This window comes from Pseudomonas syringae pv. cilantro, from assembly GCF_001293775.1.
GTDB lineage: Bacteria > Pseudomonadota > Gammaproteobacteria > Pseudomonadales > Pseudomonadaceae > Aquipseudomonas > Aquipseudomonas syringae_P.
Genome location: NZ_LGLN01000099.1, coordinates 1 through 57,671, shown reverse-complemented (window position 1 = coordinate 57,671; position 57,671 = coordinate 1). Strand labels below are relative to the sequence as shown.

General features: G+C 58.7%; 42 protein-coding genes and 2 pseudogenes (1 of these 44 running past the window's edge). 14 read left to right on the top strand and 30 right to left on the bottom strand.

The window, feature by feature from the left end; all coding sequences use genetic code 11:
* The 3 genes in view from arnA to arnB are tightly spaced (each overlapping or abutting the next) and all read right to left on the bottom strand, a layout consistent with a single transcriptional unit that may run on beyond the window.
* Window positions 1-551, bottom strand: the 5' end (the start) of a protein-coding gene (gene arnA, locus ABJ99_RS25775) for a bifunctional UDP-4-amino-4-deoxy-L-arabinose formyltransferase/UDP-glucuronic acid oxidase ArnA (RefSeq protein ID WP_054088194.1). It extends 1,441 nt beyond the left edge of the window; the window shows 551 of its 1,992 coding nt (coding positions 1-551); its start codon is at window positions 549-551; the stop codon falls past the left edge of the window.
* The gene (gene arnC, locus ABJ99_RS25770; protein WP_054088193.1) at window positions 548-1,552 is read right to left on the bottom strand and encodes an undecaprenyl-phosphate 4-deoxy-4-formamido-L-arabinose transferase; all 1,005 of its coding nucleotides are present in this window, start codon (window positions 1,550-1,552) and stop codon (window positions 548-550) included. Before arnC ends, arnA begins: the two co-directional genes overlap by 4 nt.
* On the bottom strand, window positions 1,549-2,697 hold the full coding sequence (arnB, locus tag ABJ99_RS25765; protein ID WP_054088192.1) for a UDP-4-amino-4-deoxy-L-arabinose aminotransferase: 1,149 nt from the start codon (window positions 2,695-2,697) through the stop codon (window positions 1,549-1,551). The genes arnC and arnB overlap by 4 nt, the downstream gene beginning before the upstream one ends.
* 715 nt (window positions 2,698-3,412) lie before the next feature.
* On the opposite strand from arnB, the gene ABJ99_RS25760 reads away from it, so the two are divergent.
* The 11 genes from ABJ99_RS25760 (at window position 3,413) to tspO (ending at window position 11,538) form a co-directional block, all read left to right on the top strand.
* Complete coding sequence (locus ABJ99_RS25760) at window positions 3,413-3,733, top strand: SDR family NAD(P)-dependent oxidoreductase (RefSeq protein ID WP_230081099.1); 321 nt, start codon at window positions 3,413-3,415, stop codon at window positions 3,731-3,733.
* A 374-nt stretch (window positions 3,734-4,107) separates the two neighbouring features.
* A complete protein-coding gene (locus ABJ99_RS25755; RefSeq protein ID WP_147461932.1) occupies window positions 4,108-4,368 on the top strand; it encodes a hypothetical protein in 261 nt (86 codons plus the stop codon).
* Window positions 4,369-4,385: 17 nt separating this feature from the next.
* A complete protein-coding gene (locus tag ABJ99_RS29540) occupies window positions 4,386-4,520 on the top strand; it encodes a hypothetical protein (protein WP_259469620.1) in 135 nt (44 codons plus the stop codon).
* A gap of 748 nt (window positions 4,521-5,268) precedes the next feature.
* The gene (locus tag ABJ99_RS27965) at window positions 5,269-6,396 is read left to right on the top strand and encodes a phage/plasmid replication domain-containing protein (RefSeq protein WP_080378338.1); all 1,128 of its coding nucleotides are present in this window, start codon (window positions 5,269-5,271) and stop codon (window positions 6,394-6,396) included.
* Complete coding sequence (locus ABJ99_RS25740; protein ID WP_054088187.1) at window positions 6,393-6,623, top strand: hypothetical protein; 231 nt, start codon at window positions 6,393-6,395, stop codon at window positions 6,621-6,623. Before ABJ99_RS27965 ends, ABJ99_RS25740 begins: the two co-directional genes overlap by 4 nt.
* Window positions 6,624-6,889: 266 nt before the next feature.
* Complete coding sequence (locus ABJ99_RS25735; protein WP_054088186.1) at window positions 6,890-7,192, top strand: hypothetical protein; 303 nt, start codon at window positions 6,890-6,892, stop codon at window positions 7,190-7,192.
* Window positions 7,193-7,442: 250 nt separating this feature from the next.
* Window positions 7,443-7,649 carry a major capsid protein gene (locus ABJ99_RS25730; RefSeq protein WP_054088185.1) on the top strand — a complete coding sequence of 69 codons (207 nt, stop codon included), beginning with the start codon at window positions 7,443-7,445 and terminating at the stop codon, window positions 7,647-7,649.
* A gap of 135 nt (window positions 7,650-7,784) precedes the next feature.
* Window positions 7,785-9,323 carry a virulence factor TspB C-terminal domain-related protein gene (locus ABJ99_RS28530; RefSeq protein ID WP_147461931.1) on the top strand — a complete coding sequence of 513 codons (1,539 nt, stop codon included), beginning with the start codon at window positions 7,785-7,787 and terminating at the stop codon, window positions 9,321-9,323.
* 1 nt (window position 9,324) lies between these two features.
* A complete protein-coding gene (locus ABJ99_RS25715) occupies window positions 9,325-9,618 on the top strand; it encodes a DUF2523 family protein (RefSeq protein ID WP_054088182.1) in 294 nt (97 codons plus the stop codon).
* Window positions 9,611-10,762 carry a zonular occludens toxin domain-containing protein gene (locus ABJ99_RS27955; RefSeq protein ID WP_080378336.1) on the top strand — a complete coding sequence of 384 codons (1,152 nt, stop codon included), beginning with the start codon at window positions 9,611-9,613 and terminating at the stop codon, window positions 10,760-10,762. The genes ABJ99_RS25715 and ABJ99_RS27955 overlap by 8 nt, the downstream gene beginning before the upstream one ends.
* Before the next feature lie 335 nt (window positions 10,763-11,097).
* A complete protein-coding gene (tspO, locus tag ABJ99_RS25705) occupies window positions 11,098-11,538 on the top strand; it encodes a tryptophan-rich sensory protein TspO (protein ID WP_054088180.1) in 441 nt (146 codons plus the stop codon).
* Between the two features lie 90 nt (window positions 11,539-11,628).
* Here the strand turns inward: tspO and ABJ99_RS25700 are convergent, their stop codons facing one another.
* The 3 genes from ABJ99_RS25700 to ABJ99_RS25690 form a co-directional block, all read right to left on the bottom strand.
* The gene (locus ABJ99_RS25700) at window positions 11,629-12,807 is read right to left on the bottom strand and encodes a DUF2252 domain-containing protein (protein ID WP_054088179.1); all 1,179 of its coding nucleotides are present in this window, start codon (window positions 12,805-12,807) and stop codon (window positions 11,629-11,631) included.
* A gap of 77 nt (window positions 12,808-12,884) precedes the next feature.
* Window positions 12,885-13,193, bottom strand: coding sequence for a DUF2845 domain-containing protein (locus ABJ99_RS25695; RefSeq protein WP_054088178.1), 309 nt, complete (start codon window positions 13,191-13,193; stop codon window positions 12,885-12,887).
* A gap of 242 nt (window positions 13,194-13,435) precedes the next feature.
* Entirely contained in the window at window positions 13,436-14,761 is a 1,326-nt protein-coding gene (locus tag ABJ99_RS25690) for an NAD(P)/FAD-dependent oxidoreductase (protein WP_054088177.1), read from the bottom strand.
* Window positions 14,762-15,093: 332 nt separating this feature from the next.
* On the opposite strand from ABJ99_RS25690, the gene ABJ99_RS25685 reads away from it, so the two are divergent.
* Window positions 15,094-16,212, top strand: coding sequence for a metallophosphoesterase (locus tag ABJ99_RS25685; protein ID WP_054088176.1), 1,119 nt, complete (start codon window positions 15,094-15,096; stop codon window positions 16,210-16,212).
* A gap of 25 nt (window positions 16,213-16,237) precedes the next feature.
* Here the strand turns inward: ABJ99_RS25685 and ABJ99_RS25680 are convergent, their stop codons facing one another.
* The 20 genes and pseudogenes from ABJ99_RS25680 to ABJ99_RS25590 form a co-directional block, all read right to left on the bottom strand.
* Complete coding sequence (locus ABJ99_RS25680; protein WP_230081098.1) at window positions 16,238-21,484, bottom strand: DUF4011 domain-containing protein; 5,247 nt, start codon at window positions 21,482-21,484, stop codon at window positions 16,238-16,240.
* 225 nt (window positions 21,485-21,709) lie between these two features.
* Entirely contained in the window at window positions 21,710-23,191 is a 1,482-nt protein-coding gene (locus ABJ99_RS25675) for a putative bifunctional diguanylate cyclase/phosphodiesterase (protein ID WP_054088283.1), read from the bottom strand.
* 319 nt (window positions 23,192-23,510) lie between these two features.
* A pseudogene (locus ABJ99_RS27950) lies at window positions 23,511-23,582 on the bottom strand (methyl-accepting chemotaxis protein); the annotation flags it as partial.
* Between the two features lie 82 nt (window positions 23,583-23,664).
* On the bottom strand, window positions 23,665-24,666 hold the full coding sequence (locus tag ABJ99_RS25670; protein ID WP_054088175.1) for a hypothetical protein: 1,002 nt from the start codon (window positions 24,664-24,666) through the stop codon (window positions 23,665-23,667).
* Between the two features lie 82 nt (window positions 24,667-24,748).
* Complete coding sequence (locus ABJ99_RS25665; RefSeq protein WP_080378334.1) at window positions 24,749-25,372, bottom strand: RraA family protein; 624 nt, start codon at window positions 25,370-25,372, stop codon at window positions 24,749-24,751.
* Window positions 25,369-26,148, bottom strand: a complete 780-nt coding sequence (locus ABJ99_RS25660; protein WP_054088173.1) for an IucA/IucC family C-terminal-domain containing protein — start codon at window positions 26,146-26,148, stop codon at window positions 25,369-25,371. Before ABJ99_RS25660 ends, ABJ99_RS25665 begins: the two co-directional genes overlap by 4 nt.
* The gene (locus tag ABJ99_RS25655) at window positions 26,145-26,936 is read right to left on the bottom strand and encodes an ABC transporter ATP-binding protein (RefSeq protein ID WP_054088172.1); all 792 of its coding nucleotides are present in this window, start codon (window positions 26,934-26,936) and stop codon (window positions 26,145-26,147) included. The genes ABJ99_RS25660 and ABJ99_RS25655 overlap by 4 nt, the downstream gene beginning before the upstream one ends.
* A 10-nt stretch (window positions 26,937-26,946) precedes the next feature.
* Entirely contained in the window at window positions 26,947-27,978 is a 1,032-nt protein-coding gene (locus ABJ99_RS25650; protein WP_054088171.1) for a FecCD family ABC transporter permease, read from the bottom strand.
* Complete coding sequence (locus tag ABJ99_RS25645; RefSeq protein WP_054088170.1) at window positions 27,971-28,960, bottom strand: FecCD family ABC transporter permease; 990 nt, start codon at window positions 28,958-28,960, stop codon at window positions 27,971-27,973. The genes ABJ99_RS25650 and ABJ99_RS25645 overlap by 8 nt, the downstream gene beginning before the upstream one ends.
* The gene (locus tag ABJ99_RS25640; protein WP_054088169.1) at window positions 28,957-29,877 is read right to left on the bottom strand and encodes an ABC transporter substrate-binding protein; all 921 of its coding nucleotides are present in this window, start codon (window positions 29,875-29,877) and stop codon (window positions 28,957-28,959) included. The genes ABJ99_RS25645 and ABJ99_RS25640 overlap by 4 nt, the downstream gene beginning before the upstream one ends.
* Complete coding sequence (locus ABJ99_RS25635; RefSeq protein WP_054088168.1) at window positions 29,867-31,750, bottom strand: IucA/IucC family protein; 1,884 nt, start codon at window positions 31,748-31,750, stop codon at window positions 29,867-29,869. The genes ABJ99_RS25640 and ABJ99_RS25635 overlap by 11 nt, the downstream gene beginning before the upstream one ends.
* A 19-nt stretch (window positions 31,751-31,769) precedes the next feature.
* Window positions 31,770-32,528: an HpcH/HpaI aldolase family protein gene (locus tag ABJ99_RS25630; RefSeq protein ID WP_054088167.1), complete on the bottom strand. Its 759-nt coding sequence runs from the start codon at window positions 32,526-32,528 to the stop codon at window positions 31,770-31,772.
* Window positions 32,528-34,381 carry an IucA/IucC family protein gene (locus ABJ99_RS25625; RefSeq protein ID WP_054088166.1) on the bottom strand — a complete coding sequence of 618 codons (1,854 nt, stop codon included), beginning with the start codon at window positions 34,379-34,381 and terminating at the stop codon, window positions 32,528-32,530. The genes ABJ99_RS25630 and ABJ99_RS25625 overlap by 1 nt, the downstream gene beginning before the upstream one ends.
* A 21-nt stretch (window positions 34,382-34,402) precedes the next feature.
* Window positions 34,403-35,809 (bottom strand): DHA2 family efflux MFS transporter permease subunit, encoded by a 1,407-nt coding sequence (locus ABJ99_RS25620; RefSeq protein WP_054088165.1) that lies wholly within the window; start codon window positions 35,807-35,809, stop codon window positions 34,403-34,405.
* Window positions 35,806-37,014: a type III PLP-dependent enzyme gene (locus tag ABJ99_RS25615; protein ID WP_054088164.1), complete on the bottom strand. Its 1,209-nt coding sequence runs from the start codon at window positions 37,012-37,014 to the stop codon at window positions 35,806-35,808. Before ABJ99_RS25615 ends, ABJ99_RS25620 begins: the two co-directional genes overlap by 4 nt.
* Window positions 37,007-38,791 carry an IucA/IucC family protein gene (locus ABJ99_RS25610; protein ID WP_054088163.1) on the bottom strand — a complete coding sequence of 595 codons (1,785 nt, stop codon included), beginning with the start codon at window positions 38,789-38,791 and terminating at the stop codon, window positions 37,007-37,009. Before ABJ99_RS25610 ends, ABJ99_RS25615 begins: the two co-directional genes overlap by 8 nt.
* Window positions 38,792-39,008: 217 nt before the next feature.
* Window positions 39,009-40,382: a diaminobutyrate--2-oxoglutarate transaminase gene (locus ABJ99_RS25605; RefSeq protein WP_054088162.1), complete on the bottom strand. Its 1,374-nt coding sequence runs from the start codon at window positions 40,380-40,382 to the stop codon at window positions 39,009-39,011.
* A 338-nt stretch (window positions 40,383-40,720) separates the two neighbouring features.
* Window positions 40,721-43,123, bottom strand: coding sequence for a TonB-dependent receptor (locus tag ABJ99_RS25600; RefSeq protein ID WP_054088161.1), 2,403 nt, complete (start codon window positions 43,121-43,123; stop codon window positions 40,721-40,723).
* Between the two features lie 68 nt (window positions 43,124-43,191).
* Window positions 43,192-44,157, bottom strand: coding sequence for a FecR domain-containing protein (locus ABJ99_RS25595; RefSeq protein ID WP_054088160.1), 966 nt, complete (start codon window positions 44,155-44,157; stop codon window positions 43,192-43,194).
* Complete coding sequence (locus ABJ99_RS25590; RefSeq protein WP_007249614.1) at window positions 44,154-44,663, bottom strand: sigma-70 family RNA polymerase sigma factor; 510 nt, start codon at window positions 44,661-44,663, stop codon at window positions 44,154-44,156. The genes ABJ99_RS25595 and ABJ99_RS25590 overlap by 4 nt, the downstream gene beginning before the upstream one ends.
* A gap of 288 nt (window positions 44,664-44,951) precedes the next feature.
* Between ABJ99_RS25590 and ABJ99_RS25585 the strand changes: the two genes are divergently transcribed.
* Both ABJ99_RS25585 and ABJ99_RS25580 read left to right on the top strand, forming a co-directional pair.
* Entirely contained in the window at window positions 44,952-45,311 is a 360-nt protein-coding gene (locus tag ABJ99_RS25585) for a hypothetical protein (protein ID WP_054088159.1), read from the top strand.
* 183 nt (window positions 45,312-45,494) lie between these two features.
* Complete coding sequence (locus tag ABJ99_RS25580) at window positions 45,495-46,160, top strand: helix-turn-helix transcriptional regulator (RefSeq protein ID WP_054088158.1); 666 nt, start codon at window positions 45,495-45,497, stop codon at window positions 46,158-46,160.
* Window positions 46,161-46,202: 42 nt separating this feature from the next.
* Here the strand turns inward: ABJ99_RS25580 and ABJ99_RS25575 are convergent, their stop codons facing one another.
* The 4 genes and pseudogenes from ABJ99_RS25575 to ABJ99_RS30100 all read right to left on the bottom strand — a co-directional run.
* Window positions 46,203-48,209: a MacB family efflux pump subunit gene (locus ABJ99_RS25575; protein WP_054088157.1), complete on the bottom strand. Its 2,007-nt coding sequence runs from the start codon at window positions 48,207-48,209 to the stop codon at window positions 46,203-46,205.
* Between the two features lie 2 nt (window positions 48,210-48,211).
* Window positions 48,212-49,363: a macrolide transporter subunit MacA gene (gene macA / locus ABJ99_RS25570; RefSeq protein ID WP_054088156.1), complete on the bottom strand. Its 1,152-nt coding sequence runs from the start codon at window positions 49,361-49,363 to the stop codon at window positions 48,212-48,214.
* Window positions 49,360-56,856 (bottom strand): non-ribosomal peptide synthetase, encoded by a 7,497-nt coding sequence (locus ABJ99_RS25565; protein ID WP_080378331.1) that lies wholly within the window; start codon window positions 56,854-56,856, stop codon window positions 49,360-49,362. The genes macA and ABJ99_RS25565 overlap by 4 nt, the downstream gene beginning before the upstream one ends.
* A 322-nt stretch (window positions 56,857-57,178) precedes the next feature.
* A pseudogene (locus ABJ99_RS30100) lies at window positions 57,179-57,610 on the bottom strand (phosphopantetheine-binding protein); the annotation flags it as partial.
* Between the last annotated feature and the right edge of the window lie 61 nt (window positions 57,611-57,671).

The following is a 57,671-nucleotide window of genomic DNA, read 5'->3' as shown; positions in this document are numbered from 1 at the left end:
CGAGCGAGTAAAGGCAAGGCGTCCGAAAGCAGCGCGATGGCGGCTTCACGCAACTTGCCGTGAAGCGTCAAGGCAGTGTCAGTGGCGCTGATCGAGATTCGTTGCTGAGCGAAAACGGGACCCGCGTCGGCGCATTTGACCATCTTGTGCAAGGTCACGCCGGTTTCGGTTTCACCGTTGACCAGCACCCAGTTGACCGGTGCCCGACCGCGATAGCGCGGCAACAGCGAGCCATGCAGATTGAACGCGCCTCTTTTTGCGCAGGCCAGTAGGGGTTCACTTAGAAGCGCGCGGTAATAGAAGGAAAAGATGAAGTCCGGGGCCAGTTTACTGACACGATCTATCCACAGCGGGTGGTTGGGGTCTTCGGGTGCATGCACTGGAATATCATGCCGGGCACACAGTTGCGCCACCGAGCCAAAGAAGGTTTTTTCCTCTGGGTCGTCGACATGCGTGATTACCGCGGCGATTTCGTAATCCGCGTCCAGCAATGCTTGCAGACCGACGCAACCAATATCGTGATAAGCAAAAACGACCACTTTAGTGCTCATGGCGCAACCCTGTTCATATGGGGAGTTACAACGCTGTCGGTGGCAGTCACGGACGAACTGCGCACGACTTTCTCGATGAAAAAACGCGGACGCGCACGGACATCGCTGTACATCCGGCCGAGGTATTCGCCCAGCAAACCCATGCCGATGAATTGCCCGCCAGTGAAGACAAACAGCACGGCGAACAGCACGAAGGTGCCGTCACCGGCCCAGGTTGCCCCGAACATCAGCCGCAGGACGATCAGCAAGACGGCAAACAAGCCACCCAGGAGCGCCATGCTGAAACCGATAATGCTCAGCAAGCGCAGAGGCGTGGTGGTCATGCAGGTGATCAGGTCAAACATTAGATTGACTAGCCGCATCGGGCTGTATTTAGAGTCGCCGTGCTCACGTTCTGCATGCTCGACCAACACTTCGGTCGTATGCCGCGCGAAGCTGTTGGCTAGAATCGGAATGAAAGTGCTGCGCTCCCGGCAGGCCAGCATCGCGTCGACGATCGTTCGGCGGTAGGCCCTGAGCATGCAGCCGTAATCGTTCATGGCCACGCCGGTAGAGCGCTGCACGGCCAGATTGATGAGTTTCGATGGCCAGCGCCGCCAGGCGGAGTCCTGCCGATTGCTGCGCACAGTGCCGACAACGTCATATCCTTGCTCGGCAAGCGCTACCAGACGGGGAATTTCCTCGGGAGGATTTTGCAGGTCAGCGTCGAGGGTGATCACCACGTCACCGCTGCATTGCTCGAACCCGGCCATGATCGCGGCGTGCTGGCCGTAGTTGCGGTTCAGGATCACCGCAACAAAAGGGCTGCCGCTCCGCTCGGCTGCGTGCTGCAGAATCTCCGCCGAGTCGTCACGGCTGCCGTCATCCACCAGGACGATTTCGTGCGCGTAACTCAGTTGTGCGCAAGCCGCTTCGGTCCGTCGCAGCAGCTCCGGCAAACTGTGCTGCTCGTTGTAGACCGGAATGACGACCGACACACAGTTGATTGGGTAAGGTTTCACTGGCGGGTTTCCAGAATGGATTCAATGGCACTGACCACCCGCTCGACGTCGTCGAGGGTCATGTCGGGGAACAGCGGAATGGAGCAAAGCCGCGACGAATTCCATTCGGTATCAAGTAAACGAACATCCGGAAATCGCTTGCGGTAGTAGCTGTGCAGGTGCGTTGCTATGAAATGGATGCCGGTGCCGATGTTTCGCCCCTGCAAGGCTTTCATGAACGCATCACGATCCAGCCCGCAGCGCTCGGAATCAATGCGCAAAATGAACAAGTGCCAGGCGTGTTGTTGCGCGTAACGGGGCAGGGCGAGGGGCAGAACAGCGCTCTCGGCGAGACGCTGAAGGTAATGTCGGGCAAGCATCTGGCGTTTGGCGTTGAATGCATCCAGACGTTGCAACTGCACCCGGGCAATACTGGCATTGAGATCTGCCAGGTTGTATTTGAAGCCAGGCTCGACAACTTCAGCCTGAGGTTTTCTGCCCAGTGTCAGGCGGTCGTACGCATCGACACCCAAACCGTGAAATTTCAGCTGCCGAACGCGATCTGCCAATTGTGGGTCGTGGGTTACCAACATTGCGCCTTCGGCACAAGTCATGTTCTTGATCGCGTGAAACGAGAAAATTGCCGTGCCATGGCTGCCGATCGGACGGCCCTTGTAAGCGGTGCCGATGGCGTGTGCGGCGTCCTCAATCACCGCAATTCCGTATCGCTCGGCCAGCGTATAAAGCGGATCAAGATCAAACGCCGCGCCCGCGTAATGAACCGGAACGATAGCTTTGGTACGCGGGGTTATGGCGTGTTCGATCTGCGCTGCGCTGGTCATCAGTGTGTCGCGGTCGACATCGACAAATACAGGCGTGGCGCCCAGCAGACAGATCATGTTTGCCGTCGAGACCCAGGTTTGCGACGGCGTAATCACCTCATCACCGGGGCCGATACCGAGCGCAAGCAGCGCGACATGCATCGCTCCGGTGGCCGAAGACAGCGCAACAGCATGCCGGGCACCCACCCGTTCAGCGAATTGTTCTTCCAGTTTCTGACATTCAGGCCCGGTGGTGATCCAGCCGGAGCGCAGCACGCGAGTGACCGCGGCAATTTCTTCATCGCCCATGGAAGGGCGTGAAAAAGCCAGAAAAGCTTCGCTCATGTCGGTAGGTCCCGTTTTGTTTTCATGCCGGGATATATAAAGAGCGCATATCCCTGAATAACAGCTGTCTGTGTTTTCAAATTCATGAATGCCGAGAAGATCGCGACAACGTTCAAGGCGCTCAAGGTAATGAGCTGAATATAAAAAATATGTTCAGATAACGTTGCTTTCGTGTGTCGTTTCTTCGCCTGAACTCATAGGGCAGGGTGAGCAATAGAGTTATGACAATACGGGTGTCGCGCCAGGTAATATTTTCAATAGGGCGGTGTCATTTCATCTGACTCATCATCGATAGACAGCATAGGTTCAGGTTTGGCGTGCTAAGCCCACACGCTTAAAGCGTGAGAGGTTATTGGCGCCGAGCGGGCGTATAACAAGCGTAGGGCTGTTCGTAGTTCTAAGAGGATTGGCGCTGATGAGGATAAAGCGAATAAGTGTTTACCCTGTGAAGGTTACGCCATGACGGGCATGTGTAGATGTCCAACGGAGTAAAATGCAGAATCCAGGAGGTTTGATATTAACTCAACTAAATGTCTCTTTAGTTGAGTTATGTATGTGTGTCTAAAAAAATAGATAGCAGGGGGCAGACCCTGCCAACGATAGCATTGCTTGCGGACCGACAAAACAGCGATCAGTTGCGCCTCAAGTTTTTCGAGAAACGACTATGAGTAGGCCCAACGGTAAATTGCAGTGATCACTGGCGGAGCCACCGGTATTGGCTTGGCAAGCGCTGGCGATTCAGGGTGATATTTCGAAACTGGAAGATCTGGATCGTATCTATACCCAAATCCAAGCTGCCAAAGGCCGAATCAATATTCTGTTCGCCAACACAGGCTTGGGGGATTTCCAGCCGCTCGGCTCGGCTGCTGAGGAGTCGTTTGATCGTAACTTTGGTGTCGACGTGAAAGGCACGCTGTTTATCGTACAAAAAGCGCTGCCACTGATGCGCTGCGGCGGCTCGATAATCCTGATCGGCTCTACGACCGCGGCCATCAGAGGAAGTCGCCGCAGCAGCGTTATTTCTGGCTTTGGATGAGAGCAGCTTCATGACAGGCAGTAAATGTTTGTGGACGGCGGCTTTGCCCAGGTCTGAGTCAGAGGTGTTGTCATGGCAGGTGCGTCAGTTGAAATGTGGCTGGGGCACGGCCAGGATCGGTATTATCTTAATACACATAATGTGAGGACGTTATGGTACTTGTCGCTCGATCGAGCAGAATCTGGTACCGGGAAAATTGCATAGCCCCGGTGCCGGATTTATCCATAACGTCAATTATGCGTGGCGGTACCATTTCAGTCGTCCAGGTGCCGGTGCCGGCTTCTGTTTTGGTACCAAATCACTTGCTCTATCGAGCAGTTATGGTACCATTAACTCGTTCAGGTGCTTCGCCTGGTTAGCTGGAGTGGTACCAAATGCTAGTTAAGATCCTTGATGCAGATCCCGAATTCGTTGACTCTCTCAAGCTCGCCACTGGTGCCTCTACTGGTTCAAAGGCTTACGTTTACGCAGCAGAGCGTCATGCAGATTTACGCGCTCAGATTGTTGATCTTCATAGCCAAAACGCTGCTTTACGTCGACGGCTTGAGCTTGCTTTACGAACCATTCAGGGCGCACGATCTGCCGCAGCTTTGCTGCTTGATCACACAGGTCAACTTGATTTTCCGGATAATTGATCCAAGGAGGTATTGAAATGTTCGAATTTTTGCTTGATGTGATGCGGTATGTTTTTATCGGCGGACTGCTTTTTGCGCTTGTTGCTTACGTCAGTTTGTTCGCCATCGGGTATGCTCTTGATCGCGATAGGCCGGAGCCACCTTCACACTGATCACTAAGCTTTACCGCAACGGACCCACAGCCCACAGCGCATCCGGTTGTCGGGTCCCGTAGGCAATTTCCTTGCAGCACCTTGGGGCTTCAGGGGCTAGCCCCTGTTCGTAGCGAAGGCGTAGAGCTTCTATCCATCAACCAGGCTGACTCTGTTTCTACCGAAGAATGATTTTCATGTCGTGTAGATAGATTTGCCATGCAATTAGGCCTATTAGCGCCTGTATCGCTGCCAGCGTCAGTCCGCCGATTATGATACCTATCGCTATTTCGTATGCCAGACGGCGTTCTCGTGGCTTCTGAGCTGCTCTTATGTCGTCCTGATCGCGTTCTGCTCGCATGTTCTTTCCCTGTCGTTTTCCAGCCGGCCGGGTGGGGGTGCTGTTACACCCCCACTTTCATGCGGTTCTCCGCAATTCATCAGATCACTTGCACTCGATTATTACGTCTCCGCTCTCTGTGAGCCTTGCGCAAGGTACTGATATTTCTAGGATTTTATGCACCAGTTCGCTATCACGAAGCGGTTGCTTTCCCTGCTTTATCAGTAACTTATTGAATTCTATAGCTTTTTGACGAATAGCCTCCTGTTCGGCTGTCGTCAGTCTTACGTTTGTGGCCATGCCTTCACCGTTCATCAAATTTCCTCCAGATAATACATGTGTGCACGTTGACATGTATTGACGTGTGCAGTTCCACATGTGTACATTCACGTCAGATGTTATTTGTGTGCATGTGTAAGGGCGTTCTGCATGATGATCGACTGGCTTTCAGTTTCACAGGAGCACGACCACGACTTGCCTCTCGTCTGCGACGTCTTCACTCTCACCATTGACGCCAATACCAATGAGGTCCTCAGCACTCGTCAACCTCGTTTTAAGCACGAGGCAAGTCATTCCACCTCAGTCACCATTCATGTGCAGGGTCGAAAAGTCCGTGTTGAGGGCAATCCAAGCAGAGTAGGGCGTCTTGACAATCTTTTTGGTTTCACATCCATCGACCAATGTATTGCCGTTTACAACGCACTTTTGTGTGAGTACGGCCTTCCTCCTTTCACTCGTTGCACTCGCGTTGAGTTGCGTCAGGGCGTCTCAGGTGCTAAGTCTGGCGATCTCGTTGCCGACGGAACAAAGATTGAACGTATTGACCTGACAACTAACTTTGCTCTTGGTAGTGGTAATGTTCTTGCTTACTTGCGTGGTGTTTCTAGTCAACGTATAGGCCATTCCATTGGTTTTCTTTATCCAAATGGTAGGACAGTATCGTGGACTCCAAAGGGCAATGGTCAGGGCGGTCGACTCCAGTATCGAAAGGCTTATGATAAAACATTTGAACTTGATCAGAATTTAATTCCCAAAATTAAACGCTTACATGGTGAATCTTCTCCAGAGTATGCCTACGTATTACAAGTTCGTGATTATTGCTCTGAACAAGGCGTAGTTCGATTAGAGCAGGAACTTAAAAGTGAATACCTCCAGCGTGAGCGCCTCTGTTATTGGGGCATGTTTGACGAAGGCCGTTTTGGTCAACTCCATCGAGAGTTTTTAAGAATAGACGAAAAGTTAAAGGTGACTGCAATGGACATAGCCAGTATCAGCCAGCAGCTTATTGCTGAGAACGTTGTTGATTCCCTTCGATCTGCCCGAACAACTGCAAGCTATGCACTTGAGTGGATGCATGGTGCTCAATTTGACTTTAAGAAGCGTCAAGTTAATGAGCATGCTGCAAAGCTTAATCGTATTGGCATTAACATACGTAATGCATGTGATACCAGTCGATTTGCCCCTGTTTTTGTTCGTCAGTGTCGCGAGGTCGAAAAGTCTTCTCTGTCTGTTCCGCATTGGTATAAGCGCGCTAATCACTTGCAGGTTGCAGCATGAAAACCGTAAGCCTTCAAGGCATTCAGCTTTCACCTGGGCAACGTCGCATGCTCGACCAGCAGCGTCACGTTAAACAATTTATGAACCCTGTTCTTGCCCAGCAAGTTGCCGAAACACTTGCTGTTATCGAAGTTAGGAAAGAACAGGGCGCTAAACCTGAACGCATTTGGTTTATTGATCGTCAGGAAAAAGGCACCCTCTCAATGGCTGAATGGATGGGTTACTAATGGACAGGTCCTCATATCAAAAACTTCGTTATGCTGTGGAGTCTGAGCTTGATAATTTTAACGCTGGCAACGCTGATGATACTGCTTTCGTCAATTCGCTTATGCGTCTGTTTCTACAGGCTTCATCATCTGAGCAAGTCAAGTCTCAGTTAGCCAAGCGCCAGTTTCTTACGTTTCGTCGCGTACCAAATCTTACTCCGCCCAGCTGGGCATATCGTAATCCGAGCTTAAGTTCTCGGCTTCCCACACTGTAAAGGGGCAACACAATGTCAACTGTAAAGTTTCCAACACTGATGATTGAAGTCACAGGCATTAGCCGTAGTGGTATCGCTGCTAAGTCTCAGAAGCCGTACACCATGTTTCAGGCTTTCGTTCATCTTCCGGGAATTCCTTATCCTCAGAAGACTGACTTCTATGCGCAGAATCAATCGGAAGTACCTCAGCCTGGCACTTATGAGTGTGATGTTATCGCTGACGTTCGTGATGGTCGGCTGGAGTTCAACTGCGACCCTCGTCAAGGTCGTCTCAAGAACATTCCTCCGCTTTCTGATGCAATGAAAACCGCCTGAGGATAAGTAATGGCCGTCTATTTGAGTTGTGAAGGGTCAATCGTCATTTCTTCGCAGAATGGATCGGCCACGTGTTCAGGTAACAGTTTTAACACTTACTTGCCGTCCACCTCTGAACCACTTTTTGATATTAAAGATGCTCAGGCTATTGTTCAGGGCTGCTTGTATGGTTCGGCACTCATTCTTGTTTTTTGGCTCATAAAAAAAGCCATCGATATTTAACCAACGCAACACCACTAGGAGCAACACCATGAAAACTCTGAACCGTAACACCGCTGTACTGTCCGTCGCCATGGCCGCAATGACCTTCGGTACTTTCGCTCTCGCCGAGGGTGAAGGTGCTGAGATTCCAGGCATGGTTACTGCTGCACTTGCAACTGTCGGTTTGATCGGCGCTGCTGTACTGGCTGTTTATGCGTCCATCAAAATCTTCAAACTTGTTCGGGCTGCAATCTAACCAGTCTAAAAGAGCGTCCAGCTTTTGCCCCCGTCATTCGGGGGTTTTTTTTATCGAGAGCAAGGTCTGATAGCGCCGAAGCATGAGGCGCGCAGCCCTTGCGACGTTCAAATCCCCCACACTTAGGGTTAAACAATGCACAACTACTTGAAGGGATTGATTGCAGCCTTATGTGTGTTTTTTTCTGCATACGTGCTTTCTCAACCTATTGCTTTCCACAATTCAAACTATGGCACTTCAGTATCTTATCCATCCGCAAATGCGGCTTGCCAAGCAGCCGCGGGGCTATATGGATATACACTTTCCGGTGTCGTCCGTATGCAACCAAATCGCTGGTACTGTAATCGAACTACTTCTTTTGGTTCGACTGAGGGTTTTTCGGCTGCATATCAAGAGGGTTCTGAATGTCCTGATGGCGGCGTTTTAAATGAGGTTGAAGGATCATGCGGCCTTCCAGAACCTGAGATGCTTGATGGTCAGATGTGTGCTGATCAGCAGGGCCATTCTGTTGGTAACCCTATGGTATATGACAAGACTACTTCCCAGTGTGTTGCCTTGGCTGACTCTGATCTCGATACAACTTGTTCTTACTTCGGTGGCCGTGGTGAAACTGCTTATTCTGTTGCGGGCCAGCTTGATAGTGGTGGTAATGCTGTTGCGCCTCCAACATTTACTGGTCAGATGGGCTGTCAGGTAGCAACTGTTTCATCCTCTGAGTGCACACTTAATGTACAAGGCGCTATCGGCTGTAATGTTACTGCAAAGTTTACTGGCAAGGTTGGTGAGTCTTCTGGTCCTGATCCTCGTGATGCTGGCTGCGAAGGTAATAAATGTAAGCCGGTTGAACAGACGACCTCTGTTACTGATAATCCATGTGTAATGTCTGGCAACTCTTGTACCTCTGAAACGGAGTCGTCAACTACTGGCAAGCAAAACTGTGGAACCGTTAATGGTTCTTATACGTGTATTACAGTCAAGCCAACTTCATCTGGTACTAAAACACAGACTACTTCAACATCTGAGACAAATCCTGATGGTACTGTTAAGACCACAAAGACAGATGATGTTACAAAAACAAAGTGCACAGATGTAAAAACATGCACTGATTCAAAGTCTACCACCACAACGACTTCGACAACCAACAAGAGCGGTCAGACTACTGGTACTTCAACTGTTTGTACTGGCACTTGCGCATCTGTTTCTTCTGGTGGCGGTTCTGGTAATGGAACTGGCAACGGTGATGGTGAGGAGGATGATGGCGACGGTACTGCATCTGAGTCAGATGATTGCACGATTCCTCCCAAGTGTGATGGTGATCCTTATCTATGTTCCATTCTTCGTCAGGAGTTCATAAATTCATGTGCAGAGCGCGCTTTGCCTACTGATAAAGAAAAGGCAGAGTTTCAAGCTTTACTTGCAAAGCAAAAGACTGAGCTTGATGCCAATCAGAAAACACTTGACGATAAAGTAAGTTCTCTCGTAGGACAGTTTCAGTCTGTGTCCAGCTCCGGTTCAACTGGCGGTCGATGCTTTGAGGATAAGACGTTTGCTGTTATGGGTCATTCCTTCTCTCTACCGTTTTCTCAAGTCTGTTCGATACTTGAATGGTTTCGCTATGCCGTTCTCGCTGTTGCTTATCTGATATCTTTCCGCTTACTTACCAAGGACCTTTAATATGTACGGTGTACTTCTTGCTGCTGGTATGAACCTTGTAACTTGGCTGCTTCCGCGCTTGTTGGCTGTCCTCGGTGTTGTTGTTATATCTGAGGCTGTATATACGCCGATGCTTAATTTCTTGCAGTCCAAGATCACCACCAGTCTCAATGGCGTTGGTGCTGAGGCTCTTTCGTTTCTTAACTTCCTTGCAGTACCTCAAGCTATAACTATCATATTTGCTGCTGTCACCCTCAAGCTCGGTATAAAGGGTGCCAAGTCTGCATTTGCTAAGAAGGGTTCTAGCGGTGCTTAAGTTAGTAACCGGTTCGCCCGGTGATGGCAAAACTTCTAATGAACTTTGGGACTTCCTATATGCTCCTCAGTATCAGGGACGGCCTAAGTTCTGTACGCCCGTCAATGGATTTGATCCTGCTGCACATGGCGTTACCGCAATTGAGCATATCAGCGGATGGGAAGAGCTTCCTGACGGCTCTGTAATCTTCTGTGACGAGGTACAGGACTACTGTGGCACAAACCTCGGCAAGGAGGCTCCTCCATGGGTCCAGCAACTTGCACGTCACCGTCATCGCGGCTTTGACTTTATCTTTACGACTCAAAGTCCTATGTTCTTGCATACCTTTGCTCGCAAACTTGCAAAGCCTCATGTTCATTACATACGTCCATGGAACATGAAGGGTTACCAGTATTCTTGGGACACTGTTCAGAATGATCCTAATGCCAAGTCTTCTAAGGCAATGGGAACTCGCAAGTCTGTTGCACCAAACCCAGACGTTTTCAAGTTATATACGTCAACTGTGCTTGATACCCATAAAGCTCGTCCGCCGTGGAAGATCATCATTGCATTCAGTGTGTTTGCTTTGATTGCAATCGTCGGCATTGGTCTTGGTACTTATCGTGTTTCTCAGATCACGAAAGAGGCCGAACCTGCTGCCATAGCTGCACAGCACACACCTGCAGCCTCTCAAGTTCAATCTCAGAGTAGGCCAGCTGGCATTGTCGGTAATCCACTGCCTGGCACTGATCAACCGCCGCCGCCTCGATGGACAAAGGAGTCACAAACGCCTGTTATCCCAGGGATGCCGCACAGTGCACCTGTCTATGACGAACTGACAGCACCTACTGATTTTCCACGTGTGGCTGCCTGTATGGCCTCACAGGAGCGTAATACCTGCAATTGCTACACGCAGCAGGCAACGCCGCTTGATATACCGTTGGGTGCTTGTCAGGTCTTTGTTCGGTATGGATCGTTTGATCCGTGGCTTACTGGCAGGCACGGTCAGCAGGGCACGCTTGCTGTATCACAGTCGTCTGTTCCTGCTCAGGCTGTTCAAGCATCAATGCCTATTGATGCAAGTCAAACACCACATCCCTCACGAGGTGCTCAGTTCACTGTGGTTGAAGACTCAAGTCGAATGAGCAACAGTTTAAAACCATGATGAGTAATTACTTTGAAAAGTCTAACTTGTGATCGTTGTTGCAAAGAAGAAACTACCGCTCGCAGTTATTTGTCATCTGGTGTTCGGTATACGCTTTGTGATCATTGTCTTGACGAGGTTGATCGGCCCGTGACGGCTGATCGTCCTCTAGAACCTCGGGACGCCTCTCTCCACTGGCTTTTCTAGGTACGCATAATGTATATTATGTTAAATTGTATCTGTTTGTAACTCTGAGGGCTGCTGTCCATTCCACCTCCAGTCCCCAAGTCAAAAAAACGGACATTCCCGTCACCCTGACGTCCAAGCCTCGAGATCACCAAAGCCCAGGACACCCCATGACCTTCCTAATCTACCTGCTAGCATGCTGCGCCGCCGGAGCCACCGGCATCATCTTCAAGCCAGGCGCATGGTATCAAGCGCTCAAAAAACCAGCGTTCACTCCACCTGACTGGGCGTTTCCGGTCGTATGGACGACGATCTACCTGCTTCTCGCCTGGGCTGGCTATCGCTTGACCCTGTTGCCAGGCAGCGAGACCTTGCTGGCCTTGTGGGCCGCTCAGATTGCGTTGAATACGCTATGGACGCCGGTGTTCTTCGGAGCGCATTGCATCACTGCAGCGATGGTCATTCTTGCCGTGCTCTGGATCGTCGTGGCTGTGATGGTCGTGATGGCATTGCAACTGGACGTTGTCACTGGGCTGATTTTATTGCCTTATCTGGCGTGGCTCTCGGTGGCGGTTGCGCTGAACTTTTCCATTCTGCGTCACAATAAATGACGCCGATTTCAGGCAGCTTGCTGACAGAGATCACCCCGGTCGGCCGCTCAGGACGCATACCTGTGCGTTTCAAGCGGCCGGTCGTAAGTTCTACAGCGCATAGCGCCGGCAATGCTCCAGATAGCTTTGCTCATGGTTGCCCACCAGCTGAACAACGCTCGACCACAGCCAGGAAGGCGCATCCAGCGTCCGGGAGCGGTTGGTTTGCAGATCCCGGATCCACGCCGTACGCGTCGCCAGATCCATCTGCCTGGCGTGGGCGATGCCAACCACTTTTGCAAGATACGCCGCTGCCTGCATGGCTTCCGGCTGGGTGAGTTCATCGAGTTCCAGCTTCATGTCTTGAGGAAGCAACTCACGGATGAAGAACGAATGATCGAGCATCTGCACCGCAACCATTCTGCTTCCCAGGCCAGGCGAAAGGTGCCTGGCGCCCTCCACTACTCGCCGGCCATTGTCTCTCGGCATGCGCGCTCTGGCGGTTCGCGGAGCGGCGGCTGCAACGGCTTCCTTGATATCCAGCAGGCAGAACTCCTGGTCATCGTCGTCGCCAACGCCCATTAATACTGCATAGCGAAGCAGCCCCAGAGAACTGCAGCCCTTTACCCAATAGGCAGAGTCAAGTAACTGCACGCTGTCATCGGGTGATCGTCCTTTGAGCGATGTCACCAAGGCGTGGATATCCGGCGTGGCGCACAGCGCCTTGATTGCATCGCGTTCCGCTCGGGATAGCGCCCAGAAGTGCTTGCCCAGCGGGATTGCTGGTCGCATGTCCTCGATACGTTCCGTGGCAAGGTGCTTCCATGTGCGCTGCACGGCGCTGCGCATCCCGGCCTTCACATGTGCAGGTCGATCAGGCTCTTCGTCGCCGTTGTCCATGAACGCCTGCTCATAACCTTGGATCATCTCTTCCAGCATTCGCGCGGTGGTGACGCCCGGCAGATCGGAGCCCCGAGCAGCGGTTGCCAGGGACAGCCCGAGCCTTACCAGGTCGTGGGCTGGATTTCCGATCACGGATTGATCCAGATCGCGTATATGGATGTCGATGCGCCCTTTCAAATCGCCGGTAGGCCCTAGATTGCCAGCATGGCAGTCCCCGCAAATCCACACTGGCGGGCCACTTGGCAAGCGTCTTCCGGGCTGGCTATTGAGCCACTCGTAGAACTGCGCCGTATTACCTCGAACGAAAGCATGCGCAGAGCGGGCCATCTTCAGATTACGCAGGTTGGTCAGGGGTTGAAGTCGTGCGTTGGGTCGGGGCGTTTTCATCGGAAAACCTTGACGAGAGATAGCCCATTGACTCGCGTCACTCGACGAATGTTTCAAGATATTTCAAATTTTCTGATTCACTCACGCTTCATATCAATCTCGACAAGCTTTTCATCTATAAACCGAAGGTATTGATAGGAACCGCCCTCTGGACCATAAACGAATACCGTTATGGTCGCAGCGTTCAGTCGCGGAACGCCATTAGCCCGTCTGGCCGGCCCTTCACTGCTCTTTTTGGGTGGCGGACCGCACCTGTCCAGCACCGTCGCCATGGAGTCGCCTTCACTGATCAACGCCGTACCACACCGCATAGTCGCATTCGCGGTTCCGATAACGCTGGCAAGAACAACACATACGTAAGGCAGGAAACGCTTTTTACTCCGCATGTTGATGCGCTCCAGTCAAACCGCAGCCATAAAAAAACCCGCCGAAGCGGGTCGTTTTTCTATCAATACCATTCCAACATCCTGTCGGTAGCCATCCCGGCAATGGTGATCATCCTTGACCTCCGAAGCGCTTCCTGCGCTGCGGTTGATGGGTTTAGATTGCGCTTTGTTCGAGGCGCGGTACAGAGTGGATCCACTCCACTGCGTGTAAGCCTTTCGCTATACGTGCCCTCCTCCGGTATTCAAAAATCAGCAACCTTGCCCCAGGCGGACGATTGAAAACGGTCCGGGTGGTAAGGGCGCGGGTCTACGATAGGCACTGCGCCGCTGACGATGTCTGCGATCAGATGACCGGCGCCCGGACCGATGCCAAAGCCATGTCCGCTGAACCCCGCTGCCAGTACCAGGCCAGGCAGACTGGCCATTTCGCCGATCCCGGGAACGCCATCAGGCGTGCTGTCTACGTAGCCCGCCCAGGCAGCCTTTATCGAGGTCGCTTTCAATAGCGGGATAAGCTCAACCGCGCGCTTGTAGGTCAGCTCGACCGCAGAAGCATCTGGTTTCGGGTCGAGAATTCGCATCTTCTCCATCGGCGTCGGTTGGTCCAGCCGCCAGCGTTTCCAGCTTTCATGGCCCGAGCGCAAGCCCTCCAGTCCGCCTGGTGCAAGGTTGCGCCATCTGCGCTGAAACATGGGCAGAAACTGCGTGGCAAAACCGAGCAGTTGAGGGGTAACGTCGACACGTCCGCGGCCGCTGATGGCCAGCGTGTAGCTGCCGTCGAAGCGGCGCGTCATCGACACACCTGCCGTGTGCAGCGCGCTGGGTATTTCTCCGCCAGGAGGCGAGACGGAAAGCACGGTCTGGCGAATGCTGGCCTGCGGGAAACGAATCCCGTACTGGCGGCAGAAGGACGAGGCCCACGCGCCCGCTGAAAGCACTGCGATCCGGGTGCGGATGGTGCCTTTCTCAGTCACCACCGCAGACAACCGCCCCCCTTCGGTTTCGACACCTCGAACCGCGCAACCCTGATGCACGGTGCTGCCCAATGCCATGATTGCGCGCGCCACTGCGGGGGCAGCTCGGGATGGGTCCGCAATGCCGTCGGAAGGTGAAAACACCCCGCCTTTCCAGTGTTTTCCGGTCGTCTTGCCGCGTTCGGCGGCTTGCTCTGCGCTGAGCATGTGGGTCTCGACATTGACGGTCCGGGCGAATTCGCCCCAACTCGCCCAACCAGCGAGCTCTTTTTCGTCGTTGCTCAGATACAGCAGGCCGCAACGCGTGAATCCCGTCTGTTCGCCTGTATCTGCGCCGAATTGCTCCCACAAATCCAGGCTTTTGGTTGCCATCGGCAGCTCGCGCGCATCGCGATTCTGCTGACGACACCAGCCCCAGTTACGACTCGATTGTTCAGCGCCGATACGACCCTTTTCCACCAGCGCGACCTTCATGCCGCGTTTCGCCAGGTGATACGCTGTAAACGCCCCGATGATGCCGCCGCCAATGACTACCACATCAGCCTCGGCTGGTAGATCGGGAGAGGTTTCTACAGAAATCAAAGGCGCTGGCATTGTCGGGTATCCGTTGAAAATCGATGTCGGCGCTGGCGGCACCCGTTGGTTCGAGTCGACTCAGGCGCAGCGGGGGCTTATGAACGTATTACATCACCTTGAAGGCATGCATGAAGGGCTGAAAGTAAGGCTTTGATGGCATGATCCACTGTTTGGCAAGCCTGCCTCGGCATACTTTGCGGACACCACCTTTTTTGCACTTGTGAGTCTCCTGCTTATGTGGCGTGATTGCACCTGACTATTTGATTAGGGAAAGGGCAAATGCATCGCAGGCAATCGAGCGGAAAAACAGTGACGGAACAGCGAGCGTTAATTTTCAAGGGAGTGAGTTGATGTTCCATGTCATGTTCAGCCTGCCCTGCCTTTACGTCATCGTGCGCTATCTGTGGCCTATGCCATGGATGCCACGAACCAAAATTGCCGTCGCCGTGTTACTCATCCTTGCTTCGCAATATCACCTGTATTGCCGATTTTCGTCCGGCAGCGTGTTTTCGCCGGAGTTTCCACGCGACGTTGTAATGCTCTTCAACTGGGCGTTCGGCGCGATTCTGTTACTGGCTGTGTTGCAAATCATTGTCGACCTGAGCACTTTGCTGACGATGTTGATCCGGCGACGACGGCTGATTATTCCCGCGAAGCTGCGGTATGCCATTGGCATAGCCGCGTTGTTGCTGGCGGCAATCGGTGTTCAGCAGGCTGTGCGTGTGCCGCCGGTAAAAGATCTCGAGATTGCGATCAAAAACCTGCCTCCGCAATTCGACGGCTACAAGGTCTTGCAGCTGACGGACATGCACATCAGTCGCCTGTTTGATGCACCATGGACGCACGCGGTCGTCAAGGAATCAAATGCTCTGGGTGTCGACCTGATCGTTATCACCGGCGATCTGATCGATGGCTCGCTCAGTGACCGCAAGCAGGACATTGATGCCCTGCGCGATCTGCGTGCGCCAGACGGCGTTTATGTCATTCCCGGCAACCACGAGTACTTCTTTGATAACGAAGCGTGGATGCAGCACTTTGTCTCGTTGGGCATGGTGCCACTCGCGAACAGCCACACGCTGATCGAGCATGAAGGTGCGCGGATTGCACTGGCTGGGGTGACGGATGTAACGGCACCGAAAACAGGCTTCCCCGCCCCTGACGTCCGGAAAGCCATAACCGGCATCGCGAAGGACACACCGATCATCCTGCTCGACCATCAGCCACGGAATGCGCGGGAAACAGCGATCCAAGGGGTGGCGTTACAACTTTCAGGGCACACCCATGGCGGAATGATCTTGGGTCTCCACCGACTGTTGGCCCTGGCAAACGGGGGATTTGTGTCGGGGCTTTACAATGTCGGCGGTATGCAGTTGTACGTCAACAACGGCACCGCACTCTGGCCTGGATTTGCTATCCGCCTTGGCCAACCCTCGGAACTGACGCGCATCACGCTTCGAAGGGCGCCGTAGCGCCCCGCAGTGGGGCGCCAGGTCTTCATGCGTTACCACCGGATTCAGCCGAGAGATCGGTGACCATCGGCACTGCCGGAGGCTGCTCGGCTGCCTGACTCCCGACGGTCTCCAACCGGGATTCATCCAGAAGGTCGTTCAACGCTGCGTGCAGCCGCTGCAATGCGCCTTCCTTGTCGACCCACCATTCGGTGGACCACAGGCGCACGAGGTTCCATCCGAGGCCATTCAGAATCGCGCCTCGGACCTTATCCCGATCCCGGGCAGTGGCAGCGCTGTGATAAGTAGCCCCATCGCATTCAACGCCAGCCAGATAATCGCCTGGACGGTCAGGATGAACGACCCCCAGATCGATGCGAAAACGCGACACGCCAATCTGCGGGACGACTTGCCAGCCAAGACGCCTCAGCCCTTGAGCGACAGCTTCTTCGAAAGGCGAGTCATAACCGCCAACCGAGCCCTGGATGGCCTCTGCGAGGGCCCTTGGCCCCTGCTGAGCGAACTCGATGAAATGCTTCAGATCCCGGACCGCGCGAGCGTTGGTCCGGTTCAGGTCGATCATTGACGGATCGAAGGACGAGAACACCAGCATTTCCCGACGGGAACGTGTGATCGCGACGTTAAGTCTGCGCCATCCGCCGTCCTTGTTGAGTGGCCCGAAGTTCATGGACATGACCTGCGCACCCGGCTCGGTCGGGCCATAGCCGATCCCGAGCATGATGAGATCTCGCTCGTCACCCTGGACTGTTTCCAGGTTCTTGACGACAACGGGCTCGGTCAGCGTGTCCTGGAAAAACGGTTCGATCTGCGGGTATTGTTTGCGAGCCATATCCAGCAAGTCGTTGATCAGCTTTTGCTGATCGGAATTGAGCGTGATAATCCCGATCGAATGACCCGCCGCCACGAACGCGGGATCAGTCAGGCGTTTGACGGTCTCGCTGACAATAGCTTCGGCCTCAGCCTGGTTGTAACGCCCTTTTCCTTTTGCATAGACACCATCGACCCTGCGCCACTCGACAGCACTTGCACGAGTCTCTGCGGCCGGGAACGTAATAAGGTGACTGTCGTAGTAGCGGTGATTGGAGAACGCGATCAGGCTTTCATGGCGACTGCGGTAGTGCCAGCTCAGACTATGGCTCGGCACCCCGGCTGCCAGGCATTCGTCCAGAATGCTCTCCATGTCTTCAGCGGTGTCGTCGTCGCTGGCATTCGGGCCACGGTTGAAAAAGTTTGTCGGCGGCATCTGACGCGGGTCACCTGCGATAACCACTTGCCGGCCGCGGGCTATCGAACCGATTGCGTCCCATGGCGCGATCTGCGAAGCCTCGTCGAAAATGACCAGATCGAACGGAGGTTGATCGGCGGGCAAGAACTGCGCAATCGATAGCGGGCTCATGAGCATGCACGGCGCCAGACGATTCAACGCATCGCCCATTTCAATAGCCAGTTGCCGGACAGGTTTGTGCCGGCGCGACTTCTGCAATTCGTGCTTGAGAATGGCGAAGCCGCTGCTTTTGGGAATGTCATTTTTCGAAGGAATCAAGCCACAGAGCTTCGCCCGGATATAGCGTACGGTCAGTTTCGCCATTTCGTCGTCGAGACGAACGAAAGCGCTGATGTCACTCATGTGCTCGGCAGCCACGAAATTCCTCAAGAGCGGTTCGCCATCGATACCCTGCGTAGCGAACCAGTGGGCATAGGCCGTAACGAACGTCTCCTCGCTGGCGGACGGCGCCAGCTTTCCGGCCTCAAGCGCAGATGCCAGACTTGCCAGACCTGCTTCGCCAGCCTGCTCGCGCACTCGGCACCAGTCGCACCAGGCCTTTAGCTGCTCCTCGTGTTGCTGGATGGAAAGTGAAGTCGCTCGCAACGCAGCAACGCCTGGATGCGCGTCAGTGCCCGTTGCAGCCAACCCGGCAAACAGGCGAGCGACTTCTTCATAGCGACCCAGGCTCTGTTGCAACGTCGTTAACGCTGTGCTGATTTGCCCACCGGGGGCCAGCATTTCATTTGCCTCGATGACCAGCCGCGCGACAGCTGCGCGCAATGAAACCAGATGGTCCGGTGATTCGGCCAGACTGCTGAGCAGCCCGCGCAGTTTTTCAGCCAGCGAGGCTGCACTGAACAGACGCGATACATCGCTGCCCAGGCCTTTCCAGCCCGGGATCGACTGCAGGTCACCGGCCAGCGCGTCCAGCGCCGTGAGTTGCGAATGCAGACGCTCGAAGATTGCGAGGTCGCCGAGTGTGTCCGGAAGACCAACAGCGCCGCCTGAAGAGGCCAGTTTCCTGGCCACTTTTTTCTTGGCGAACGTTGCCATGAACCAGAATTTGCCCTCGGCCTCGCGCCATTCGCCGCGCATTGCCTCAACGGGAATGCGACGGCATGCTTCATCTGCGTAATCCAGCGAAAGGCTTTCCTCAAGCTCCCGATAACTTTCGATCAACTGACACGCGCGCCGGGTGGCGTCGATACGCGCAACAGCATCGGGTGCAAATGCAAATGAAAGGTTCAGGCCGCATGATTCCAGGACCAGAGTCGCCAGCTCGCTGAGCTGCCGGACCTGCGCCCCTTCAGCCACAGGCAAATTCAGGTGCATCAGCCCAAGCAGTCTTTCGCTTGCGGCATTCAGCGCATCAAGGGCCTGCGGCACCTCGCGTGCGGCATTCGCAATGTTCGCTTGCCAGGCGTTCGACCATTGAGTCTGTGCCAGAGCGCCGAACTGTTCTGACAGGTCACGGGCGGCAGCACCGTTCAAACCCAACCGACGCGACAGATCAAGCAACTGGCCATACGCTTCAGCGTCATGCTCCGTGCCCACTGGCCAGACCAGTCTTGGCGTTTGAGAGCCATGATCACGAATCACGCGACCAATCGCCTGATGCAGGGACAGGCCGTTTGGCCAGCGTCGATGCAAAACATCAACCAGTTGGTTGAGTTTCGAGCGCAAGGTCTGCAACCGAGTGGCTTCGCGCTCCCATTCTTGAGCGCTCAATGCGTCGCTGACATCCCAGGCGCGGTCCAGTTGCTTGAGCACTTCAACCTTGGACGCTTTGCTTGAATGCAGCTCCAGGCAAAATTCGCCCAGTCCCTTTTCTGCCAGACGACGATAAACCACGTCCAGGGCCGCGCGTTTCTCCGCCACGAACAGTACACGACGGCCCAATGCCAGGTTGTGGGCAATCATGTTGGCGATGGTCTGTGACTTACCGGTTCCCGGCGGCCCATCCATGACGAAGCTGCGAGTGCCAGCAGATGCCACCACGGCAGCTAACTGTGATGAGTCGGCAGGCAGCGGGGCAAAAAGCTGCGCGGGCGTAACCGATGAGTCCAGGCGCTCAGGCCGTGGATACTCGTCTGAGCCGGAAAATCCCTCACCGGCTTCACCCGGCTCCAACAGATGTTTGACCAAGGGGCTTTGCAGCAGCTGCGCGGCGTTGGCGTTCAGGTCCTTCCACATCAAGTATTTGGCGAACGAGAAGGTGCCCAATACCAGCTCGGTACTCACCTCGAATCCTGGTACGTCGCGAACCGCTCGCCGCACGACGTTCCAGATGCCCTGCACATCAATACCGCTTTCATCACCGGGTAACTCGCTGTCCAGCCCGGGAATCACCAAGTCGAAATCATGACGCAGCAGTTCCAGCAGCGTCAGGTTGAAACGTGGCTCCTCATCAAGAAGGCTGAGTGTCACCCCGGACAAGGCACTTTTGCGCTCAAGTTTTACCGGCAGCAGGATCAGCGGTGCCGAGTAGGTTTTCGGGTCTTCTGCACTTTTCTTCCATTTGAGAAAGCCAATGGCCAGGAATAGCGTGTTCGCCCCGCCCTCCTCCAGATCGCTGCGTGCCTTTCGGAACAGATCAATCAGCGTTGCTTCAAGCTTGACCTTTTCCAGGCTGGCGAGCACTTCACCCCGTGCAAGTGCCTGCCGAGCGACCTCGTCGACCAGGCTTTCATTATTCTGCTGCTCGTACAGCGCCACATCGCGGCCACTGCTGTTCAGATCAGGTACTGGCACCACACGAATGCGCTGACCGCTGGAAAGAAGGTTTTCAAACGCTGCCGGGTCCGGGCACAGCAGACGCACGCCTTTGGCGCTGTCCGGAAGGTGCAGGAGGCGGTTGCGGGTCGTCAGATCAAGGAGTTTGCGTTGCCACAGCGTCAGCTTGCCAGCGGGGCCTTCGTCAATCGTATTGATTTCCACATCAAAGCCCGGGAGTGCCGGGGCTTCTTCCAACCCTTCGACAGTCGGCGGAGCATCGGCGGTCGCATCGGGTGCCTGCGCCACTGAAACGAGCGCCATCGGCCGGATCTTCTGCATCCGGGCACGGTGCAAATCGATAGCCATGATGAACTGCTCGTCATCGAGTTGCCGCTCGGCCGCCGCAATGGCCTGGGAAAAGCCAGGCGCAGGTGCCTGGGTGGCAAGGGTGGTTTCGAATACCACCATTTCCTTCAGATCCAGACGCTTGCGCACTGCCGACGCTTCATCGGTCAACAGTTGGGAGAATTCCTGAGGCTGCAACCAGACGCCTGCGAATGCATGGCCTTTGGTCATGATCAACAGGGCATTCAATCCCGCCTGCTCCAACGCAGCAGCAAACAGCAGCGCGATGTCCAGGCAGGTCGCTACACCGTTTTCCAGAATCACACTCGGAGGCCTGACCTTCTGGCCCTGTTGCTCAAAGCTGGCAGGAGGCAATGCGTAGCTCAACTGAAAGCTGCACACCCCGGACCAGATGGCGGAGGCAAGCTCCCAGGTGCGCGTGCGCGATTTTCCTTCGTAGCCGTCAATGCCATCCTTCTTGCCCGCCCGCCGTAACACCTGTGAAGCCGCTTTGAGGACGCGATCGACTGCAGGATCATTGGGCATACAAAAAGCTGCCAGCAACTCCGGCATGGCGCTCAAGCCGCCCCACTCAGTGCGAGCCAGCAGTTCGGTCGGGAAGCGCTGCTCGACAAGCAGGTTGTCGCCTTGGGACAGACGCATAATGACATCGGCGCTGAGGCTTTCAGTCAGCCCGGACAAATAGCCCGCATTGAGCTTGATGTCGCGCTCAGAGATGCTGAGGCGATCACCTGCATGAACGCGGTCTATGTGCCAGGTACGGCTTTCAACGAAATCCGGGTCGGTGCTTAAACTCAGGGTCAGGTTTTCAAAGCTGGTTTCTTCCAGGTTCCAGATACTCAATTCACGTACCAGTGGCACGGCGTTCTGGTGGGAGGCGAAACCGATCTTCCGGGCGATCAGCGCCTCAATCTTGATGTTCATCCACGGGCTCCTGGAGCTGCGAGCGCTGGCCTCATAAAGAGGCAGCCAAATGCGCATATAGTCCATGAGTAATCGATGTTAGGGAACTGTTTATAAATCAGAAGGTTCGACGGTGCCGATGGTCGTGCCCACGCTCCACACTCGTCGGGCTGCACAGGTCTGGATGAGCGCCTCAAACGCATACCGACCCGGAACATTGCAAGAGAGTCTCCTGAAATCATTGCGCTATCCAGCGTTGGCTTGCGCCCTGACTGGCCCGGCCAGTTCACTCATTGCCAGCAGCGCCGTCACCTGAGCCACCGGCAAAGGCCGTCCAAACAGGTAACCCTGAGCAAAATCGCACTCATGGGCGGCTAGCCAGTCTGCCAGCTCCTCGTGCTCTACCCCTTCCGCAGTGATCTTCATGCGCAAACTCTTGCCCAAGGCAAGGATCGCCTTGACCATCTCATTCTGGTTATCCAGCGAGGTGTCGAAAAACGAGCGGTCGATCTTGATTTTGTCGATGGCCAGCTTGGTCAGGTGGTAAAGCCCCGAGTAGCCCGTACCGAAGTCGTCCAGCGCGATACTCACCCCCATCGCACGCAGACGTTCCAGGTTCAAGCGCGCACTGTCGACGTTGGCCACAAGGGCGTTCTCTGTCACTTCAACTTCCAGTCGGTTCAGCGGAAAGTTGCCTTCGCGTGCGAGATGCGCCAGCCAGTCGGGAAAGTCGAGACTTTCTATCATCAGCGAAGTCACGTTGATCGACAGGGTAAAGTCGCTCGGCCAGTCACGCGCCTGATCGAAGGCCTGAAGTAGCAGACCTTCAGTAAGCTGTTTGATCAGCCCCAACTGTTCCGCCACAGGAATAAAATCGAGCGGCAGGATGATACCTCGCTCGGGGTGCAACCATCGCGCCAGCAGTTCGAACCCCGCAAGGCGCTGGTCGGGAAGACTGACGATAGGCTGATAGAACGGCTGGATATGTTTCTCTGCAATGGCGTACCTCAGTTCCTGGGCGAATAATGCCTGTTGGCGTTGTTCGCGCTCATAGCTGACTTCATAGAAATGAAACGTGGCACGGCCGCTGTTCTTACCGCGATACATGGCGCTGTCAGCACGTTGCAGCAGTACTTCCGCGTCGGAGCCGTCGAGTGGCGAGATGGCAACGCCCAAGGTCGCACTCAGGGTCATGCGCGGTAAACACGCACTGGACGCTGCGATGTTGGCCAAGACACTTTCCGCCAGTGTCGCGAGTTCGATTTGACTGAAGTCACCACTGACCGCCAGACCGAACTCGTCTCCTCCCAGCCGCGCCACTGAGGCCTGCCAGCCCACTGTTGCCTCTCGCAGACTTTCCGCGACGGCGCAGATAGCGGCATCGCCCACCGCATGGCCGTGAGTGTCGTTGATCAGTTTGAATTTATCCAGGTCAATCAGGAAAACAGCCGTCTGCACCGAGGCTTGCTGCAAGCGCGCAACCAGTTGCTCGTGAAACACGCGACGATTGAGCAGCCCGGACAATGGATCGTGACGGGCCAGAGAGTCACTGAGCGCCTGCGCCGCGAGCAAATCGTTATAGCTGCCTTGCAACCGTTGCATAAGGCGCATCAGCAGAATGAACGGGACGACCATCGACAGCAGCGCAAAAGCGGTCGACGTCAATACGAACCGCCAGCGCTCGGCGTCTTCGAAGTCCGGGTCATAAGGTAAGTCCAGGACGTACATGGCAACGGATTCAAGCTTGAATTCCCACACCACCGCCAACAGGAAGATAGAAAAGAAATAAAGCCACAACACGGTGTAAAGGTATTTACGAACCATCTGCGGGCTGCGGATGAATGACATGGATTTACGCTCGAATGACTGCGGATGCTAAGTCTATAGGCAGGTTATCGGTAGTCAGGCGTTAGGCTTTAAGAGAGATGTCTCCGAATACCCGCGTTGTCCACTGCACCTGTGTGTCGCTGTTCCACGACGGTTATGAAACAGCCCATTGAAAGGTCATGTGAGGTTCAATTTCTGATGAGCCCGAAAAACCAGACTGTCTCGCCTGTTCACCCGCCCTGGCCGCTTCGATGGCCGCGTTCAAGGCGAGCAAATTGGTTTGCCCGGCGATCTCGGGGCGTAAATATCGGCACAGGGCGGACGCGCCGGGGCGTTTAGTCCGTCCAATATCCGACATCAATAGCGACGCTTATTTAAATGCGATGCCCCGACGGCGGCTCGACCCGTTGAACCGGCGCAAAGCCAACAGTTTTCTTGAACGCCATGTTGTGAGTGAAATTCTTCATGGCCTCCGATGGGTCTATAGCTTCTACATTCAGTCTACTCAGCGTTTGGCCTGAAAACACGACGCTCAGGACCGGCAGGTCTTCCACATGCCCCGTAACCGGGTTCAGAAGTGCGTCTACCGCAGTGACAATAACGATGTCATCCGGCAACAATGCTAACAGCTCTCGCCCCACACGCATCACACAACTGCAGACATAATCCTGAAGAAGCTCATTGTATTTGCTGATCGGCATCTGTTTGGTAGACAACTTGCCACTTTGCAGCAACGATTTCGTTTCGGAGGGGACTACATGCGAGCCATGTACATTCAGCGTTGCTTCGATAATACCCGACGCCCCGAAAGAAAACCGTATCGATGTTCCCAAGTGAGAAATATCACTAAACGGGTCGAGCCTTTTTATGGCATCCAGTTTTGCTTGTGCTTCGCCCGCGATAATTCTGGTTGCAAGACTGTATTCCTGTTGCCAGTCACGGTGCTCGGTTCGCCAATCCTGGGTTTCTTGCGCAAAGCGCTCGTTGTCGGCCAGCTTCGCCGATTCGACCAAGGCTTTGAGCTTATTTCGTTGTCTGTTCTCAAGCCTGAACAACCTTGCGAAAACACCAGGAGCGAATGTTTGCTCACGCGTGAGCGCTTCAATCTCGGCGAGATTGGTCCGCCGGGGCTGAACGGGTTCAACGCGGTTTATGAAAGACGACCAATCTATGTCTTCTCCGCATGCCTTGTGAACCGAGAGCAGGACATCGATTTGGTTGTTGTATACATCGACCTCATACGCGGCCTGTTCCAGCGCTTCCATTTTGGCGTACTGCGCCTGACGCTTCTGTAACTCCCGCTGGCGCCGCTGTGAATTACGCTCAGATCTTCTGGCCGACGCTTCCAGAGAGCGTAGCGTTCCTTTCCAGCCCATTTCCAATCCCTCGAATTTTAATACTGCCCGCGAATGCCTTGGCGGTAACGATGGTAGCATTTTGGTTTTGGATTGACGTCGACTAACGCCCCTCATTCAAACGCCGCAAAAACTCCTCCCTCCGTGCTTTATCCGCCCCCTCCTTCGCCAACAACCCAGGCAACAATTCGTTCGCCTGCTGCGGACTCAAGATAAAAACCCCATCGTCATCACCAATCGCAATGTCGCCCGGACTCACAACAACCCCACCGATATTGACCTGCCCGTTCAGTTCGCTGCTTTCCCCGAGGCTTCGCGTCGTGACGGCGCTGATGCCACGGCTGAACACCGGCAGACGATGTTCGCGCAAGGCGGCGACGTCGGTGACTGCGCCGGACACCACCACGCCGGCCAGGCCTTTGATGAGGCCGGCCAGGGTGCGCAGTTCGCCCCAGCAGGCGCAGTGCTCGTCGCCGACGCATTCGATCACCAGCACGTCGCCGGGCAGGCTGTTGAGCAGTGCGTCGCGCAGGATGCTGCCGTCGGGCAGGTGGACTTTGACGGTGACGACGTTGCCGACCAGTCGCGCGCCGTCGAACAAGGGCCTGATGCCGCGCAGGTAGCCGCTGTCGGTCAGGTGGCCGATAGTGGACGCAGCGATGCCACGGAATTGCTCGATGACGGCGTCACTGAGCTGTTGGCGACGGTGTGCAATCTGTTTGTTCATCGACATTTCTTGGGCCTCAGCAGCGGGCAAGTGGAGCAATATTCGACAGGGTTGCTGGCGTCGTAATAAAAGCAGCAGGTGCGACGAAAGCGGATGCTTTTGCCCTCGGTTTCCAGCACTGTCGGCGGACGTCGAAAGTGTTTCAAGGGGTTGTAGCTCAGCCCGAACAGCGCCGGATCTGCGTGATTCAGCAGCCAGTCGAAATCGGTTTCATAACGCTGACGAATCAGCGGGTCTTCCACCTTGTCCATGCGTTTGTCGTACAGCGAGTAGACGCGAACGGCGGTGTTTTCCCAGAGAATGCGTCGGGAGATCCCGGTGACACGATTGAAGGTTTCCCACAGTGGCTGAAGCAGGTCGCGAAACAGGGTGGCGACGATCAGCTCACGCCATTTCTCCCGCGTACCCGGCGTGTAGCCCACAGGTGTCACGTCCACCAGCGGCATCGATGAGGTCCAAAGGCCATCATCGTGTGCGTATTCGATTACGCTGTTGTCCAGTGACAACATCAACCCCTTGTCGTAGACCGACATGGCGTACAGGCAAGCGCCCGTGCTCAGGAAGGAAAAGCGCTTGGCCAGCAGTGATGCGGTGATCGCCAATGTCGGAGAACCGATGATAGGCCCCAGGGTTGCCAGCAACTGTTCGCAGACCTGATCGTCCAGCAATGCCCTTGCGGGTAATGAACGTGGGTCGCGAGCATTGGATTGTCTGAGTTGTAGCGCGCCGGATAACAGTGCCCACTCCGACTCGCTAAAGGCCTGCGTTGCACTCATTGCGGCAGTTCCCGGCCGAAGGGAATGCACAGCGGCGTGCCGAAGAAGGGATCGGCGATGATCCGGCAATTGAGGCCGAACACCTGCTTGACCAGCGCTTCGCTGAGGATGTCGGCAGGACGTCCCTGAGCAAACGCGGTGCGCTCGTGCACGGCGACCATGTGATCGGCATAACGGCAGGCCAGGTTCAGGTCGTGCAAAACCATGACGATGGTTTTGCCTTCCTGACGATTCAGGTCGCGCAACAGGTCCAGCACTTCGATCTGATGAGCCAGATCGAGAAAGGTCGTCGGCTCGTCCAGCAACACGATGTCGGTGTCCTGCGCCAGGGTCATGGCGATCCATGCGCGTTGACGCTGCCCACCGGACAAGGCATCCACCGGGCGCTCGGCGAGGTCCTGCATGGCGGTCTGCGCCAGAGCGCGTTCGACCATCGCCTCATCCTGCTCGGACCATTGCTGCATCCAGTTCTGATACGGGTAACGCCCCAGCGCCACTAGCTGACGCACGCTGATGCCTTCCGGAGCGCTGGGCATCTGCGGCAGAATCGCCAGTTCACGGGCCACCGTGGCAGTGGATTTCTGATGGATGTCCGCGCCATTGAGCACCACAGTGCCTTGCTGTGGCTTGAGCAGACGCGCCAGCGACTTGAGCAAGGTGCTTTTGCCACAGCCGTTGCTGCCGATCAACACGGTTACCTGACCTTCCGGCAATTGCAGCTCAAGGCTGTCGATGATCACCTGGCGCTGATAACTCAAGGTCAGATCATGGGTTGCGATGGACGCCATAGGTAATTCCTTAATGCCGCTGGTTGATCAAAAGATACAGAAAAAACGGCGTGCCCAGCACCGCGACAAAAATCCCTGCGGGCAAATCCAGCGGCAGGAACAGCGTACGGCCGGCCAGATCGGCGAGCATCACCAGATTGGCGCCGATCAATGTGGCCAGCAGTGCCTGACCAGTAAAACCCGGAGGCATCAGGCGCTTGGCGATGTGCGGCGCAATCAGCCCGACAAAGGCAATCGCTCCGCCCCAGGCGATCGCGAGCCCCGCCAGCGCAACGCTCACCAGCAACAACCCGGCGCGCAGCCATTGCACGCGCACGCCAATGCCTTGGGCCAGGTTGTCATCCAGTTGTTGCATACGAACCTGGCGGGCGAGCAGCACCAGCAGCGGCAGGGTCAGCAACAGCCAGCCGGCCAAGGCGCGAGGCTCAGGCCAGCTGGCACCATACACGCTCCCGGTCAGCCAGACGTAGGCCGACAAGGTGGTGGTCAGCGGGCTGAACACCAGAATGAAGGTGGTCACGGCCGCCAGCAGCGCCGACACCCCTACCCCGATCAACACCATGCGCAAAGGCGAAGCGCCCTGATTCCAGGCCAGCAGGTAGATGACCAGCGCGGCGAGCCCAGCCCCGGTTATGGCCGCCAGCGGCAGAAACTGCGCGCCCAGTGCGGCCGAGAAAAATGACAGATACAGCACCGCTGCCGCGCTGGCCCCGCTGGTGATGCCCAGCAGGTCCGGCGAGGCCAGCGGGTTGCGAATGATGCATTGCAGGATCAGCCCGGACACGGCCAATGCCGCGCCCACCAGTGCCGCCAGCGCCAGACGCGGCATGCGCAGTTGTTCGACGATGAATATCAGGCTGGCGTCGGCATGACCGGCAAACACGCTCATCAACGTCGCAGGTGACAGATTGATCTTGCCCACTGCCAGCGAACCCAGTGCCACCAGCACTGTGAGTGCCACTGCAACGGTCAAGCGCGTCACCACGGCCAGGCTGAACTGCCGGGAAAAGCCGCGATAACGCAACGTCAGGTGCTTATCCATAACGCGCGCCCCGACGGACCAGTGCAATGAAGAATGGCGCGCCGAACAGCGCAGTCATGACGCCCACCGGGACTTCCTGAGGCAGGATCAGCACGCGCGCCAGCGTATCGGCGAGCAGCAACAGTGTCGCGCCCAGCACCGCGCAGCCAGGCAGCAGCCAGCGATGATCGATGGACAGCGTCTTGCGCACCATGTGTGGCACCAGCAGCCCGATGAAACCGATGCTGCCCGCCAACGCCACGGCGCTACCAGCCAGAACGATGATCACCAGACTCATCAGCAGGCGAATCAACCCGGTCCGCTGGCCCAGCGCGGTGGCGATGGCTTCGCCGGTATTGAGCACGTTCACCTGTCCGGCAAGCAGCAGCGATCCGCACAGGGCGAGCACGACGCAGATCAGCAGCGGCGCTGCGGTGGTCAGATAACGTTCCGAAAGAGAACCCGCCAGCCAGAACAGCACGGTGTCCAGACCGTCCTGATTGACCACCAGCAGCGCCTGGCTGAAAGCGGTAAATAACGCGGTGATCGCCGCACCGGCCAGAACGATACGTAACGGATTGAGACTGCCCTGCCCCCGGTTGCCGATCACCCAGACAATGGTCCCCGCCACCGCCGCACCGATAAAGGCGCACCACAGCCATTGGCTCATGGAGGTCAGGGCAAACAGCGACGAACAGGCAATGATGGCAAATGTCGCCCCGGCATTGATGCCGAACAGCCCCGGCGAGGCCAGCGGGTTACGTGTCAGGGCCTGCATCAGCGCGCCGGCAACCGCCAGGCTGGAGCCCACGGCAACGGCCATCAGGGTGCGCGTCAGCCGTGTGTCGAGCAACACATGCTGAACAGGATTCAACACGTCTGGCTGCCACAGGCTTGCGACAATCGCAGACGGCGAGATCCAGCTGGCTCCGGTGGCCAGGCTCAAGCCCATGCACACCAACAGCATCAGCCCGCCCAACCCCAGTTTTACGGCCAAGCTCATGAGGCGCTGTCCGTCATCGCCACGCGGGTGACTTCATCGAGCATGCGGTTGGCGCCCAGAATGCCGCCCGACAGGCTCCAGGCAACCGCATCGACGCGAAAGACCTGTTTGTCCTGAGGGGCGCGCAATTGTTGCCAGAACGGGTGCTGGATCAGTTTGTCGTAGTTTTGCTGTGCGGCTTTACTGTCCGCACGCTGAAAGATAAAGAACAGGTCGGCATCGACCACAGGCAAGCTCTCTTTACTGCTGAGTTTAAGGGAAACGCCGCTTGCTTCGCGGGCAGCGGGTGTCCAGGCAAAGCCCAGCTCGCTAAGCACCGAGCCGGCGAAGCTGGCAGGCAGATAGCTGCGGATATGGTCCTCGCGAATGTCGAGCACTGACACCGTGATCGGCCAGCGCCCGGCGAATTTCGCCTGCAACTGACCGCGCAGTTCCGTAACACGGCGCTGCCATTCGCCGAGCAGCTCCATGGCCTGTTGCTGACGATTGATTGCCGCGCCCATCATCGCCAGCGTGCGCTTGAACTCGAACACCTCTTCGAGCATCAGCACGGTGCTGATCTGTTCCAGCAGCGGCGCGATGCGCTGATGGCGAAAGCGCGATGCGACAATCAGGTCCGGCTTGAGCAGCACGATGTCTTCCAGACTCGGCTGGGTTTCCAGGCCTACATGCGGCACCGCTGCCAGCGCCGGGCGCAGGTAGCGGTACATCGGTTTTTCGCTCCAGGAATCGACCACACCGCACGGCGTCACTCCCAGGGCCACGGCGCTGTCGGATGCGCCCTGAAACAGGGTGACGACTCTCAAGGGTTCTGAGCGCAATGACGCCGCCCGGACAATGCCGGGCAGCGCCAGTAACCCCAGCGACAGGCGCAACACGCTGCGCCGTGAAGGCTGCAGGGTTCGGTCAGGTGTCACGGCGCAACCTGTGGAACGGGTTGACCACCTGGCCTTTGCCGAACGGCATGCTGCCCGGCCCGCCGGCGCGCTCGATCATCGGCGTGAGCAGCAGCTTTTGTGGCCAGTTTGGAGCGTCGAACAGTTGATGCCGGATCATGGCACGTACCTCGTCGTCGAATTCGATGGTGGTGATGAGATTATCCAGAACATCGCGCAGCACAGTCCACAACGCTGTGACCGGCACCTCGTAAACCTGGGCCAGCGTGTCCATGATTGCCCGCACGTTGACCTGAATACCCAGGGTCTGCAGCCAGAACAGCAGGTCTTCAGGGCGGTCATGATAAAGGGTATTGGCATGACCTTTCTTGATTCGATATTCCGGATCGCTCATGCCATTGCGTTCCAGCCACGGCACGAATATACGCAGCGAGTCGTGGTCACGCAGCAGCAGCCCTTGCGCCTGACCGGCTTTCCAGACCATGACCGCATTCTGACCGTGTACCTCACCGAGCATGCCGAGACGTAACATGCGCAGGTTGATATCGAAGAAGCTGTGGCTCAGCTCACGGAACAAAGTCAGCACCGAAGCCTGATTGCGCGGCAGGTCGCGGTACTCCATCCATTCATCGAAGAAATGCCGATTACTGCCCGGCAACGGCGTACCCAGTGCAGCCATCGGCAGCAGACGGCAGTCCGGATCATCCAGCAAAGCCGAAGGGTACTGGCGCACCATCGCCGACAGGTGCCGTGGCGCTTCGTCAAACAGCGTGGCCTGCGGCGGCATGAACGCCCACCATTTGCCCTCGTCGCACAGGTGCAGCGAGCGGCTAAGGGTCGGGTCTTTGCCTACCACTTCGCGCAGCAGTTTCTCGCTCAGCTCGCCGTTGATCATCTTCACCGCAGGCAGGTAACGCGACGCACCGAGGGAATGGATCGCCATCGGCAGCTTGAGGTAGTCGGCGCTGTTGAAGCACGGCGTCATCGAACGCAGCGACGAGGTGGCATACACCGTGGCCGCGCTGAATGTCAGGCGCTGGCAATCGCCCTTGGCGAACACGTCGCCCAGTTGCACGTCCAGCACGTGCTCGAACTGCCAGGGATGGACCGGCAGCGCCACGTGGCTGTCGGCAATGCCGCGCTGTTGCAGCTCCTGATCGAGATCGGCTTGAAGGTTGTGCGGCAGCAGGTAACGCGCCGGGAAAGAAACATTCACGTCCCCTACGCCGCCCCCGCATTGCAGAAGGGTCTTGTTGACGGCGACCCAGTTCAGCGCCACCGGCTGGGCAAATTCGGCCTGATACTGCCGATATTCCTGCTCGTTCAAACCCTGCTTGGCCTTGGCCAGCGGGTGATAAGGGCGATCACGCAGCGACGCCCATTGTTCCATGGTGCGGAAGAACGTGGCACCGTCCTGGGCCATCAGGTGTTGATGGTCGACCTTGTGATCCAGCGACAGCGCGGTCTGCCAGACACTGATGCGCAGAACATCGAGAAACAGCGCGATACCTTTTTCGTTTTCCTGGCGCTCGCTGCCCTGAAGCTGAGTTGCCTTGCCGGCAAACACCCACTTCATGAAATCCTCCGGGGACAACTGCGCCCAGCGCTCGTCCTGGCGGCCCAGCACCGGCGTTTCGGGCACTTTTTCCCATTGCTGGGTGATGCCGGGGCGCAACGCGATACTGATGAAGCGCTGCTCCGAGGCATCGCAGCACCATTCCCAGACCTGCTGCGCGGGGCTCTGCTCCGCCAGTTGCGGTGCCTGCGGATGCCGTGCTTGCCAGTGGGCGGTGTCTTGCAGGCTCAAGGGCTGATGACCAAAAAAGTCTTCAGCGAGCAGGCAATCGACCAGATCCTGCATGACCAGCTCAGCGGCGAGTGAAGTAAAGTTCATCGGGTTATTTTCCTTCTGCTCAAATGTGGTTCAAACGGGCCTGCAGCGCACGAAAAGCGATACCGCGCTCATCCCCGAGAACAAAAGCGTTGACCCCGCGCGCCTGCCAACGGGCGGCATCGCCGGGTTGCCGGGGGATGGTGCAATAGGCAACGCCTGCGGCCTGCGCAGCCTGCCAGGTGTCGGACAAGGCTTGTTGCACCTCGGGCTGGTCGATCTGCCACGGCATGCCCAGCGATTGCGACAGATCGGCCGCGCCTTCGAGAATCATGTCCAGCCCTGCCACAGCGGCGATCTCGGCAGCGCGGCGCACACCCTCGGCGCTTTCGATCATCGCCACGACCATGATTTGCTGGTTGGCGGCCTCAACGTACTGCGCCAGGCTGTGCTTGCCGAACGAGCCGGGCCGACCGGCATTCAGGCTGCGGCGGCCCAGCGGGTGGTACTTGCAGGCGGCAATGGCGTCTGCCAGTTGTTCAGGGCACTCGATCATCGGCAAAACGATGCCCTGAGCGCCACCATCAAGCAGGCGCAGCAGGGTTTTCGGGTTGAGATCGGCGACCCGCACCAGCGGCGTCAGGCCATAGCTTTCCGCCACACGGATCATGTTTTCCACGGTTTCCGGGTTGATCAGCACGTGTTCCATGTCGATGATCACGAAATCGAACCCGGCCTCGGCGATCAGCTCGATGGCGGCCGGGGCCGGAATCGAACTGATCAGCCCGTACACCGGCTGCCCGCCGCTGAGTTTGCTCTTGAGTGTGTTGGTCCTCAGCATCATTGCGGCCTGTAGGCGTGCAGCGGGTTGGGCACCGAACGGAAGCGCCGTTCGCCGTCACCCAGCAGGCGGCGCTTGGTCAGCTCTTCCACTTCGTACGTCGGCGCGAACACGTCGAACAGCCCGAAACGGTCGCGGTGCTGCGGATGCGCCTGCTGATAGTCGAGGATCACCTCAGCGGTCATCTGCCAGAACAGCGCTTCGTCCAGCTGATACTGCTGACGCAGGAAAATCGCCATTTCCGCCAGGCAGATGAAGAAGAAGCAGTCACAGGAAAAATCACGCACGGCGTTGACGTCATCGGTGATGATGAACGAGTTGCGGTTGAGCTTCGCGTGGCTTTCAGGCAGCGGCACCAGCTCCGGGCATAGCTCGGGACGCCCCAGGTGCGCGGGCGAGTAACGCACGCCGTCATGGAAGTCCTTGAGCGCAATGCGCTGTGGCCAGCCCTGTTTGACGATCAGCACGATGTTCTGGCCGTGGGACTCCATGCCGATGCCTTCGGCGTAGAGCATATGAATGATCGGTGGCACGGTGACGTGTAACAACTGGCGGGTCCACTCCTTGAGGCCGTACTGACCGATCCAGGCGTCGATGAACGGTGCCTGCTCGCCGTCCCCGTAACGATTTTCCACGTGGCTCAGGCCATTGAACGGCACCGCCTGCTCATCGTCCTTGAGGTACTGATGCAGGCTTTCGCGCCAGATTGCGCCCAGCGTGCCGTAGGTCTGTGCCGAACGGGATTCGGGCAGGTGACGGTAGTCGTAACTGACCCCCGCCACCTCGCCGAGAATCACGAAGTCCAGCGCTTTGGCGGTGCTGTCGGTGGCGATCAGCTGGTGCAGCCAGTCGGTGATGATCGGGCCGTTGAGCACCGTATGCCGCGCCAGAATCCGCGTGCTGGAGGTGTTGGTCATGCTCATCGCCAGCTTGGCGTAAGGTCGCTGCGGCTGGCTGGCGTTGGCCAGTGTGCGGATCGATTGTTGCGCCTTGTACAGATCAGCCGAGGTGCCCAGATAGACCAGTTCGCCGCTGGCCAGCTCCGGGTAGAAAGTCGACACCGTGACGTTGTCCCACTGCCACGGGTGCACCGGCATCAATTGATAGTCGTCGATGGATTTGCCTCGTGCAGCCAGGGTGCTGACAAATTCCTGCCAGCGTTGTGCGCCAAGTTCCTCGCGAATGAACGCCTGCACATCCATGCTGCGCGAGTGCCCCACCGAAGCGCTTGACCTGGCAACTGCCAGCCAGACCACCGCGAAGGGCGTGGCAAACTCTGGCCCGTAATGGCGGTTATCAGCTAGGGAAAAGCCGATTCGTGACTTGTAGCATGGGTGGTAGCTGTGGGCGTCCATGAAATGCTGTTCCAGCGCATCCACGTCCAGTTCGTGGGCTGGCATGGCGGGTTGATAACCCTGATTGCGCGCTTGCAGGTCCTTGAGCTGGGTTTGTTCGATTTCCTGAAGGAAGCGCGCCAGGTGCGGGCTGTCCTTGAACGGCGCGAGCAGTTCGGTCAGGGCCAGATGCAGGTCTGGCGTCGAGCGCTGGCCTGCGCTGTCGATGCGTTCAAGGCTGGCGTGATCCAGACGGATCAGCTCGAAACTGGTACTGAGCAGGCCGTTGCAGCGGTACTCCACGCCGTCACCCAGCGGCACGCTGAAACGATGCTGATGCTCGCCCAGTGGTTCACAACGGTAAGGCAGCGCGGCTTCGTACAGCAGGGTTTGCAGCAGTTGCCCGATGACCCGGCGCTGTACTTTTTCGTAACGCGCGATGTCGATAGCAGCCAGCCAGTCACCGGTGGCCGTTGTGGGTGAAGCAGCGTGACGTTGCAGCGGTAAAGGAGTCGCCATGTTCATACCTCGAACGGAAAATTATCGGGGTTCGACCGCGTCGGGCTGAGCCCCGGCGCGTTCGTCATTAAGGGGGAAGCGCCACGCACAGGGCAGCGCCAGCAGGATCAGCACGCCGGTGACGATGAACACTTCGCTGATGGCCGACGGAGTGGCAAGCGGTCCTGCGGTGTTTAGCCGGAATTCCAGCCACAGCGAGGCTATGACTATCGCCAGCGACGCGACCAGACGGCGCGAGATGTTGTTCATCGCCGCGCCCTGCGTGACCATCGGTTCGGGCAAGGCATTCAGTCCCGCGGTGGTGACCGGCATGTAGGAAAGCCCGAGGCCCGCGCCACGCACCATCATCAGTACGAACACCACGCCAATCGGCGCATGGGCGTTGAGCATGCCCAGTGCCAGGGTCGAAAAACCGGTCAGCAACAGACCGATGGCGACCACGGTGCGCGGGCCGTGACGGTCCAGCGCCTTGCCGCCCCACTGCCCGAACAGGCTGGCGAACGCTGCGGTACACAGCAGTGCCAGGCCGGTCCAGATCGGGTTGTAGCCGAGTACGGTCTGCACCAGCAGCGGCAGCAGCACCAGGCACTCGAACATACCCACCGATTGCACCACGGCGATGATCACGCTCAACCGGTAACCGCGCAGGTTGAACAGGCGCAGATTGAGCAGCGGTGCTTCACGGCGCAGTTCCACCCGCACAAAAGCGATCAGGCAGGCCACGGCGACTACCACCATGGCCTGATTGAGCGGATCGAGCAGCGCTTCGGCGTGATGCAGGCGGCTGATGGCGATCATCAGCAGGCCAATGCCCGACGCAATCAGCAGGTAGCCGACCAAGTCGAACGGCTTGCGCTCGGCAGGTTCCGAGTCCGGCAGCACGCCGATACCCAGCAGCAACGCGAGCAAGCCGATGGGTACGTTCATGAGGAACAGCGATCGCCAGCTGAACCACTCCAGCAACAGGCTGCCGCACAGCGGGCCCAGCGCCGGAGCGAGCATTACCGCTGCGCTCCACAACCCGGTCACCCTGCCCCGTTCGTGCTTTTCATACACAGAAAAGATGATTGCCAGCGACAGCGGAATCATCAGCCCGCTGGCCACGCCCTGCACTACCCGCGCAGTGATCACCAAGGCAATGGAACTGGCCAGCGCGCCCAGCAACGAGCCGCCGACGAACAGCGCCACACCCCACAGGTACAGGCGTTTGCGGCCGATTCGCTGGCTGAGAAAGCTGGTCAGCGGCATGGTCATGCCCATGCTGGTCATGAAGCCTGCAACGATCCAGGTGGCCAGCAACGGGCCGATCTGGAACGCCTCCATGAACGTCGGCAGCGCCGGGTTGAGCGAACTGTTGCTCAGGCTGACCGTCAGCGTACCGAGCAGCACGTTGATCACCACCCAACTGCGCGGAACATTCACACTCATTGGCTGACCCGTTCGCCGTTGCGCACGAAGTGCTGTGCCGGTCTGGGATGGCACAGAAAGTCGGCGTGCGAGATGTTGTAACCATAAGCACCCGCCATTGGCAGGACCAGCAGGTCACCGATGCTCACGTTCTTGAGGGGCTGGCGTCTGCTGAGCACATCCTTGGGTGTACACAACTGGCCGACAACGGTGTACGCCTGTTCAGGCGACGCGGCGGCCGGTCGTCCCCCCGGCAGGTGGATAACCGGATGATTATGGCTCTGCGCGACCGGCAGGCGGAACTGGTGCGTACCGCCCCGGCAGACCAGAAAGTGCTCGCCGTGGCTGGTTTTTCGGTCCAGCACCTCGATGACGTAATAGCCGCAATAGGCGCTGATGAAACGTCCCGGCTCGAAACGCAGGATTGGCGCGTCTGGCTGCTCGCCCAAGCGTTTTTCCAGGTAGCGACACAGGCGCTGCCAGTCGAATTGCGGATTGTTCAGGTAATCGACGCCGATGCCACCGCCAACGTTGAAATGGGTCAGTTGCTCAGGGTAACGGGCCAGCGCTTTCCAGGCCTGCCAGCGTTGCAGGTAGAAATCCAGTAGCTGCTCGTGACGCTCCACCGACATCTGGTGCGACATGGCGTGCACATGGAACCCTTTGAGCGTCAGGTGCGTGGCGCTGTCCACAAGGCGCACGGCGTCGGCCAGATCCGCCTCGTCGATACCGAACGGGGTCGCGGTGCCGGCCATCGCCAGCTTGCTCGATTGCTCTGCCGGCAACTGTGGATTGATGCGGATGAACACCGGTTGCACGCGCCCTGCTGCTTCAGCCAGATGTTGCAGACGCTGGATTTCGTTGAGGCTTTCCAGGTGAACGGCTTCGACCTTGTTGAGCAGCGCCGAGCGCAGGTCCGAGTCGAGTTTGCCGGGGCCGGAAAACACATACGGCTTGCGCGTCGGACAGGCCATGACCCGCGCGATCTCGCCGCCTGAGGAGATTTCGAACCCGCTGACCAGCGGCGCCAGGGTTTCCAGCATCAGGGCTTCGCTGTTGGCCTTGATCGCGTAATACAACTCCACGCCAGCGGGCAGCGCTGCCATGACTTCGCTGACATGCTGCTGCAGCGCATCCAGATCGTAGATGAACGCGGCCAGCGGATCGCTTTCAAGCGCGCGGGCCTCGTGGATGGCGGCCAGTATGGTCTCCGGCACCTTATGCATAACGCGCCTCCGTGCTCCACGGTGACGCCAGGCGCACATAATTGGCCTCACGGTCGGCCTTGGCGGCCAGACGCACCTTGAGGTTGGTCTTGCAGGCAATCGAATGGCCGGCAATCAGGGCGTCCAGCTCCGGCGCAGGCAGCACCAGTTCATCGCGGATGCGCTGCAACTGCTGCTCGACCTTTTGCCACATCAACGGTGCCAGATGCGGCCGCTCCCAGCTTAGAGCCAGCACGGCCTCAGACAGGTTGTTGATCAGCAGGCAGTAGGTGATGCGGTTCCAGCCTTGCTCGCGGGTGTAGAGCAACGATTGGCGAATCCGCGGGTGCAGGCCGACCTGAATCGCCTTGATGCCCAGCTCTTCGGTCAGCTTGACGCCTTCGAAGTCACGCAACAGCAACTGCTGCGGCTGGCCGTTATCGTGAATCAGCACGGCGTTTTGCAGGTGCGGTTCCATCACAACACCATGATTGAAGAACAGCGCCATGACCGGGCGCAGCAGCAAGGCCTGATACGCGTCGAACCAGTTGATCAGGTCGTCGTCTTCCAGCTCGCTGCCTTTGAAACGCTGAAGGAAATCGTGCACCAGCGGTTTTGAACGTAAATCACGTGCGAACAGGGTGCCTGCCATCACGCTGCAATCAGCGCCGGAACGACGGCAGAAGTTTTCCCGCAGAATCGCGCCGGTCTGCTCGCGAAACCAGTGGCCGTCCGCCTCACTGGCGCCTTTGGGGGCCCAGCTCATCGAGCCGGGTTCGGAAACCGTCGACAGGCCGCCGAGCGTCTCCGGGCAGTTCTGCTGCAAGCGCTGAAACAGGTCGTCGATGATCAACGTGCTTTCCAGCTCATACCAGGCGTTCTTCCTGACGCAGTTGGTAATGCGCACATTCAGCGAGCCCTTGATGAAGTAGTCGTGCCCTTCGATGTACCAGGTGCGCATCGACGCCGTCGGGCTGGCGAGCAGGCCGCTTGCGCCCAGGTCTGCGATTTCGCCCAGTTCGAGCAGGCGCTGCACGCGGCGGTCCTGCATGAACAACTGCGCCTGCACGGGGTGCATGCAGATCAACGCGTACCCAGGTCGAGCCCGAGACTGATCGGCAAAGCCGGCCATCACCTCTGCTTCGCTCAAACCATTGGCAGTGATGCGCAGTCCCTCCAGCGGCACTTCAAACAGGTGCAGCGCGGTCTGCGCCTGAAACTCCGGCGCGTAGGTTTCCTGAGCCAGGTGCGCAGGCCACAGGCGCGCCTTGGGCGCCGGGTGGTTGGGGTGGCCGAACCACAAGCCCTGCTCGCTGGCCAGATAGCCGCTCAGCGGTGCCGGGTGCTGACCGGTCATGTTGTGCGCGACGATGGCAGCGGTCAGGTGCTGGCTTTGCAGCACCTGATCAAGCAATTCGTCGTTGCCGGCGCGGGTCATGTGCTCACACGCCGTCAGCAACTGCCGGGCAAACTCCGGAAACGCCAGGCAACGCCACGTGCCCTGACCATGGCGAGCGTAGACATCGGAGAGATAGCGGTGACTGCCCAGGCGGTCCTGGCGATCCACCAGCACAAAGAACTGCTGTTGATTGGGCAGGCTGATGGTCAGTGGAATGCCTTTCCAGTGTCCGCCGTCGACAAAACTGCCTGGCGCAATGCCCTGCGTGTCTCGCGGCCACGTGTAGTGGAGGCAGTTTTCAGGCAGGGCGAATTCCTTGATCAGGCAATTGAGTAAGGCACGTGTCGTCGCCAGCTCGCTCACCATGTTGGATAAAACGGTGCGATCGGTATTAGTCATGTCTGCTCCACAGTCGCTGTACGCTTACTGTTTTAATGGCGCGGTAACAGGCACTGATTTCAATGTCTGCCACATAACAGCCAAACGTTCTGCGGGCGTTGCCGGACAAAAAGTTGCCGATAAGCCCTTGGCTCGGTTGCGCTGTCTGTTCATCGAAAGTTCTGATTGAATTCCGCTTTCCTGATCACGCGGTGGTGCGCTTATCCAGGTAATTGAATCAACGCAATTGAATCAACGCGGCTTTGAGTGCTTCTTCAAATCGTTGAATGACCAATTGGCATTGTTCCTCAGTGATGATCAGCGGCGGTAACAGTCGGATCACATTACCGTTGCGGCCACCGCGCTCAAGCAACAGTCCCTGTTTGAAGCAGTGCTGTTGAATGACCACCGCCAGCTCCGGGTCGGTCGGGAAGCTGCCGAGGCGGTCTGCTGTCTTGCGCTCGTCGACAATTTCGATGCCCAGCATCAGCCCGCGTCCACGCACGTGCCCCATCGCCGGATAGCGCTGCTGCAAAAGTCCGAGTTGTTCCCTGAGCCATTGCCCGCGCTTGGCAGCCTGGGCGGGCAGGTTCTGGCGTTGCAGAACCTCAAGGGTGGCAAGACCGGTGGCCATCGCCATCTGATTGCCACGGAAGGTGCCGGCATGATTGCCCGGCGACCAGGCGTCGAACTCGCGTTTGAAGCCGAGCACCGCCAGCGGCAGGCCACCACCGACCGCCTTGGACATGACGATGACGTCGGGTTCGATGCCAGCGTGCTCGAAGGCAAACATCTTGCCGGTGCGGCCAAAGCCGGCCTGCACTTCATCGAGAATCAGCAGGATGCCGTGCTTGCGGGTCACTTCGCGAATCTGCTGCAGCCACGCGGCTGGCGCGGGGTTGACGCCACCCTCGCCCTGCACAGCCTCGAGAATAACCGCCGCCGGCAGCGACACGCCGCTTTCGACGTCTTCGATGAACTGGGTGAAGTAATAACTCAGCGCTTCGATTCCAGCCTCGCCGCCAATGCCCAGCGGGCAACGGTATTCGTGCGGGTATGGCAGGAACTGCACGCCGGGCATCAGATTGGCGACGGCATCTTTCGGCGCCGTGTTGCCAGTCAACGCCAACGCGCCGTGGGTCATGCCGTGGTATGCGCCGGAGAAGCTGATGATGTTATGACGGCCGGTGGCAGTCTTGGCCAGTTTGATTGCGGCCTCGACCGCATCGGCACCGGACGGGCCGCAGAATTGCAGGCAGTAATCGCGCCCTTGCCCCGGTAACAGGCCCAGCAGGGTTTCACTGAAGGCATCCTTGACGGCGGTGGTCAGGTCCAGGGTATGCATCGGCATGCCCGAGGTCAGAAAACTGTCGAGGCTGGCCATGATCGCTTCATGGTTATGACCCAATGCCAGCGTGCCAGCACCAGCCAGACAGTCGAGATAAGTAGTCCCTTCAACGTCCGTTACCCAGACGCCATGAGCTTTGGCAATCGCCAGTGGCAACTTTCGTGGGTAACTTCTTACATTGGATTCAAACTTGCTTTGCCTGTCCAGATAATTGGCATTGGTTTTCTGCGACGTAGTAGAGTGCAATAAGCCATCATTCAACATCTTTTAACCCTCGCTGAGTTCGAGATGCAAACTATTATCATTTAGCTGAAAGTGCAACCTGTTATGTCGAAAAAAAACATGAAAACAAGATAAGAAATCTATAAGTGTACAGGCACGATAAGGCTCCAATATTTTATTGGAGTTTCGCAAAGTCCCATTATCTAAATGGGCGCTTTAATGTATGCAACGGCTTCTGACGCGACTTTTTATCAAGCGGCGCAGTGCGTAGTTATTCAGATAGTCAGCTATTCAGATACACAGGTTATCCCTCATGCAGAGTTGGCCGGCTTTGATCCGTTTGTCCGCAGCCCTTCCCTGGGCCAGGCAGTCAACTGTATTCAGAAACCGACGGTCGCTGACAGCAGATAGGTTCTCGGGGTCGCCAGCGTCAGGCCGGGCTCGCTATCATCCGAGGCTCCGGCGGAGGCCCAGTAACGCTTGTCCATGACGTTCTCGATGTTGGCCCGCAGGGTGATGTCCTTCTGATCGACCTTGAAGGCATAGCGCGCGCCCACATCGAAACGCTCGGAAGAATCGATGCTTTTACTGTTGGCTTGATCCAGGTACTGCGAACTGGTGTAGATGCCCCGCCCGGTCAGGGTCAGGCCGTTGACCTGCGGCACATCCCACTCGGCACCGAGGTTGACGTTGTATTCGGGGGTAGCCGGTGCGCGGTTGCCATCGAACGCGCCGTTGACGGTCTGGGTCAGCTCGCTGTCGATGTACATCACCCCACCCAGCAGGCGGAAGCCCTTGAGCGGTTCGCCGAACATGGTCAGCTCGACACCGTCATTCTTGCGCTTGCCGTTCGGGCCGAAGACCGACGACCTGGAGTTGGTCTCATAGGCAGGCTGTTTGATACGGAACACCGCAGCGGTGAAGGCGAACGATCCGAGGTCATACTTGGCCCCGACCTCAACCTGACGGCTGACGAACGGCGGGAATATCTGGTCCTCGTTGACCGATGTCGACGGCGCGATCTTGCCCTGGCTCAGGCCTTCCATGTAGTTGGCGTACACCGAAAAGTCTTCGGTGACCTTGTACAAAATGCCGCCTGAAGGCGAGACCTTTTCCTCGTCGTACGATGTATCGCCTTTGACGTTGTTGGTCCAGTCATCAACCTTAACCCGTTGCCAGCGGGCGCCGAGGGTTAACAACAGGCGGTCATCGAAGAAGCCTATGGTGTCGGTCAGCGCCAGGCCGGTGAAGCGGTTTTCGGTGTAGACCTTGGCGTCTTGGCTGGTCGGATTGCCGGGTGTCGGCGTATCGACCGGGTTGAACAGGTTGCTCGAGGCTCGCGCATAGCGCGCGCCCCCGTTCTCGAAGTCCATGTAGAACGAGCTGGCGGCCAGATTGACTTCGTGGCTTACCGGCCCGGTTTTGAACCAGTTGCGCACCCCGAAGGTGGCCGTGCGGACATTTTCGTCACGGGTGAAGTCACGAGGCTGGAAGTTGAAGTCACCTGAGTTGTTGGTCACCGATACCGCATGGCGAAGAAACTCGTGGTTACTTTTACGCACGCCGACGCCGCCGTACAGCATCACCGAGTCGCTGACGTCGTACTCGGCGTTGACCGTGCCGAAGGTGTCTCGGGTGCGGGCTTCGCTCCACGACTGCGCGTAGTTGTCGCGCACCTTGTTGGCGTTGGGTACCTTGGCATTGTCACCAATCTGCACGCGCTCCTGCGGGGCATCAGTGTCGCGTTCGGTGTGGCCGATATCGGTCGACAGGCGCAGGCGCTCGCCGCGGAAATCCAGGCCCAGCACGGCCATGTCACGATCAACGCTCTGATGATCCCATTCGGTGTCGCCAGACTGCTTCACACCGTTGAAGCGAATACCGAACTTGTCGTCCTCACCGAAACGGCGAGCCACGTCTACAGCCGCACCGACCTGCCCCTTGGAGGCATAGCTGGTGGTGAATTCAGTGATGGGCTTGTCGGTCGCCCGTTTCGGCACCACGTTGATCCCGCCGCCGACACTGCCACGCGGCGAGATGCCATTGATCATCTGGCTCGGGCCTTTGAGGATGTCGACCCGCTCGGCCATTTCCATGTCGATCGTGTAGGTGGGCAGAATGCCGTAAAGGCCGTTGTAGGAAACATCGCTGTTGAACAGGCTGAAGCCACGAATGGTGAACTGTTCGTAGCGTCCGCCCGCCGGGTTGGTAGAGCGCACCGAGGGGTCGCTGGCGATCAGGTCGCCCAGCGTGCGGGCCTGCTGGTTTTTCACGGCGTCCTTGGTGTAGGTGGTCATGCTGAACGGCGTTTCCATGAAATCCCGCGAGCCAAGCATGCCTTGCGAGCCTTTGCGTGCCACCTGACCGCCTGCGTATTCCTGACCGTCGGTGGAACCGCCGTCACCGACAATCGATGTCGGCGCCAGCTGCATGCTCGAGCTCTGCACGGCGGGGATCAGCGTATAGGCCTGATCGCCAACCGGCACCAGTTGCAGACCGCTGCCCTGCAGCAGCCGCGCAAAGCCTTCTTCGACTGCGAAATCGCCCGATAGCCCGGCGCTGTTGCGTCCATTCACCAACGAGGGGTCGACGGACAGATTCACCCCGGCCTGCCCGGCGAACCGGGTCAGTGCGGCACTAAGGGTGCCAGCCGGTACTTCATAGGCGCGCCTGTTCGCACTGTCGGCCCAGCTGGTCGACACGAACAGCGGACTGGAGCTCAGGGTCAGCAACAGACTGAAACGTAACAGCGGACGCAAACGGTAGGGAGAAACTGCAGGCATAAAGGGAAGCTCTCGTAATTTTGTTCACTACCTGGAATGACCAGTGAGACGAAAAAAAGGGACAGGCTTCACGCATTATTTTTTTGTGGTGTGTTTTTTCGAGGGGCCAGCGTGACCCAGTACCGCGTGCGCATGTGGACGTCTACCGGCAGGCTGGCTGCCAGCAGCGACAGAATCCGGTCGGTATTGTCAAGGCGGAAACTGCCCGTTACACGCAAGCGTTCAAGCTCGGGCTCCCAGCGCAGCAGGCCGGGGCGGTATCGGCCGAGCTCGCGCAGAAAATTGCCTAACGGCTGGTTCTGCGCGGTCAATATGTCGTCACGCCAGCCGGGCAGCATCGCATCAAAGGCTGCGACAGGCCCTGCCCCGCTTGCTTGCATGCTGATCTGCTGTTGCGCCTGTAACCTCAGCGCAGGGCCCTGCAACGGCTGGATCTGCACCGCACCGCTGACCACCGAAACCCGGCAATCACGTTCATTGAGGCGCACACAGACTTCACTCTGACTGACGACAATGCGACCGTAAGGCCCGTCAATGGTCAGCGGCGCGCTGCCCTGCACCTTGAGCGCGATTTCTCCGCGGATCAGTTTTATCTGACGGGCACCCAGGTCGACATTGACGGCACTGTCCGTGTTCAGTTGCAGGACGCTGCCGTCGGCCAGTGTCAGACGCTGATGTTCGCCGACGGCGGTGTGCAGGTCGGCGCGCCAGACATCAAGGGGTAACTGGCGCCCCAGCAGCCACACGGCCGGAGCCACTGCGGCACAGCCCAATACCCTTTTCAGCGCGGCGCGGCGGGCTTTGTCGGGACGGTCCAGGGTTGCCATTGCCAGATTCGCCGGCACTGCCGAAAAGCGCTGGCGCAGTTGCTGGGCCTTCTGCCAGGCCCGCTCGTTGCCCGCCGCACTGTCGCGCCAGTGCTGAAGCATGGCGTGGTCTTCTTCGCTGGCGCCGCCAGACTCCAGCAATGCCAGCCATTGCGCAGCCCGGCGAACCACCTCGCGTTCTTCGTTCGAAGGTGCGGAGCGAATCACCAATCCACCAGCAGGCAGTGCTCGTAGGCCTGCGCCATGTAGCGTTTGACGGTGCGTTCGGACACCTGCAAGCGCTCGGCGATGTCGCGGTAGCCCAGGCCTTCGAGCTGACTCCAGAGAAACGCCCGGCGTACCGCTGCCGGCAAACCGTCCAGTAACTCGTCGAGTGCCTGCAGGGTTTCCAGCAGCAACCAGCGCTGTTCGGGAGACGGCACGCTGTCTTCAGGCAAGCGGGAAAGCGCCTCCAGATACGCCTGCTCGAGGCTGCGGCGGGTGTAGAAGTTACTGAGCAGGCGCTTGCCCACAGTCAGCAAATACGCTCGTGGTTCCTGCATGTCGGCGATTTGTTGCGAGCTGGACAGCACGCGCAAGAAGGTATCCTGACTCAGGTCGGCAGCATCCCAGGCATTGCCCATGCGCTTGCGCAGCCAGTTTTCAAGCCAGCCGTGGTGATCGCGATACAGGGAATGCAGGGTTTGCGAAGGTACGGTCGCTGTGTCAATCATGACAAGAGCCTTGAGCGATGGATGCGCCAAATGAGACTGATTCTAATTAGTGTTATATCCCGAGTCCATGCTCTTTTTTTGCAAAAGGCCCGTTTTCGTTGCGCGAATCGGCGGTCACTGGCTCGCAACGCATTGATCTGCGCCGCGTGCAGACAATCTGCTGGTGCCTGAAAACGATCTCAGTCAGCGTACATTCGGGTTGGAGACGCATCAGTTGACCTACATCTGCTTCGTTCCGATCGGCTCGCTCGGTAGGCTCCTGGCTAAACCCGTTACAGGAACAGCGTCATGAGCCAGCCAGCACAAATCCAGCCTCCCGCGACGTCTCCCGCCGATGCGCTCGGCGAGCTGTTCGCAGCGCAACAAGCGGCGATTCTCGCGCAGGGCGTGCCGGCTTACGCACAATGGATCGCCGACCTCGACGCGGTCATGCGCATGGTGAGTGGTAATCAGGATCGATTGCTCGAGGCCGTTAATGCAGATTTCGGCAATCGCTCCTTCGCCGAGACCCGGCTTGGCGAGCGGGTGCCGATCATCAATGGCATCAAGCACATCCGCTCACACCTGAAAGACGCGGCTGGTGACCCGGCTGATGCCTGGCAACTAGCAGGCCTGCGCAGAATTTCCAGTGATAATCATCGCCCGTGATGATGAAGTATTTAGGTAACATCGGGACGCTATGATTTGCTGTAGTGAGTAATAGTCGCGCTCTAAGGGTGCATCTAACGTCAATATTCAGTCGTGCTGTTTTTATGGCTAAGTTGATGTGACTGTCTTGCTATTGCCGCGTCTACACTCTTGTCAGCAGTTCCTGATCTCATGGATGACCTCATGCCACATACACTACTTCCGCACATAGGGCGGGCCATTGCCAGCATTGGCAGCGGCCAGTTTTCAAGCCTGTTTCACACCTTGATCGACACGCAGCTCGCGGTAGACGCCACGCATCTGTCCTCGTTGCCACAGCCCTGGCAATCGCCAGCCGGCTCGGAAGTAACGGTTTTCAATGAAACGGTGACCTCGTCGCGTGGCACGTTGTTGCTCAACGACTCGATTCATCTTTACCCGGTTCAGGCGTCGGAAAGTTTTGCCTGCAAGATCACGGTGTTCCGCGCCCTGCCCGCCAAGGCGTTTTCACCCGGCGAGCGTCGGCAACTAAGCGACATTGCTCCGCTGCTGTTTTCGATACTGGAAAAGCACGTCAATGCGCTGCAACTGGCCATGCCCACTGTTGAAATAATAAAACCGGACAGTTTTGAGGAGCGCTTTCACGAACGGCTGCGCGAAACCGGTCAGACACTGTCTGAACGGGAAACCCAGGTCTGCCTCGGGCTGCTCGCCGGGCGTACCGCACTTGAGCAGGCCGAGCGGCTGATGCTCAAGGTCAACACGGTCGGCAGCTACCAGCGCCGGGCCGCTATCAAGCTGGGGATCAGCGGCCGAAACGCATTGATGCGCTGGATGTATGCCTCTTCCGAAGGTGCTTTTTCGGCTTGACAGTCACGTCGGGCGGCAAGCATGGAAACCTGCCGGCCGCCATCAGTCCCGCGCCAGTGCTTCGATAGGGTCCAGTCTTGCTGCATTGCGTGCCGGTACAAAGCCGAACAGCACGCCAATCAGGGTCGAACAGGCAAATGCCGTGACCACCGAGGCCAGTGAGAAGACCATTTCCCATTGTTTGACGAACAGGGTGAACAGGTAGCCGATGCCGTAGGACAGGCCAATGCCGATCACCCCTCCGATCAGGCACACCATCATTGCTTCCACCAGAAACTGCTGACGAATATCTGACTGGCGCGCCCCCACTGCCATGCGTATACCGATCTCGCGGGTGCGTTCGGTGACCGACACCAGCATGATGTTCATCACGCCTATGCCGCCGACCACCAGCGATATCACCGCGATCAGTGACAGCAGCAGGGTCAGTGAGCGGCTGGTCTTCTGCACGGTCTGCATGACGCTGTCCAGATTATTGGTGAAAAAGTCCTTGGTGCCGTGGCGCTGCAGCATGAGCGTTTTTATCTGTTCTTCGACGGCCTTGCTCGGCATGCCGTCCTTGACCCGCACGCTGATGCTGTCCAGATGGCGCTGGCCCAGCAGACGTCCCGCCGCTGTTTCGTAGGGCATCCAGATATTCAGGGTGTTACCGGCGATGAACAGGTTTTTGTGATCGCTGGTCACGCCTATCACCGTACATGGCAGTTTGCCGACCAGAATCACTTGCCCCAGCGGATTCACACCCGCGCCGAACAGGCGTTGCGCGGTGTTGTGATCCAGCACCACGACCTGCGCCTGGCGCCGCGCATCCTGTTCGCTGAAGGTGATGCCAGCCGCCAGCTGGATGTTGCGCACCTGAAAATAGCGGTTGCTGACGCCGTTCAGCTGCGCATCGACGTCGATATTGCGGTGGCGCACCAGCATGCTGCGCCCGACGACCGGGGTCGCGCTGTCGATGTAATACAGCTGATTGAGCGCCGCCACGTCGGCAGGCAGCAGGGTCTCGATGGACTTGGCCCGGCTGTCGCCGAAGTTGCTGCCGGCATAGATGTCGATGGTATTGCTGCCGATCGACTGGATGTCCTTGAGCACGTAGCGTTTGGCGCCTTCGCCGATGGCCGAAATCGACACCACCGAGGTGATGCCGATGATGATCCCGAGCATGGTCAGCAGCGTGCGCATGCGGTGGGAGATCAGCGCGATCCAGGCCATGTTGAAGGCTTCGCGAAACAGCCCGAAACCGGCGACCAATCGTCTCGGTGCCAGGCTTTGCCGAGCGGCCTCTTGTGGCTCGGCCGCGTTCAGCGTCTGCAAGGCGGTGCGCCGGTCGCTGATAATTTCGCCGTCGCTGACCTCGATGATGCGCTCGGCGTTGGCCGCAACCTTGGGGTCGTGGGTGACCAGAATCACCGTATGCCCGGCGGCGTGCAGTTCCAGCAGGATGCGCATGACTTCCTTGCCACTGGCCGTGTCCAGCGCGCCGGTCGGTTCGTCGGCGAGGATCACCTGGCCGCCGTTCATCAAGGCTCTGGCAATACTCACGCGTTGCTGCTGACCGCCGGACATCTGGCTCGGCCGGTGCTCCAGGTGCCCGCCCAGCCCAAGACGCGTCAATAGTGCCTGAGCGCGCTGATGACGTTGTGACTGCGGCGTGCCGGCGTACACCGCCGGAATTTCCACATTGCGTACAGCGTCCAGGTGCGGCAGCAGATGGTAACGCTGAAAGATGAAGCCAAAATGGTCGCGACGCAGTGCTGCCAGCGCATCGTCATCGAGGTCGCGCGTTTCCTGAGCATTGACCTGATAGCTGCCGGTACTGGCGTGGTCCAGGCAACCAAGGATGTTCATCAGCGTCGATTTACCGGAGCCGGAAGCTCCGATGATTGCGACCAGCTCGCCTGCATTGATGGCCAGATCAATGTTTTTGAGTATCTGAAACTCACGCTCGCCCGCCATGAAGCTGCGGCTGACGCCTTGCAGGTGCAACAGCGGTCGGTCGCTGTCGAGCCGCGTATCGTGCAGGCCCGCAGTGTCTACCTTCTGATTCATGCTCAGGCCCCCGCCACGGCGGCAGCCGGATCACCGATCACCACGCGGTCGCCCTCGGTGAGACCGTCGATGATTTCGACCTGAACATTGTTGTTGATGCCGGTCTGCACCGTGCGCTGCTCCGCGAAGCCTTTGTGATCCACGACTCGCACCACGTAGCGGCCGTCGGCATTGCGTTGCCCGAGGGCGGCTACCGGAACAGTCAACGCGCTTTTCGCGGTGTCGAGGACGATGCGCACCTGCGCGGTCATGGAGATACGCAGCCGATGATCCAGATTGGGCACTTCGAACAACGCGTTGTAGAACACCGCCGAGTTCTGCCGCGACGAGGCGCCGCTGCTTTCGGTCTCCAGATAGTCCTGCGGTGCAGGTTCGGTGCCACGCAGCCTGGCGTAGTAGCGTTTATCTTCTCCCAGAATGGTGAAATACACCTCTTGCCCGGCGCCAATGTGAATCACGTCCGCCTCCGACACCTGGGCCTTGATGGTCATGGTGTCCAGATCGGCCAGCTTGAGCAGAATCGGCGCGAGCTGCTGGGCGATCACAGTCTGGCCTTCCTGGGTCACGATACCGACCACATCGCCGTCGATCGGCGCAATGATTCGCGTGTAACCCAGATTGACCCTGGCGGTGTCGATCTGCACCTGCGCGCTTTTTATCTGCGCGTCCAGGGAACGCACGTTGGCTTGCTGCATCTGGTAATCGGACTCGGCATTTTCGAAGTCCTGTCGAGATACCGACTGATCGGTCTGTAAATCCTTGTAGCGTTTGTACAGCCGTTCCGCCTGTTTCATTTGCGCCTGTGCCGAGTGCCGTTCAGCTTGCAGTTTCTCCTCGTCCACTTCGGCCTGACGCAAGGTATTGCGCAGTACCAGCGGATCGATTTCCGCCAGCCACTGGCCTTTGGTGACTTTGTCGCCCAGCTTGACCTTGAGCGACTTCAGTTGCCCCGACACTTGCGCACCGACATCCACCTGCTTGACGCCCTCCAGCACCCCGGTGGCGAGCACGGCATTTTCGATGTCACTGCGCTCGACCTGCGCGGTGATATAGACCGGCGGTCTGGCCGGCGCTTCGACGGCATACAGCACCGCCCCGGCAACGGCCACCAGCGCAATCCCCCAGCCGGTCTTGCGCAGTTTCGAGCGGCTCATAGCGTTTCTCCCACGCCAACCGCTTGCCCCTCGTACCACCAGGCGGCCAGGCTGTAGACGTCAGGTGCCTTGAGCACGCTGAAGTGATTGCCCGGTCCTTGCCAGACCGCCAGTTGCGGTAACAGGTGTTGCCACCCGGCAGCGGCAGAAGCCTGCTCAAGCTGGTTGTCCAGCGCATCCAGCGTCGGGTCATCGACCAGCACCAGGCTGACCCGGCCGCTGTACCCGGCGGTCTGCGGCCGATACACGGTGCGCAAGGCGCTAGCGAAGGTGCGGACGATGCCCTGCAATGCCTGCGGCGCCAGACGCGGCGGCAACATGCCGATCCGCACCATGGCGTTTTGCAACAGGTTCAGTTGCGTGGTGTAGTCGCAATCGGCAAACGTCTTCGGGTCGATATCCAGGCTCTTGCCGCTGGACAGTTGCAAGGCCTCGATCAACCGTTCCAGCGCTGCCGTGGCGGTCCAGGGTTTGCTGTACAAGCCTTCTGCGCCGGGCGCTTCGCTGTCGATCAGGGTCAAGGAAGCCACCTCGCGACCGCGCGCCTGAAGCTTCGCCGCCATGGCATGCGCAGCCCAGCCACCAAATGAATGCCCGATCAGGTGTAACGGACCTTGCGGATACAGGGCTTCAATGGCTTGCACATGACTTTCCGCAGCCGCTTCCACGCGGCTGTGCGGAACGCTGCGCCCGTCCAGCCCACGCGGTTGCAGGCCGTAGATCGGCCAGTCCGGACCCAGCGCTTCGGCCAGGCCGATGAAGCTGGTCACGCTGTCACCGGCACCCGGGACGCAGAATACCGGCGCATGCGCGCCCTGCCCGCTCTGGATCGCCAGTAGCGACTGATAAGCCGTTGTCGGCGCCGGCATGGCAGGCAAATCGGCCAGTGCCAGGCCCATACTGCGGCCGAGGACGTTCACATGCGGCGCTTGCATCATGCTCATGTGGTCGCCGGGTACCGCGATGCATTGCAATTGGCCGTTTGACAGAAGTTCGCCCCAGCCCAGGGTCGCAGTGGTGCCGCTCGGGGCCATCGGACGTTGCTCGGCGCAGAACAGATGAACCGGAAAGTTGAGAGGCTCCAGCTGGTAATGAGCCAATGCGTGACCATGCGCCACCTCTCGCTCGAGGTAATGACGCAATTGTGCGTCGCTGGCCTGCGCCAGTTCCTCGTACAGCAGATGTTCGTCACGGCACAGCGGCAACAGCGCATCGAAGTCGAGCAAGGGTGTCTGCAGTTGCAGTTCGCTCAGCCGCGCCAGCGCGGTAACGCCAGCCTCGCGTTGCTCTTGCGCATGGGCCTGCCAGTGCGCGGTGCAGTGCGAGAGCAACTGCCGCTCAAGCAGGTCCGACCCTTGCCAGCGAGTCTTGCCCTGATCGGTCAGGCGCGGCACATAGCTGTCGATCAGACCGAGGAAGGCAACTGCCTCGTCCATGCCCAGCAGCTGCGTGGCGACTTCATACGCCAGAACCCCGCCAAACGACCAGCCCGCCAGCCGATACGGCCCGCGTGGCTGGACCTGACGAATGCGCTCGACCATGCGTGCAGCGAGGCATTCCATGGTGCGTAACTGTTGCTGGCCCAGGCCAATGCCCGGCAAGCCGTAGATCGGGAAGTCACCGTGCAGATGCTGTCCGAGCACCGGGAAATAGGCGTCCAGCCCGGTGAAATCGTGAATCAGGAACAGCGGCGACTCGCTTCCACCCGCCCTGACGATAATCACTTCCTGAGCCTCGAGCGACTGCGCAGGACGCTGATCGAGCAGCCCGGCGAGCGCGGCGATGCTCGGATGCTGGAACAACTCGGCCAGTGTCAGGGGCAAACCGGCCTTTTGCAGCAGGCTGACCAGGCGGATGGCTGACAGCGAATGGCCGCCCAATTCGAAGAAACTGTCGTGGCGACCGATTTTGCCGATCTCCAGCACCTCAGCCCACACTTCAGCCAGCTGCTCTTCCAGTGGCGTCGACGGTGGTTGATACGCCGCGCTGCTCAGCGCATCAATATCCGCGTCCGGCAAGGCCTTGCGGTCGACCTTGCCGTTCTGGGTCAGCGGCAGTGCCTCGAGCCCGACGTAGGCTGCCGGCACCATGTATTCCGGCAATCGCGCCAACAGATGAGCGCGTAGCGTCGCGCTGTTCAGCGCAGGATCGCGGCGGGTGTAATAAGCCACCAGTCGCACACCCCCGTCGTCCAGCACCTGAGTGGTAACCACCGCTTCGCCAATGCCGGGGCATTGCGCCAGATGCTGCTCGATCTCGCCCGGTTCGATGCGTATGCCGCGGATCTTCACCTGATCGTCGTTGCGCCCCAGGTACTCCAGCGTGCCGTCGGCCAGCCAGCGCACCAGATCGCCGGTGCGGTACATGCGGGCCTGCGGCGCTGCGCAGAACGGGTCGTCGAGGAAACGCTCGGCGGTCATCTGCGGTTTGTTCAGGTAGCCACGCGCCACGCCTGTGCCGCCGATATACAGCTCGCCCGGCACGCCGAGCGGCACCGGTTGCTGACGTGAGTCCAGCACGTACAGCTCGGCATGGGTCACCGGTTTGCCGATGTGCAGCACGCCGCCCGGTTGCATCGCGCCGGAGCTGGCCACCACCGTGGTTTCCGTCGGGCCATAGTTGTTGATGACCGCAAAGCCCGGATCACGCTTGAAATGGCGCAGGCGGTCACCGCCGATCAGCAGGGTTTGCAGCGTCGGGTGACGCAGTTCGCGGCTGAACGCATATTCGGCCACCGGCGTTGGCAGGAACGCCACTTGCAGCGGCTGCGCCAGCCACCAGTCGAGCAGCCCGTCCAGTTGTTCGTTGCCGATGTGGCCCGGCGGCATGTGCAGCACCGCCCCGGCACACAGCGCCGGCCAGACTTCCCAGGCCATGGCGTCAAAGCCGAACCCGGCCACGCTGGCGGTATGGCTGCCCGCCTGCAAGTCGAATGCCGCGCAGTGCCAGTCAACCAGATTGTTCAGGGTGCGGTGTTCGACCATGACCCCTTTGGGCAGCCCGGTAGAGCCCGAGGTGTAGATGACATAGGCCAGATGCGCCGTGGTCAGCGCCAAGACTTGCGGGTTTTCGTTGCGCGGTGGCCAGTCCGGACGGTCCAGCGCAATGACCGGCATCGGTACGTCGGGCAGGCGCGCCAGCAGATCGGATTGCGCCAGGACCACGACCGGCGCACTGTCTTCCAGCAGATAAGCAATGCGCTCGTCCGGATGCGCCGGGTCGACCGGCACATAACTCGCCCCGGCCTTGAGCACCGCCAACAGGGCCGTGAGGGCTTCCAGGCCGCGTCTGGCGACCACCGCAACGCGATCATCCGGGCGCACGCCGAGGTCGATCAAGTGATGAGCCAGCGCATTGGCGCGAGTATTCAGCTCGCCATAGGTCAGTCGCTCGCCGCCGACCTGCGCGGCCAGAGCGTCTGGCTGCTGCAAAGCCTGCTGCGCAATACGCTGGTGCACCGGCAGCGGGCTTTCGGCCATGGTCGGCTGAGCATTGAAGCCGTGCAGCAGCTCATTGCGCTCGCTGTCGGGCAGCAAGGTCAGTGCGTTGATCGCGGTGTTCGGTGCCTGCTCAAGCGCTACCAGCAGTTGTTCGACCGCACTGGCCATGTAGGCGCAGATACGGCGCGCATCGATGCCCGCCGAGGTCAGCGCGGTCAGCTCGAAGCCGGCCTGAGATTGACCGTAAGGCTGCTCTGTCGAACCGCTGCCCAGATCATCCACGCTCAATGTCAACGGGTAGCTGCTGCGCTCGGCGGCCTGCAACAGCTCGATGCCGTCCCACGCTTGGCTGGCCGCAGCGTCATGAACCTCGACTGTCGCGCTGTGCCGGTAATTCAGCAGCGCGCTGAACAGCGGTGCGCCTGCTGGCAGGGCACTGCAACGCTGGGCAAGCGCCAGTGAGGCATGTTCGTGGTCCAGCAACCCGGTCAAGCGCTGATGGGTCTGCAGTACCGCATCACGCGCCGTTTGCTGGCCCAGATCGATACGCAGCGGCAAGGTATTGATGAACACCCCGAGGGTGCGTTCTGCGCCCTCATTGCTGCTCAGTCGACCGATCAGCACCGTGCCGAACACCACGCTGTCGCGACTCGCGAGGCGGCCCAGCACCTGAGCCCAGGCCAGGTGCATCAGGCTGGCCGGGCTGACGCCCAGTGTACGGACCTGATTACGAATACGCCGACTCAACGCGGCATCCAGCCGCTGTCTGGCTTCGCCGGGTACGTCCGGTCCTGGCAACCACGTCTGGCCGTAGGCCAGGGTCGGCTCATCGATATCGCTCAGTTGCTCACGGAAGTAGCGTTCGTGCGCGCCGTCGACCGGCCCCAACAGGGTATGCGCGATGTAATTGCGGTAAGGCACCGGCTCAGGCAGTTGCGCCTCCTGATCGAGCAGCACAGCCTGCAATTCCTGACTGAGCAAATCGAGGGCGACGTGATCCATGATCAGGTGATGGAACAACAGCACGGCAACGATCCGCTGGTTGTCCGGGTCATCGGCATGCACCAGCCGCAACAGGGGCGCGCGGGTGAGGTCCAGTTGCCCGGGATCGCTCAGCGCCGCCAGCGGCACTTCGACCACGGGCAGCTGCGCCTGCCGCCAGACCACTTGCACCGGGGTTTCCAGGCCTTCCCAGCACAGCGAAGTGCGCAGCACGTCGTTGCGTGCAATCACCCGTTGCAGCGCCTGGCAAAAAGCCTCCAGTCGCGAGCGGTCAGCAAAGGCGAAACGCGCCTGCAAGCGATACGGGTCGTCCTCAGTGGCTGACAGGTAATGAAAGAAAATCCCCGCCTGCAAAGGCCCCAGCGGGTTAATGTCCTGAACGTTGGCTGCGCCACCGCTGACGCTGGTCACCACCCGGTCGATACTCGACTGGTCGAGTGTCACCAGCGGCAACAGGTCCGGGGTGATGTGCGTGCATTCGGCGCCGATCAGGTTGGCGGGCACGTTCACCTGGCTGCCGCTGCCAATGACATTGGCCAGCGCCGCGAGCGTGGGTTGAGCGAACAGCACCCGCACGTCGGCGTCCATGCCGCGACGGCGCATGCGGGCGATCAGCGTAACGGCCAGCAACGAATGGCCGCCCAGTTCGAAAAAGTGATCGTGACGGCCTACCGATTCGACCTGCAGCAACTCGCCCCAGATCTCCGCCAGCGCGATTTCGACGTCACCTTGCGGCGCCTCGTATTCACGACCCGGCAGCGCTTCGCGTTCCGGAACCGGCAACGCACGTCGATCAACCTTGCCATTGGCGGTCAACGGCCAGGCGTCGAGACGCACGAATGCGCTCGGTACCATGTAACCCGGCATGCGGGTGAGCAATTCGCTGCGCAGTTCAGCCACTTGAACCGGTGCGGCATGGGTGCGCTCGATGAAATAGGCGACCAGTCGGGATTGTCCCGGCTCATCTTCGCGAGCCAGCACCAGGCTTTCCTCGATGCCGGGCAATCGAGCCAGTTGCGCTTCGATTTCGCCCAGCTCGATGCGCATGCCGCGAATCTTCACCTGATCGTCGTTGCGGCCCAGGTAGTCCAGCTTGCCGTCGGCATTCCAGCGCGCCAGATCGCCGGTGCGGTACATGCGTGCCTGCGGCTGCCCGCTGAACGGGTCGCGCAGGAAACACTCTGCGCTCAGTTGAGGCTGGTTCAGATAACCCCGCGCCACGCCTTCGCCACCAATGTACAGTTCGCCAGCGACGCCCAGCGGTGCCAGTTGCTGTTGCTCGTCCAGCAGATACACGCGGGTATTGGCGACCGGTTTGCCGATATCCAGACTGCCGTTCGGCAGCAGCGGCCCCGAGGTGGCGACCACGGTGGCTTCGGTCGGGCCATAATTGTTGATCACGCTGAAACCCGGATCACGCTGGAACTGGCGCAACCGGTCGCCGCCAATCAGCAACGTGCGCAAGGTCGGGTGGTGCAGTTCGCGGCTGAATGCGTATTCAGCAACCGGCGTCGGCAGGAACGCGACCTGCAAGGGCTGCGCCAGCCACCAGTCGAGCAGCGCGTCAAGCTGCTCGTTGCCAATCTCTGCGGGCGGCAGGTGCAGGGTGGCACCGGCGCACAGCGCAGGCCAGATTTCCCAGGCCATGGCGTCGAAACCGAACCCGGCGACGCTGGCGGTTTGGCTGCCCGCGTGCAGATCGAACGCTTCACAGTGCCAATGTACGAGATTGGCCAGCGTGCGGTGCTCGACCATCACCCCTTTGGGTTGTCCGGTCGAGCCGGAGGTGTAGATGACATACGCCAGATGGGCCGCATTCAGGCCCGGCACCTGTGGGTTGTGCTCCAGCAATGGCCAGTTCGGCTGATCCAGGGTAACCACCGGCACAGCCAGCGACGGCAGACGTTCGACAACGCTCTCTCGGGCCAGCACCACAACCGGCGCACTGTCGTTCAACAGATAGGCGATGCGCTCATCCGGATGCGCCGGGTCGACCGGCACATAACAGGCGCCGGCCTTGAGCACGGCCAGCAAACCGGTCAGGGTCTCCAGCCCGCGCCGCGCAACCACCGCCACTCGATCATCCGGGCGCACGCCGAGGCTGATCAGATAATGAGCAAGCGCGTTGGCCTGGCGGTTCAGCTCGGCGTAGCTCAACGAATGGCTGTCCACTTGCGCCGCGATGGCGTCAGGCGTGCTGATCGCACAGGCCTCGATGAGAGCATGCACCGTCTGGCCTTGCGGGTAGTGTTGCCGGGCGGGGTTGAAATGTTCGAGCAGATACTGACGTTCCTCCTCGCCCACCAGCGGGATCTGTTCGATCAGCACATGCTCGTTGTTCACCAGTGCGTGCAGCAATTGTTCGAAATACCCGTAATAGCGCCGGACGGTGGCGGCATCGAACAAGGCCGTTGCGTAATCCAGCGTGCCGACCAGTGCATCGCCGTGCTCGCCCAGGTTCAGCGACAGGTCGAATTTGGCGGTCTGAGTGCTCTGCTCGACCAACGCCAGCGATAATCCGTCCATTTCCGGCAGCGAAGTATCCCCGGCCAGCCAGTTGAGCGTGGTCTGGAACAGCGGCGCGTGCGCCAGACTGCGTGCCGGACGAACGATTTCCACCACCTGCTCGAACGGCAGGTCCTGATGATCCTGAGCCTCCAGCACCCGAGTCCGGACCTGGGCCAGCAATGCATCACCGGTCGCGGCCGAAGACGTGTCGATGCGCACAGCCAGGGTATTGACGAACAGCCCGATCAGCCCTTCCAGTTCGGCACGCCCACGCCCGGCAATCGGGCTGCCGATGACAACCTCGGCCTGGCCGGAAAGACGCGCCAGCAGCGCACCCCAGGCGGTCAGCAAGGTCATGTACAGCGTCACGCCCTGGCGCTGCGCCAGCGCACGCAAACCTGCGGTCAGGTGGGCATCCAGTCGAATCGCCAGGCTGGCGCCGGCAAAATCCTGTTGCGCCGGGCGTTGCCGGTCGGTTGGCAGGGTCAGCAGCGTTGGCGCGCCGTCCAGCGCCTGGTGCCAATAGGCGGCCTGGTCGTTCAAGGCTGTCGAACGCCAGACGCCATTGCAGCAGATAGGGATCGCCCTGTTCGGCGGTCAGGTGGTGATAGAAAATACCTTCCTGAAGCGGCGCCAGCGGATAAATTTCCTGCACATTGGCCGCACCGCCCGGCACGCTGGCGACGATCCGGTCGATTTCCGGTTGATCGAGACTCACCAGCGTCAGCATCTGCGGGGTGATCCGCACGCAGCCTGCCGGCACCGCATTGGCCGGCACGTGCAGCGCCGCTCGGGAACCCTGGCAGGTCGCCAGTGCGGCCAGAGTGGGCTGGGCGAGCAGCGCGTGAACGTCGGCCTGCAGACCGGCCTTGCGCAGTCGCTCGACCAGGTTGACGGCCAGCAATGAATGCCCGCCCAGTTCGAAGAAGTTGTCGTGGCGCCCTACCCGCTCGACGCCGAGCACGTCTGCCCAGATGGCAGCCATGGCCACTTCGACTTCACCTTGTGGTGCTTCGTAAGCGTGACCGAGCAGATATGCAGGGTCCGGGTCTGGCAGCGCACGGCGGTCGAGTTTACCGTGGCCAGTCAGGGGCAGCGCGTCCAGACGCGTGAAGGCGCGTGGCACCATATAGCCCGGCAGCTGCGCGCGCAGCGCATGGCGCAAGGCGTCGGTGTCGACCGATGACGTTTCGGTGAACCAGGCCAGCAGATGCAGATCGCGAACCAGCACCACCGCGTCCTGCACCCCGGGCTGGCTGGTCAGCGCCGCTTCGATTTCGCCCAGCTCGATGCGCATGCCGCGAATCTTCACCTGATCGTCGTTGCGGCCCAGATAATCGTAAGCGCCTCATGAACCC

Bases quoted from the DNA above. Each gene is read 5' to 3' on its own strand.
- arnB (WP_054088192.1), bottom strand. From the start codon at position 2,697: ATGAGCGAAGCTTTTCTGGCTTTTTCACGCCCTTCCATGGGCGATGAA.
- ABJ99_RS25755 (WP_147461932.1), top strand. From the start codon at position 4,108: ATGCTAGTTAAGATCCTTGATGCAGATCCCGAATTCGTTGACTCTCTC.
- ABJ99_RS29540 (WP_259469620.1), top strand. From the start codon at position 4,386: ATGTTCGAATTTTTGCTTGATGTGATGCGGTATGTTTTTATCGGCGGA.
- ABJ99_RS27965 (WP_080378338.1), top strand. From the start codon at position 5,269: ATGATGATCGACTGGCTTTCAGTTTCACAGGAGCACGACCACGACTTG.
- ABJ99_RS25740 (WP_054088187.1), top strand. From the start codon at position 6,393: ATGAAAACCGTAAGCCTTCAAGGCATTCAGCTTTCACCTGGGCAACGT.
- ABJ99_RS25735 (WP_054088186.1), top strand. From the start codon at position 6,890: ATGTCAACTGTAAAGTTTCCAACACTGATGATTGAAGTCACAGGCATT.
- ABJ99_RS25730 (WP_054088185.1), top strand. From the start codon at position 7,443: ATGAAAACTCTGAACCGTAACACCGCTGTACTGTCCGTCGCCATGGCC.
- ABJ99_RS28530 (WP_147461931.1), top strand. From the start codon at position 7,785: ATGCACAACTACTTGAAGGGATTGATTGCAGCCTTATGTGTGTTTTTT.
- ABJ99_RS25715 (WP_054088182.1), top strand. From the start codon at position 9,325: ATGTACGGTGTACTTCTTGCTGCTGGTATGAACCTTGTAACTTGGCTG.
- tspO (WP_054088180.1), top strand. From the start codon at position 11,098: ATGACCTTCCTAATCTACCTGCTAGCATGCTGCGCCGCCGGAGCCACC.
- ABJ99_RS25700 (WP_054088179.1), bottom strand. From the start codon at position 12,807: ATGAAAACGCCCCGACCCAACGCACGACTTCAACCCCTGACCAACCTG.
- ABJ99_RS25695 (WP_054088178.1), bottom strand. From the start codon at position 13,193: ATGCGGAGTAAAAAGCGTTTCCTGCCTTACGTATGTGTTGTTCTTGCC.
- ABJ99_RS25690 (WP_054088177.1), bottom strand. From the start codon at position 14,761: ATGCCAGCGCCTTTGATTTCTGTAGAAACCTCTCCCGATCTACCAGCC.
- ABJ99_RS25685 (WP_054088176.1), top strand. From the start codon at position 15,094: ATGTTCCATGTCATGTTCAGCCTGCCCTGCCTTTACGTCATCGTGCGC.
- ABJ99_RS25680 (WP_230081098.1), bottom strand. From the start codon at position 21,484: ATGAACATCAAGATTGAGGCGCTGATCGCCCGGAAGATCGGTTTCGCC.
- ABJ99_RS25675 (WP_054088283.1), bottom strand. From the start codon at position 23,191: ATGTACGTCCTGGACTTACCTTATGACCCGGACTTCGAAGACGCCGAG.
- ABJ99_RS25670 (WP_054088175.1), bottom strand. From the start codon at position 24,666: ATGGGCTGGAAAGGAACGCTACGCTCTCTGGAAGCGTCGGCCAGAAGA.
- ABJ99_RS25665 (WP_080378334.1), bottom strand. From the start codon at position 25,372: ATGAACAAACAGATTGCACACCGTCGCCAACAGCTCAGTGACGCCGTC.
- ABJ99_RS25660 (WP_054088173.1), bottom strand. From the start codon at position 26,148: ATGAGTGCAACGCAGGCCTTTAGCGAGTCGGAGTGGGCACTGTTATCC.
- ABJ99_RS25655 (WP_054088172.1), bottom strand. From the start codon at position 26,936: ATGGCGTCCATCGCAACCCATGATCTGACCTTGAGTTATCAGCGCCAG.
- ABJ99_RS25650 (WP_054088171.1), bottom strand. From the start codon at position 27,978: ATGGATAAGCACCTGACGTTGCGTTATCGCGGCTTTTCCCGGCAGTTC.
- ABJ99_RS25645 (WP_054088170.1), bottom strand. From the start codon at position 28,960: ATGAGCTTGGCCGTAAAACTGGGGTTGGGCGGGCTGATGCTGTTGGTG.
- ABJ99_RS25635 (WP_054088168.1), bottom strand. From the start codon at position 31,750: ATGAACTTTACTTCACTCGCCGCTGAGCTGGTCATGCAGGATCTGGTC.
- ABJ99_RS25630 (WP_054088167.1), bottom strand. From the start codon at position 32,528: ATGCTGAGGACCAACACACTCAAGAGCAAACTCAGCGGCGGGCAGCCG.
- ABJ99_RS25625 (WP_054088166.1), bottom strand. From the start codon at position 34,381: ATGGCGACTCCTTTACCGCTGCAACGTCACGCTGCTTCACCCACAACG.
- ABJ99_RS25620 (WP_054088165.1), bottom strand. From the start codon at position 35,809: ATGAGTGTGAATGTTCCGCGCAGTTGGGTGGTGATCAACGTGCTGCTC.
- ABJ99_RS25615 (WP_054088164.1), bottom strand. From the start codon at position 37,014: ATGCATAAGGTGCCGGAGACCATACTGGCCGCCATCCACGAGGCCCGC.
- ABJ99_RS25610 (WP_054088163.1), bottom strand. From the start codon at position 38,791: ATGACTAATACCGATCGCACCGTTTTATCCAACATGGTGAGCGAGCTG.
- ABJ99_RS25605 (WP_054088162.1), bottom strand. From the start codon at position 40,382: ATGTTGAATGATGGCTTATTGCACTCTACTACGTCGCAGAAAACCAAT.
- ABJ99_RS25600 (WP_054088161.1), bottom strand. From the start codon at position 43,123: ATGCCTGCAGTTTCTCCCTACCGTTTGCGTCCGCTGTTACGTTTCAGT.
- ABJ99_RS25590 (WP_007249614.1), bottom strand. From the start codon at position 44,663: ATGATTGACACAGCGACCGTACCTTCGCAAACCCTGCATTCCCTGTAT.
- ABJ99_RS25585 (WP_054088159.1), top strand. From the start codon at position 44,952: ATGAGCCAGCCAGCACAAATCCAGCCTCCCGCGACGTCTCCCGCCGAT.
- ABJ99_RS25580 (WP_054088158.1), top strand. From the start codon at position 45,495: ATGCCACATACACTACTTCCGCACATAGGGCGGGCCATTGCCAGCATT.
- ABJ99_RS25575 (WP_054088157.1), bottom strand. From the start codon at position 48,209: ATGAATCAGAAGGTAGACACTGCGGGCCTGCACGATACGCGGCTCGAC.
- macA (WP_054088156.1), bottom strand. From the start codon at position 49,363: ATGAGCCGCTCGAAACTGCGCAAGACCGGCTGGGGGATTGCGCTGGTG.